This window comes from Rhodovulum imhoffii (assembly GCF_003046545.1).
Taxonomy (GTDB): domain Bacteria; phylum Pseudomonadota; class Alphaproteobacteria; order Rhodobacterales; family Rhodobacteraceae; genus Rhodovulum; species Rhodovulum imhoffii.
The window spans coordinates 1-54931 of the sequence record NZ_QAAA01000001.1; the positions used below are offsets into that span (position 1 = coordinate 1).

Genomic DNA, 54931 nt, shown 5'->3' on the forward strand with positions numbered 1-54931 from the left:
CTCGAGTACTGCGGGGGAATACTTGCTCGTCGTCTTGCTCATGATGCTCCATCCTACTCAGAAGTTGGAGCCTCCGGAAAACCCGGCGCGGTTCAGATCAACAGCGGTGTGCCAGAGTGTTATCTGGCAGTGATGCAGGATGCGATCTGCGTGGCAAGGGTTTCCAGCAGTGTGCCGTACAATTCCGGTCCGTAGGTCAGCGTGCTGCCCGAAGGATCGAGAACCGGACCGATCCGGGCCGGTGTCCCTTCAGCGATGGCATTGACATAGGCCGGATCGTGCTGCGCTTCCGGAAACAGGCAGACCGGGCCCCGATCAAAAAGTTCTTCGCGCAAAGCGGTCAAACGTGCCGCGCCGGGGGTCGCAGCGTCGCCAAGGGCGATAGCCCCTGCAATGTGCAGCCCGAAATGATCTGCAAAATAGCTGTAGGCATCATGGAACACCATGATCGGTGTGTTGCCGACTGGGGAAAGCGTTTCGCGTGCGGCGGCTTCGGCCCTTGCGATGCGGGCAAGCGCGGTTTGCGCGTTTGCCGCGTAGATTTCGGCGTTCTCCGGGTCGATCTCACCCAGCACGTCGGCGATGGCGTGTATCCAGATGCGGCCATTGTCGGGGTCCAGCCACGCATGCGGGTCAAGAGATTCATGGGCATGGAGGTCATGCGGGTCATCGTTCTCATGGGGGGGGTGGGCGTGGTCGTCTTCATCATGATGGGCGGTGAAACGGCGTGTTTGTGTGCCTGGGGTGTCGATCAGTATGAGGCTTCGCCCGGAAAGGCCGACGCCCTCGATCGCACGGGCCAGCCACGGCGTCAGGTCCGGTCCGACCCACAGCACGAGGTCTGCTTCTGACAACGCCCGCGCCTGCGAGGGGCGCAGTTGGAAGTGATGCGGGTTGGCCCCCTGTCCCAGAAGAATGCCGGGCGCGTCCAGGTCGCCCATCACCTGTGCCGCAAGGGAATGTACGACAGGTGTGTCTGTCATGACGGCAGGCGGTGCGGCAAGGGCGGGCATGGCGACGAGACCGACGGCAAGGGCAAGAAACCGGCGCATATGAATCTCCGAAAGGGGTTGCAAGAGGTTGCGCAGAAAGAATATGTTATAAAGTAACAAGTCAAGAGGCAAACATGCACCCCGATCCCGCCCTGGCCTTCGCGACCCATGATCACTCCCGGTGCAGCGGCGCGGCAATTGCCCAGGCCGAAATACTGATGGCGGCCCGCAATCAGCGCCTGACCCCGGTGCGCAAGCGCACGCTGGAAATTCTGCTTCAGGCGCACAAGGCTCTTGGGGCTTACGAGGTGCTCGACAAGCTGGTCGACGATGGCTTCAGGCGTCAGCCGCCCGTCGCCTATCGGGCGTTGGATTTCCTCGTGGCGCAGGGGCTTGCCCACCGTATCCGGAGGCTTAACGCTTTTGCGGCCTGCATGTATCCAGGTAGGGTGCATGTCCCCGCCTTCCTTATCTGCGAGGGGTGCCAGGCGCTGGCAGAGTTGCCCGGCCAGGCTGTGGCCGAGGCGCTCGATACCGCTGCGCCCGTTGGTTTTAAGATCGACCGGCTGAGTATCGAGGCCGCAGGTTTGTGCCTGGCTTGCAGGACATAGCGATGCGCCTGATCGAAACGAAAGATCTGGTGGTGCGGTACGGCGATGTGACGGCTTTGCGTGACGTGGATTTTGCCATTGATTCCGGCGAGATCGTGACGGTTATCGGTCCGAACGGGTCGGGGAAGTCAAGCTTCATCAGGGCACTGACGGGGGTGGTCCCGCCCACTGCCGGGCAGGTGTGGCGCAAGCCCGGGCTGAGGTTGGGTTATGTTCCGCAAAAGCTGGCCGTCGATGCACGCATGCCGTTGACCGTGCAGCGATTTCTTTCGCTGCCGGATCGAAGATGCGGGGATGAGGTGGATCTGATGCTTGCACGGGTCGGGGTGCCGGGACTGCAAGCCCGGCAGATGAGTGCGCTTTCCGGCGGACAGTTTCAGCGGGTGCTTTTGGCACGGGCGTTATTGACCCGCCCGGACCTTTTGATCCTCGATGAGGCGACCCAGGGCCTTGATCAACCGGGCACTGCCGCCTTCTATCGACTGATAGAGGATGTTCGCAACGATACCGGCGCAGCCATCCTTATGGTCAGCCACGATCTTCATGTTGTCATGTCGGCTTCGGAGCGCGTGCTGTGCATGAATGGCCATATCTGCTGTCAGGGGAAGCCTGACATCGTAACCGCCGCGCCCGAGTACCGTGCGCTTTTCGGCTTCGGGACAGAGGGCACAATGGCGCTTTACCAGCACCGGGCGCATAGCCACTCCCATGATGGATGCTCCCATGCGGAGGACGCGCATGCTGAATGATTTCATGGTCCGGGCGGCTTTGGCCGGGCTGGCGGTGGCACTGGCGGCCGGGCCGCTGGGCAGCTTTGTCGTCTGGCGGCGAATGGCCTATTTCGGGGAGGCCACGGCCCATGCGGCGATTCTTGGTGTGGCGCTGGGGTTGGCCTTCTCGGTGTCTGTCTTTGCCGGGACGCTGGCGGCGGCGCTGGCGATGGGGCTGACGGTCAGTTCCCTGACCGGGCGCGGTTTGGCGGTGGACAGCGCGCTTGGAGTTTTGTCCCATGGGGCGCTGGCGGCGGGGCTGGTCGCGGTCGCCTTTCTGCCCGGTGTCCGCGTGGATCTGGACGCTTACCTGTTCGGGGATATCCTTGCGGTTAGCCGTGGTGATCTGGCGCTGATCTGGGGGGGGGCACTGGTGGTGCTGTCGCTGCTTGCCTGGCGCTGGAACGCGCTGCTGACGGTCACCGTCAGCGAGGATCTTGCAACGGCTTCCGGCCTTGTTCCCGCGCGGGAAAAGCTTGTGCTGACGCTGGCTCTTGCGCTGGTGGTGGCGGTGGCGTTGCAGGTGGTGGGGGCACTCTTGATCGTGGCGCTGCTGATCGTTCCACCCGCCGCTGCGCGGGCCTTTGTTCAAAGCCCCGAAATGATGGCGGCCGGCGCAAGTGCCGTTGCGGCCTTGTCTGTTCTTGGGGGATTATGGGGGTCATTGCAGTTTGATACCCCGGCGGGTCCGAGCATTGTCGTGACGGCAACCTTGTTTTTCGTGCTGAGCCTTCTGACCCGGCGGTGAAGGGGCGGCTTTGCGCCGCCCGCCCCGTTATTCGGGTTGGCAGATTTCATTGCGGGTGATCGCCAGTGTCGTGCGCCCGACCAGAATCAGGATGATTGCCAGAAGCACAGCCAGCAGCCCCGCGCCAAGATATCGATGGAAGGTCGATTCCGTTTCTGTTGCGTAGAGGAACGTGGCAATCGTCAGCGCCGCGAGTGGAAACGACAGCGCCCAGAATGACAGCGCGAAAGGCAGGCGCAGAATGCGCGGCAGTTGTGTTGCCACGATCAGGGCAAAAACATAGGCGGAGTTCAGCAGGAACAGGCCCAGCACATCCAGCGCCCCGCTGAGCTTGATCCAGGCGATGAAGCCGACGGCGGGCGGAGCGATCAGGATCACCAAGGTCGGCTGCAATCGGCCCGGCAGCGGATCGTGGAAAGTCAGCCGGTTCATCACCAGTGTCAGCAGCACCAGCCAGAAGATCATTCCCCAGGAAAAGAACAGCCATGAGATGTCCGCATGGCCAAGCTGCGCCCCTGCGATCGGGACGATCAGGTTGCCCACCGGGGGAATGAACCACGCCGCGTTCAGGTGGCCGTGTTTGAAGCTGCGGTGGCCGATCCAGTCGGCGATGACCATCAGCGACAGCACGCCCTGAAGGGCGGTGCCCACCATCCACAGCGGTTCGGCGATGGCAGGGTATTCTGCCAGCGTTGCGACCGACATCAGCAGAAGGGAAATCGACACCGTCGGAAAGAACGACAATCTCACCGGGTGATGCCACTCGTCGGCGGTCATGCCCGGATAGATCAGGGTTTTTGCCGTGTAGAAAAATGCGATGGTCAAGAACATCGCCGCCGATGCATAAAGCGCAATCCGCGCATACTGCGTTCCGGTGGCGAAGCTGTGTTCGCCTGCGTGAAGGGCCAGCGCCAGGCCCAGCATCCCCATCACGGTCGCGAAGAACATGATGGGAAAATGCGCCAGGCGCCCTTGTGCCTGTTGATGGGGTTCCGTGGATGACGTCATGTCTGTTTTGGTCCTGTCAGTTTTGTCGTGGGTGTTTTCCGGGCAGCAGGGCGAGGACGGTGTAAACCAGAATGGTCAGTCCCACGGCCCCCGCGACCCCCGTCAGCAGCAGCACGAACAGGTCGACCGGCCCGCCAACGTCGGAATAGCCGGAATTCGTCATGAACTGGACGAACCAGATCGCGGCAAGCGCCCCGATCGGGGCCGACAACTCGGCGCGCACAAGGGTACGGCCTTCCAGGCTGCGGTCCCGGATCAGGACGAAAACGAAGGTGATTGTGATGATCGCGGCAACGGCCACCATCGCCCAGAACAGAAGCGGTCCGAACATTTCCTCGAACACTGCCAGAAGGGTTTCAAGCGTCAGGTCTTTCATTGGGGCTCCTCCTCAGGCTTTGCCGCGCAGCATCGCGTTGTAAGTGGCTTTCAGCGCGATTTCCTTCATCAGCCAGGAAACCCACAATTCTTCCAGTGGCGCGATCACGCCGGGGAAGGAGGGGGTAAGATTGTTGTCGTAGTCGAACTCCACCAGCATCGCCCGGCCGATGCGGGTGATCATCGGGCAAGAGGTGTAGCCGTTGTAGATTGCCGGGCTGAGTGTGCCGGTGATGTCGGCGACGATGTGGTCTTCGGCCACGGGGACCTGCCACTTCACCGAAGCGGCCGTCTTGCCCTTTGGCACGCCAGCGATATCGCCGATCGCGAAGATTTCAGGATAACGGATGTGGCGCATGGTGGACTTGTCCACATCGGCCCAACCCTGATCCAGCCATTGGCCCGACTGTACCGCCAGGGGCGAATCGCGCACCACATCCGGCGCGACCATAGGGGGAATGACATTGGTGAAATCGTAAGGCATTTCCACATCGCCCTCGGGAGAGGCGAAGGTGGCGATTCTCCGGCCGGGGTCGATGGCCTTGAGCACCCGGTCATAGGCGATGTCGATGCCGCGTTGCTCAAACAGCATGCGCACTTTTTCGTTCACGATAGGAACCGAGAAGAGACTGCCGGAATGAGCGGCATAGTTTATCTCGATCCGCCCGCGGCTGCCTTTCCGGGTGGCGTAGTCTTCGGTCAGGAAGGTGTATTTCAACGGCGCGCCAGCGCATTTCATTTCGGTCGCGGGGCGTGTGAACAACCCGATGCCGCCTTCGTCGGTGAAACGGTCCATTGCCTGCCAGCTTTTGGCTGCATATTCCGGTCCGGCATAGACGGCCGCCAGCCCGTTGGTGCCCACCATGTCGAGCGAGAACCCCTCGATCGCGCCCCAGTCGAGCTTCAGCCCGGTGGCGAGGACGAGAAAATCGTAGGACAGCTTTTTGCCGCCCCGTGTGGTGACGGTTCTGGCCTCCGGGTCGATATTGGCGGCGCTTTCATCTACCCAGTCGATCCCGCGCGGCAGCCATTGCGCCGTTGTGGAAACCGAGTAGTTCGCCGGTTTCAGCCCCGCGCCGATCAGCGTGAAGCCCGGTTGATACAGATGCCGCTTGCGTCCGTCCACAAGGGTGATCCGAGCGCCGTCGAGCCTGTCCGCCAGGCGGTTGGCAAGGGCCGTGCCCGCGGCCCCGGCGCCGAGGATGACGATCTTGGCGCTGGTTTTCACGTTCTCCGCGCGGGCCTGCCCGGATGTTCCGGCCAGGGCCAGACCGCCGGCGGCAAACCCCAGAAAAGCTCTGCGCGAAGCGGTAAGGTTTTGCGGATGTCCCATTTCTCCCCCATATATTCATAAACAAGAATATATCTGCACCAGAAATGGTACCTGTGTCAAAGACTCATCTTTGAGGGGTGCATTTTTTCCGCGAAACGTCACGAAAAAAATGGGGCGGAGCCAATGCCCCGCCCGTGTTCGTCAGTCCCGGCCGGTGTCACCCATCGTCTTGCGATCGGCGTTCAGTTCCAGCCACATCGCGTTCACCACGGCGAAGAGCGCGGCGAGCGGAAGGCCGAGCAGCCAAGCGAAATACCACATCTTCTGTCCTTTCTCAGTAAACCGAGTCGCTGTTTTCCATTACGTCCTGCGCGGTAACCTTGCCCCACAGCACTTTGTAGACCCATGCGGTGTAGGCCAGAATCAGCGGCACGAAGATGACCGCCGACACCAGCATCACGAACAGCGTCAGGTGTGAGGACGAACTGTCCCACACCGTCAGCGACGCGTTCGGTGCGATGCTGGATGGCAGGATGAACGGGAACATCGTCAGCCCGACGCTGGAGACGATCCCCGTAATCGACAGTTTCGAGGCGATCATCGTCCAGCCTTCCTTGCCAGCCAGAAATCCCAGAACCGCGAGCGCCGCACCGGCAAAGCCCAGCGTCGGGGCGATGGCGATCCACGAACGCTCGGAATAGGCGCTCATCCAGCTCCCGCCCTTGGCTACCTCGCTCATTAACGGGTTCGATGGGCCGTCATGGGCAATGTCGCCTACAAAGGCGTAGGCGTCGATCCCGTTGGCCAGCCACAGTCCCGCCCCCGCGTATAGTATGATGGTCGCCAGTGCCGCCCAGATGCCGAAGCCCCGCGCGCGATGCGCCACGAGTCCTTCGGTTTTCAGCACCAGCCACGCGGCCCCGTGCATCACCAGCATTGCCACCGAAACCAGCCCCGCCAGAATCGCGTATGGGTTCAGAAGGTCCAGCAGCGTGCCCTCGTAGAAGGACATCAGGTCTTCGGTCAGGTAAAATGGGACACCTTGCAGAACGTTGCCCACCGCGACCCCGAAGACAAGTGCGGGGACGAAACCGCCGATGAACAGTGCCCAGTCCCAGGTTGTCCGCCAAAGCGCGCTGTCGCGCTTGGAGCGGTACTTGAAACCCACCGGGCGCAGGATCAGCGCCGCGAGGATGAGAAACATCGCCAGATAAAATCCCGAAAAACTGACCGCGTAGAGCGGTGGCCAGGCGGCGAAGATGGCACCCCCCCCAAGGATGAACCACACCTGGTTGCCTTCCCAGACCGGGCCGACGGTGTTGATGGCGACCCGCCGCTCCAGGTCGGTTTTGGCGACAAAGGGCAGCAGCGTTCCCACGCCCAGGTCGAACCCGTCAGTCAGGGCAAAGCCGATCAGGAGTACTCCCAGAAGGCCCCACCAGATCACGCGCAGGATCTCGAAGTCCATGAATTCATGCAGGATCATTTTCTTACTCCGCGGGTTGTGCAGGGCTGCCGTTGGTCAGTTGCCGGTTATGTTGCGTCATCCACGCGTCGGTTTCGGCTACATCCATGTAGGGACCCTTGCGGATGTATTTCAGCATCAGCCCCATCTCGACGATGAACAGGATCGAGTAGAGTGCCACGAACCCGGACAGGGTCAGCCCCACCTGCGCAACGCTGAGATTGGACACCGACAACGCGGTGGGCAGCACCCCGTCCACCGTCCAGGGCTGGCGGCCGTACTCTGCTACGAACCAGCCCATTTCGGCGGCGATCCAGGGGGCGGGAATGATGATTACTGCCATCCGCAACGCCCAGCGTGGGAAGCGCATGTTGTAAAACGAGGCCCGTATAAAGAAGAATGCCAGCACCGCGACGAAGGCAAAGCCCAGCCCCACCATGATACGGAACGCCCAGAACAGCGGCAGTACGCCGGGCACGGTATCGTTCGCCGCCATGGCGATCTGGTCGTCTGTCGCCAGACGCGGGTCGTCGACATATCGCTTCAGCAGCAGGGCAAAGCCCAGATCGGCGCTGTGGTCTTCGAACCTGGTGACGGTTTCGGTGCCTGCATTGTCGCGTGCCGCGCGGATTTCGATCAGTGCGTCATAGGCGATCAGCCCGTTGCGGATGCGGCCCTCGGCCTCGGTGACAAGCTCATTTATGCCCGGCATCTCGGTCGTCAGGGAGCGGGTGCCGATCAGCCCCATCACGAAGGGAACTTTCACCGCGTACTGGGTTTCACGCTCTTGCTGGTTGGGCATGCCAACAAGGTTGAACGGGGCGGGGGCGTCATGGGTTTCCCACATGCCCTCGATCGCGGCGAGTTTCATTTTCTGCGTATGGGTGGCCGAATAGCCGGACTCGTCGCCCAGGATTACCACCGAGAGCGCCGACGCAAGACCAAAGCTGGCTGCAACGGCGATGGAACGCCGGGCAAGTTCCGTGTGGCGGTTCTTCAGCAGATACCACGCAGACACCCCCAGCACGAAGACCGAGGCCGTTACGTACCCCGCCGAAACCGTGTGCACGAATTTCGCCTGGGCGACCTCGTTGAACATGACCTCGAAGAAGCTGGTCATCTCCATGCGCATGGTCATGGGGTTGAACCCGGCACCCACGGGGTTTTGCATCCAGCCATTGGCGATGAGGATCCAGAGTGCCGAAAAATTCGAGCCGATGGCCACCAGCCATGTCACCACGGCGTGGGTGACCTTGCTCATCCTGTCCCAGCCGAAGAACATCAGCCCGACGAAGGTTGCCTCCAGAAAGAAGGCCATCAGGCCCTCGATCGCCAGCGGCGCGCCGAAAATGTCGCCCACGTAGTGGCTGTAATAGGACCAGTTCATGCCGAACTGAAATTCCATGGTGATTCCCGTCGCCACCCCAAGGACAAAGTTGATGCCGAACAACGTTGCCCAGAATTTCGTCATCTGACGCCAGATCGGGCGGTTGGTCATCACATAGACCGTCTCCATGATCGCGACGATGATCGACAGACCAAGCGTCAGCGGCACAAAGAGAAAGTGGTACATGGCCGTCATGGCAAATTGCAGCCGTGACAGCTCTACGATGTCGAGTTCCATTCCCGGACCTCCTTCAGGCCGTTCCCTTCCACAAACATGTATTCTGAAAACATGTTAGAGTGTTTCTAAGAGTACAGGCGCGCAGGAGCATTGACTTATGTCAAAAAGGAAAATCTGAAATGCATCTTTAGTGCATCTGGATGATCCGCTCTGCCCAGTCGCGCTCGGCCCGCCGGTGCGAGGCCGTCAGGATGGTCGCCTCAGGCAAGATTCGGCGCAGACCAGCCAGCACCGTGTCGGCGGTGGCGCGGTCGAGTCCCTCGGTCGGTTCGTCCAGAAGCAGCAGGCCGGGACGGCGCAGCACGGCACGGGCCAGGACCAGCCGCCGCTGCTCGCCGCCCGAAAGGCCGGCACCGTTCTCTCGCAGGGGGGCATGCAGCCCCCCGCGCGCCGCAACCACGGAGGCAAGCGCCATGGCCTCCAGCACATCGCTGGCGCGTTCTTCTGTCAGAGCCGGGTCGGCCAGTGTCAGAACGTCGAAAAAACTGTTCCCTAACAGGGTACTGCGCTGTGGCAGGTATGTCAGTGCCGCCCGCAACTGTGCTGCGGGCAGGGTTGCCAGGTCGGTTCCGCTGAGAACCACCCGTCCGGATTCGGGCCGGATCAGGCGGGCGGCCAGGGCCAGAACGGTGCTTTTGCCGCTGCCGCTGGGTCCGGTCAGGGCCACCGTCTCACCCGGTTCGACCGACAGGGCGAAGCCTTCCAGCACCGGTCGCAGGGCCCCGGCATGGCGAAAGCAGATGTTTTCCATCCGCAGGGCGACGGCTTCGTCCCTGCGCGCGGGCCTCTTGGGGTGCGGTGCCTTATCCTCCGGGAGAAGCCGGCGTACATTGCGGGCGGCGTCCAGTATCCGGCCCAGCTCTGCCAGGCCACGCCGCACCGGCACGACGGTTTCCGACATTCCCATCGCAGCGAAAAACCCCAAGGCCGCCGCCGCAGGGGCGATTGCCCCCTGATGGGCCAGGCTGCCCCCAAGCCACAGCGCCCCCCCCGCCGAAATCGTCGCTGTGGCCGACAGCGCGACCCCCGCGCGCCGTTCCACGTGGTCGGTATCGTCGAGATTGGCGCGCAGGCGGGCTTCGGCCTCGGCCACGGAGGCGCCCTGATCGGTCAGATGGCCGTAAACCAGCAGGTCGTCGCGCGCGCGCAACATGTCGATCAGGCGGATGCGAAACGCCTGCAGGGCTTTCTCGGCTCGGCGCGAGGGCGCCAGCGCGCGGCGCGATGTCCACCACAGCGCCGCGGCAACGCCGAGCGTAAAGCTCAGCACCACCCAGGCGGCCAGAACCGGTGCGCTCAACCAGGACAGAAGCGCGAACGCTCCGGCGTAGATCAGAACCGCAGACACGGCCGGGATGAACAGGCGCAGGGCGATTCCGTCCAGTGCGTCCACATCGGCGATAAGCCGGTTGAGCGTTTCCGCCCCCCGAAGCTTGCCCAGCCGGGTAAAAGGCAACCCCAGGACGCCGCGCAACAGGTTGACGCGGATATCGGTCAGGCTTTTCAGTGTCGCGTCATGGGTCAGCAGCCGCTCGCCATAGCGTGCGGCCGTCCGGCCCAGTGCAAGCAACCTTACCCCGGCCGAAGGCTGAAACACGTTGAACGCAATACCGACCCCGGCCAGCCCGGCGGCCCCGGCGGCGGTGATGAACCACCCCGAAAGCCCCAGCAGCCCGACCCCCGCCGCCAGTACCAGTACCGCCAGCGTCGTGCCGCGCATCAGGGCCTTGGGCTGGGCGCGCCAGATCAGGCGCAGGATATATAGCACGTTTTTCATGCCCCGGCCTCCCCGTGCAGGGCGATCTGCCGTTTCATCCGCGCCGCCAGCGCGGGATCGTGGGTAACGACGATCACCGCCGTTCCCTGTGTGGCCATTTGCAGAAGGCCGCTGGTGACCTGGGCGGCGGTTTCCTCGTCAAGATCTGCGGTGGGTTCATCGGCCAGCAGGATCTGCGGGTGGGCATGGGCCGCGCGGGCAAGGATCAGCCGCCGGGCCTCGCCCCCCGATACGCCCATGCCGTTTTCGCCCAACTGGGTGTTCAGACCTCGGGGCAAGGTGGCCACGACGCCGTCTGCCGCAGCCAGCGTCAGCGCACGGTCCAGCGTGTGATCCGTGCCCGGACGGGCGGCCAGCGTGAGGTTGCGCCGCAGGCTTCCCGAAAGAAACCGCGGGGCCTGGGGCATCCAGCCCAGCCCGCCGCGCCAGGCATCGGCGGTTTCCGGCGTCAGCACCGATCCGCCCAGCCGTATCTCGCCGGCCTCCGGTGCTTCCAGTCCGGCCAGCAGGCGCAGAAGCGACGATTTTCCGGCACCGCTCGCCCCGGTGATCGCAAGCGTTTCGCCGGGAGCAAGGTCGAAATCCGGGTAGTGAATTACCGTGCCGCCGGGCAGGCGGTGGGCCAGCTCCCGGACTGACAGCACTCCGGAAGGCAGGGCAGGCGCGGGCATGCCGGTGCCAAGGAATGAGGTCTCGGGCTGGGCCTCGAGCTCTGCCAGTTCGCGCGCCACGGCGTTTGCGTCGGCCTTGTCATGCCATGCGGCGGCGAGATCGCGCAGGGGCTGGAAATAATCCGGAGCCAGCAGGAGCAGGAAAATCCCCTCCGCCACCGTCAGCGGGGTGCCCCATGCGCCGAAACTCAACTCCCCCAGAAGGGAAAAGCCCACGTAGACCGCCACCATCGCCACGCCCAGGGCGGCGAAAAGCTCAAGCACCGTCGAGGACAGGAAGGCAATGCGCAACACCTCCATCGTACGGGATCGCAGCCGGTCGGCGGCGGTTCTGAACTGTGCGGTCGTATGCTCGGCGGCATCCAGAAGGCGGATGTCGACCAGGGCGCTCAGCCGTTCCAGCAACAGCACGTTCATGTCCGAGACTTCCCGCATCTGGCGTTCGCTTGCTTCTTTGGCGGCGATTCCCACGAGGGCCATGAAGACCGGAACAAGTGGCCCCGCGATCAGCAGAACCAGTGCCACGGCCCACGAAAAATAAGCCGAAATCCCCAGGATGACAAAAGGCAGGACCGTCGAACGGCGCCGGGCCGGGGCATAGCGTGTCAGGTAAGGGGTGAGCGCGGCGAGTTTTTCCGCGGCCAGAGTCGCGGTCCTGGCGGCGGGCGGACGCGCCGGGTCGTTCGCGCGGCGGCGCGTTTCACGGGCAATCAGTGCGGCGCGTTCCCGTGCCAGAACGGTGTCGGCGGCCCGGAAGGCCAACGCCCCGGCGTGGCTGTCCAGCGCGGCGCGCGCAAGACCCAAAACAATGAACATGACGGCGTAAAGTGCGGGGCTGCCGGTGTAGGCGCCCGGCTCCAGCATTTGCGCGATGGAAACAGACACCGCCCCCGCCTGGACCAGCCAAAGAAGCGACGAGACCACCCCCAGATCGCCCGAGCGCCGCAGAAGCCTGCGAACCGGTTGGGTCATCTTTTCGAGCCTTGCGGCGGCGGGGTCGGGCCTTTTCTTGCGCCGGGGTCTCACATCCTGCCTCTTGCGGGCCTGTCCTGCCGGGCGGAATGTCCCGAAAAGAAGGCGCTTGCCTGATTCTGCGAAGGGGTTATGTTTACAAAAATATGCATTCGCAATGGTTCAAAACCGGAAGCGGATATTACACAGCAAAGCGGAAGAGCGCATGCGTCTGACAACTCGTACAAATATTGCCATGCGGGCCCTCATGTATTGCGCCGTGAATTCCGGACGTATCGTTCGAAAATCAGATATCGCCACGGCTTGCAATACTTCGGAGAACCACATGGCACAGGTTATCAATACCCTGAGCCATCACGGCCTGGTGAAAACCACGCGTGGCCGCAACGGCGGTCTGACGCTTGCAAAGCCACCCGAGGAGATTTCTGTCGGTCACGTATTCCGCAAACTCGAATCCGGCGTACCTTTCGCGGAATGCTTTGATCCGGTTACGAATACCTGCCCGATTTCGTGCTGCTGCAAGCTTCAGGGGGCGTTACATGCCGCCCTTGCGGCGTTTTACGGAACGCTCGATCAGGTCAGCCTTGCGGATCTCGTGCAGGGAAATGAGAGCCTGAAAGAGGTGTTGCACCTGGTCTGAAATCGTGTGGGGCAGGGTCTCCGGCCTCTGTTCGAGACAGTACTGGCGTGCCGGCAGTCATGTGTTCTGCGCAGTGCTGGGCGCCCAGGGCGTGGCAGGTCCGGCCCTGACCAGAGTGAACGATTCCCGCGCGAGTCTGGCTGGGGCAGAAGACATGACGGCGAATGTTGTCCCTGAACGGTTTTCGGCGTGGCGAAATAGTTTCAGTTCGCATTGGATTGGGGGAATTCGCAGGTGCAGCGTTGCGGGCCGATCCCTTTTTCAGCATGGTCGTGACGTGCAGTAAGTTTCTCATCCAGTTTCAACAGGGCGGTATGAGCCAGAATCATCAACAGCCGCAGCCCGCAGAAAAGCAAAGCGCGGGCCACGGGCGGGCCGGGCGTTTGGGTCTGGTGCTCTACAGGGTCGTTCGCGGGTTGCAACCCGGCCACAAGGCCGCGATCTTCCTGCTGTTCGACATGTTGCTTGTGCCGGTCTGTTTTGTCCTCGCGCTGGAGTTGCAAGTCGCCCGGCTGTGGCCGCGGGAGGTTTTGGGAAACACGGCATACCTTGTTTTTCTCCTTACGATCGGGGCCGGTTTGCTGTCCTACCTGCTTGGGATGCATCGGATCAAGCTGAAGGCCTATGAAACGCACGGGATTCTGAAGACGGGAATCTTTTCGGTATGCCTTGCCGTTTTCGGCGGAGCCCTGAATACGCTTGCGGGGGGGGTGGTCAATGCCGTCGTTTTCGTTCTGTTCGGGATGCTGGTCTTTCTTCTGGGCGCCGGGGCGCGGCTGTTCGGAATTCAGATTTTGGGCTGGGTTTACCGGCAGGGTCAGCACCGCGCGCCGGTGCTGATCTATGGGGCCGGTCGGACGGGGATTCAACTGGCCGCCGCGCTCAGCCGGGATGAGCGCATCGAACCCGTTGCCTTCATCGACGACAACAGCGGCCTCCAGAACATGGTTGTGGGGGGGCTGCGGGTCTTTTCACCTGCGGAGTTGTCGCGTCTGGTGACGGAAAAGGGGATTCGCCGGGTACTGCTGGCCATGCCCAGCGAATCCCGGCCGCGCCAGCTTCGTATTGCGCGCCGGCTGGAAAAGATGGGGCTGGATGTTCAGGCGCTGCCCTCGTTTGCCCAGCTGGCCGGAGAGGCGGGGCTGGTCGAGCAACTGGCGCCGATCTCGCCTTCGGAACTGATCGGGCGAATGATGCTGGACGGGGATTTGCCTCAGGTTTCGGATCGCTACGCGGGCAAGTCTGTCATGGTGACCGGCGCCGGGGGGTCCATCGGGTCGGAATTGTGCCGGCAGGTCATGGCGTGCGGGCCCTCTCGTCTGGTGCTGTTCGAGATCAGCGAAGTCGCGCTTTACAAGATCGATATGGAACTGCGCGCTCTCGCCGAGGAAACCGGCGTACAGTTGATCTGCGTTCTCGGGTCGGTTCTGGACACGGCGTGCGTGACGATCGCGCTGAGCCGCCACGATGTCGATATCGTCCTGCATGCCGCCGCCTACAAGCATGTGCCGATCGTCGAAGAGAACGAACTTGCGGGCCTGTTGAACAACGTGTTCGGGACGCGGGTTCTGGCCGAGGCCGCGGTGGCCGCCGGGGTCGACAGCTTTGTCCTGATCTCGACGGACAAGGCGGTCCGTCCGACCAACATCATGGGGGCATCCAAGCGGATGGCGGAACTGGTCATACAGGATCTTGCCCAGCGCAGCGTTGCAACCGTCATGTCGATGGTACGGTTCGGCAATGTGCTTGGATCGTCCGGTTCCGTCATTCCCTTGTTCAAGGATCAGATTTCACGCGGCGGTCCGGTGACGGTGACACATCCGGATGTGACCCGGTACTTCATGTCCATCCCCGAGGCCGCACGGCTGGTCTTGCTGGCCGGGTCTTTTGCGCAGGGGGGGGATGTGTTCGTGCTGGACATGGGCAAGCCGGTGCCGATCCTCATGCTTGCGCGGCGCCTGATCGAGGCCTCCGGCTACACCGTGCGCGATGCGGACAATCCCGATGGCGACATCGAGATCGCGTTCACCGGGCTGCGGGCGGGAGAGAAGTTGCACGAGGAACTCCTGGCCGGGGCGGGACAGCTCAAGACACCGCATCCACGCATTCTGCGCGCGCAGGAGGATGTGCTGTCCCAGATAGAGGTTGCGTCCATGTTGCGCGACCTTAACACTGTGATCGAGCAGGCCGATGCGTCCGGCGCACGCGAGATTGTGAGGCGCTGGGTAAAAGGTTACAACGCGCCGGGCGCGGGGGTCTCCGGCGGTAACCACGCCGGAACCGCAACCTGACGCGACATGCCGGGGTGAAACAGGGGGTAGTATGACAAGACCGATACAGCGAATGGCCCGGGCAGGCCTTTTGGGGGCGGTTGCCGCCATGGCCATGACGCCCGCCCTGGCGCAACAGACCGATTTGAGCAAGCGCCCGTCCCTTAACTTTTACGGTGTGCCTGGCCTGATCGACATGCCCTCGGGCGAGGCTTTGCCCGATGGTGAATTCGCCGTATCCCACGCACGTTTCGGCGGCATCAGCCGCACCACCGTGACCTTCCAGTTTTCGCCGCGGATATCGGGCAGCTTCCGCTATTCCGGCACCTCGGACTGGAACGATGTCGTGCCCAGCAATTTCGACACCTACTACGACCGCAGCTTCGATCTGCGCTTCCTGCTGCTGCGTGAAGGGCGCTACATGCCTTCGGTTACGCTTGGGTTGCAGGATTTCGTCGGCACGGGTTTGTCCTCGGCGGAATATCTCTCCGCCACCAAGCAGGTTCTGCCGGGCGTGAAGGTGACCGGGGGGATCGGCTGGGGCCGTCTCGGGACTTATCAGGATATCGGCACCCTTTTCGGAGATCGTCCGGAAATCGAGATCGGAGAGGGGGGAAAATTCAATTCCACCCAGTGGTTCAAGGGGCCGATCGCCCCCTTCGCGGGCATTGACTGGGCGGTAACGGAAAAACTGACCTTCAAGGCGGAGTATTCCTCCGACAAATATGTTCAGGAGGCCGGGCGCCGGAAGGTGTTCAAGCGTGACAGCCCCTTCAATTTCGGGGTCGAGTATCAGGTCAACGACACGCTGCGTGTCGGGGCCTATTCGCTTTACGGCAGTGAATTCGGCGTGATGGCATCGGTGATGCTGAACCCCAACCGACCGCCGAATCCGGGTGTCATCGGACCCGCGCCGACCCCTGTCGGGCATCGTCCCTCCCCCGTCGCGGATCCGGACGCCTGGTCGCCCGAGTGGATTGAACAGGATGGCGCCCGGGAAATTCTCGGCACGAACCTTGCCAAACAACTCGATGCCGACGGGCTGGAGCTGGAGGGCCTGTCCCTGACCGCGCGTCAGGCTGAACTCCGCTTCCGCAACTCGCGCTACGATTCCTCCGCGCAAGCGGTGGGCCGGGTGGCCCGCGCGATGACGCGGGCGTTGCCCGCCTCGGTCGAAACTTTCCGCATCGTGCCGGTGGTCAATGGTGTGCCCGCTGCCGCGGTAACCCTGCGACGCTCCGATGTCGAACGGCTGGAAAACGCACCCAACGGTGCGCAGGCCCTGCACCGGGTGGCGACACTTTCCGATGGTGGCGGGGTGTCCGCCGTCCCGCCGGTGCCCGGGGCTTATCCGCGTTTCAACTGGTCCTTCGGCCCGTTCGTCCGGACCAGCCTGTTCGACACGGATGATCCGGTTCTCGCGGATCTGGGGCTGCGGCTGAGGGGCAGCTATGAACTCGCTCCCGGTCTGGTGTTGCGCGGTTCTGTGTCGCACCGCCTGTTCGGAAACCTCGACCAGGCGGTCGTGGAAGAGGACCCGGCGCTGCCGCAGGTGCGCTCGGATGTGGCGCGCTACGATCAGGAAACGGAGTTCGCGCTCGATTCGCTTACGGCGAACTACTATTTCAAGGCCTCTCAGGATATCTATGGGCGCGTGACCGCAGGGTATCTGGAGCAAATGTTCGGCGGGGTCTCCGCAGAGCTGCTTTGGCGTCCGGTCGAAAGCAAACTCGGCCTGGGGGCGGAGATCAACTATGCCCGCAAGCGCGATTACGATGGCGGGTTCGGTTTCAGGGATTACGACGTCATCACCGGACATGTCTCTGCCTATTACGATCTTTGGGAAGACTATCAGGTCCAGCTTGACGTCGGGCGTTATCTTGCCGAGGACTATGGTGCCACCCTGAGTGTCGACCGGGAATTTGCCAACGGGTGGAAGGTCGGGGCTTTCGCGACCATTACCGACGTGAGTTCGGAAGACTTCGGAGACGGGTCGTTTGACAAGGGGGTTCGCATTTCAATGCCGCTTACCTGGTTCACTGGTGTGCCCAACACGTCCAGTGTGGGAACCGTCGTGCGGCCCTTCACCCGCGACGGCGGCGCAAGGCTGTCCGTTGGCGGCCGCCTGAACGAAACCATCCGCGAGTATCACAAGACAAGGTTGGATGCCCAATGGGGGAGGGTCTGGCGATGAGGCTGTACCTGTTCGCACTGCTGTCGTCCGCACTGCTGGCGGGATGCAGTTCCGAGGAAAACGAGACAAGCCCCCTGAAATTGCTGGTAAACCGCTTTAACGCCGATGAGACCCCTGTTCAGCCGACACGGGCCAGCATCGCGGGGTTCAGGGATCCGTTGCTGCTGGTGCAACTGGAAAACGGAACCTCTTCGTTTCTGGTGCGCACTCGCACGAACGGGGCGGACCGGATCTGGCAAAGCGCGGATGGCGTTTCTCTGACGCTCACCCACGGCATGCTGCGGGCCACGCGGGGCATGGGGCAGGATCTGATGTCGGCCAGCGTGCCCGCCCTTTCGGCGGGCGCTGCCGTGGAGCGTGTCCACTACTATTACGACTGGTCGGGCGAGACACAGGTTCAGCGCTGGACTTGCAGCAGGGTTAACCTAGGGGCGCATACGGTCGATGTGCTTGAGCGCAGCTACCGCGTGCTCCGTACAGATGAGACCTGCAACCTTGACGGGAAAGTGATTCGCAACACGTATTGGCGGGATTCTTCCGGTTTCATTCGGCAATCGCGGCAATGGGTCAGCGATGGTGTCGGCTACGCCACACTCTCGCGTGTTGTAGACTGAATTTAGTTAATAAAAGGTTTGGACAGGGCGTAAACAATGGTATAGGTGCGCTTGGGATCGAAATGCATCTTTAGGAGATTAACCATGAAGAAAGTGACTTCGCTTGCTCTGGCATCTGCCATGGCCATCGCTGCGGCGTCCGGCGCTTACGCTGGTGGACCGGTAATCGTTGAGGACGAGCCCGAGCCCATCGTTGCGCCCGCGACCGGCTCCAGCGTCGGCGCCATGCCGATCCTGGCTGGCGTTGCCGCTGCTGCCATCATCTGGGCGATTGCCGACGATGATGACGACGACGACGATGATGACAGCTCGTCCGCTCACCACGATTGATCGACGTTTCACGTCAGGAATTTTTGCGAGCCCGCGCCGATGCGCGGGCTCGTTTCATGTGTTTGTCATCCCCACGTTGCATATAGGCGGGGGGCCTTTCTGCGGCGTGCCCCAAAATGCCACGGTACTGCAAGGCAAACGAGCGGTGACAGACGATGACGACGTACTGGCCTCCCGGCGGGTCTGACGATGTAATCCGGCAGTTGCGCAAACGCCACCTGCCCGATCTGGAGCATGTGGATGTCGCCGGGCTGTTGCGGAATCCGGCACTGGGGCGACGGGCGGTCGTTTCGTCCTTTGGCGCGGAAAGCGCCGTCTTGCTGCATTATATCAGCCGAATAGCCGCGGATATTCCCGTTCTGTTCCTCGACACGGGGCGGCATTTCAAGGAAACCCTGATCTATCGCGACCAACTGGTGATGGAGTTGGGGCTTGACCTGCATGTGGTGCGCCCCGATCCGCGCCTGATCGCCGAGGAAGACGCCAACGCCACGTTGTGGTCGCGTGATCCGAACATGTGCTGCGCCCTGCGCAAGACATTCCCGCTTCAGGATGCCCTCGAGGGGTATGACACCTGGATTTCGGGACGCAAACGCTACCAGGCTGAAACCCGCTCCGCGCTGCCCCTGATCGAACGGGACGGGACGCATCTCAAGATCAACCCCATGGCGCTTTGGACGCGTGAGGACATTGTCGCCTATTTCGAACGCCACGTCCTGCCGCGCCATCCGCTTGAGGCTCTGGGATATCTATCGATCGGCTGCGCCCCTTGCACCCGTCCGGTGACCGGGGGCGAAGACCTCCGTGCCGGGCGCTGGGCCGGAACACCGGAAAAAACCGAATGTGGCATCCATCTCGGCCCGGATGGGCATTTCGTGCGCTCGGGCCGGTAAAAGACCTCGACAGGCCGGGGAAACGCCCCAAGTCTGGAAAGGAAACCGGTATGGGGCGTATCATGGGTGTGAACACGGTCAAGGTCTCGGCGGGCGACGCGTATGAGGTTCTTTACGCAGGCTGGCAGGCGCAGAAGACGGGGGCGATGCTGGCGTCCTATATGCTGCATGGGCGCCCCGGCGTCGGGAAGACGCAGATGGTTCAGCACCTGTCAGACGCTATCGGGGCACGCCTGTTCGACCTGCGCCTGACAACGATTGAACCGCAAGACCTGCGCGGCTTGCCTTATTACGATCATGCTGCCGGCAAAACCACATGGTATCGTCCCGAAGATCTGCCCGACGACCCGGAAACCCCGTCTGTTCTGTTTCTCGACGAACTGACGGCGGCGTCGCCCTACCTTCAGCCCACCGTTTACGGCCTGTTGCAGGAGCGCCGCGTCGGTCGTCACCGTCTGCCTGACAGCGTCTTCATCGTTGCCGCCGGCAATACAGTGGAAGACGGTGCCATTGCCTACGAAATGAATACCGCGCTTTCGGATCGATTATTGCACCTGCATGTCGAGGCGGTGGCCACCGACTGGCTTGACAATTACGCCGTGCCGCGTGGTCTGCACCCGGCCGTCATTGCCTTTATCAAGACCCGTGCCGACCTTCTGGAGACAACGGAGGCGGCGCTGGATCAGGGCCACATGATCGCCTGTACCCCCCGCAGTTGGGAGCGTGTCAGCGACATCCTGAACGCGATTGAAGAGCGCAAGCTGCGTAACATTCTGGTGGCGGGCACGGTGGGGGATGCGGTGGCGGCGGATTTTGCGCTGGTGGCCGACGATATCGCGGCCACAGTGCAGGTGACGCAGATGCTGGAGGCCGACCGCAAGCGCCGCATCGCCCTTTACCCCGCCACGATGCACGGGCTGAACGCGCTGATCTATGGGCTGGTGGGGGTGCTGAACGCCCGAAACGCCCCGGACGTGATCGACATCATGGCCGATATCCGCAAGCTGGCGGATCTGCGCGATGAAGGGGAATTCTCCCGCATGCCTCTGGGGGAGCTTTGCACCTACGGCTTTGAAACGCTTATCCGCAAAGGCCTGGACCAAGGGCTGGAGCAGGCGTTCCTCGGCTCCCGCGCGTATCGTGCCTATGCCGAAGAGCGCAAGGCCGCCGGGCTGGCGTGATGGGGTCACGCCACTCCGTACGTGCCACGCGGGCACTGCGCAAGCTCTCTGAGGTGGACCCGGCCTTTGCCGCGCTGTCACTGTGGTGCCGTCACCGTGACGCTGCGGGCGCCGACCCCGCCTGGACGGACGGGCGTACCATCTTCTATGGAGAACTGTTTGAGTCATTCTCTCTGGATGAGCAGATCGGCTTGTGTGCGCATCAGATTCTGCACGTCGCTTTCCGCCATGTCCCGCGGGCGCGAAGCATGTTCCTGCGTTTCGGGGATGCCTATGACGACGAGATCTATAACCTTGCCACCGACGCCATCGTGAATGAGGCGCTGTTTCTCTCCGGTTACATTCTGCCGCGTCCTTGCGTGACGCTTTCGGGCCTGTTGCGCAGCGCCCTGCATGAGGATCTGCCTCCCGAAAGGGCGATTGCCAGCGTGGATGCCGATGCCCTTTACGTCCGGCTGATGCTGGCCACGCCGCGGGGCGGGCGGCCGGGCGATGAGGCCGCCGGCCGTAGGGGGGCGGGGCAGGGCAAGGGCATGCGGGGGGAAGACACTCCGGCGGAGGCCGCCCGTGTCTATGCCCGCAAACAGGGATTCCGCCCGGACATGGAGACCGCCGGCGCCGACCCTGACAGCAACGGCCCGGAGGAAGAGGGCGAGTGGCGCCAGCGCCTTGCGCGGGCGCTGGCACAGGGGCGCATCGCGGGCGCGGGGATCGGAGCGCTGGGGCATCGTATCGCCGATATCCCCGAGCCTCGCACCCCGTGGGAGGTCGTCCTCCGGGGGCTGCTGGCCCGTGCGGTTCAGCAGCATCCGCGCCGCAGCCATGCCCGCCCCACGCGGCGCTGGATTGCCCTGGACGATCTGGCCCGCGCACAGGGGCGGCCGGAACCGGCCTATGAGCCGGGGATTCTCCACCGGACAGATGTGCCGAAAATCGCCGTGGGTCTCGACAGTTCCTCTTCCATCGACGGGCCGCGGCTGGCGCTTTTCGCCGCGCAGGTGGCGGGGATCGGGCGCCGCACGGGGGCCGAGGTGCACGTGCTGGTCTTCGACACGCAGGTTCGCCGCCACGAGATCATGCACGGCGGGGACTGGGAAAGCCGAATCCTCGACATTGCCTTCAGCCGGGAGGGGGGCACCGCTTTTGGCGACGTGCTGGAGCAGGCGGCAAACCTGCGCCCGTCGGCGATCGTGATCCTGACAGATCTTGAGGCCCCCGTCGGACCCGCGCCGGGACGGATGCCCGTGATCTGGGCCGTGCCCGAGCCGCCTTCCGCCGCGCCCCCTTTCGGCCGGGTTCTCAGCCTGGAGCGGTAGCGGCCATCGCTTCCAGCCGGGCATGGGCCGAAATACCACGGGCCTCCAGCGAAACGGGACGAAAAAAGATGTTTTCCGCCTGATTGACGCGCTGCAACAGGGCTTCGTCAAACCCGGCATCGAACAGTTTTTCCGCAATCAGGGTGCGCTCTTCGTCATCCAGTTCCAAGACCAGCGGGGTCTTGCCCTCTGTGTGCTGGACGGAAACGACTGTCAGCGGCACAACGCGGGCCAGCGCGGATTGCTCCACCACCAGATACAGCTCTCCGGTTTTCAGGCCGCGCCGGGCGGCGATGCGGGTCAGCAGGCCCCGGCCGCGGACCTGCAACAGGTCCAGTGCGCGGGCGCGGGTCGTTTCGTCGGCCATCTGGCGGCGCTTTTGCGGACTGGAAATGGACAGAACGTGGTATTCCACGAAATAAAGCGCCAGAAACATCAGTGCCGGAGCCTGCGCGATGGGCAGGGCATAGTCTGGAAACAGCAGCACCGCGACAGGAAATGGCGACAGGCCCAGCAGGTAGCGGGGGAACTGGAACTCAAGGAATATCCGCCAGAACATGCCGCTGAACGGTCCTCCGCGCGGCAGCAGGGCCAGGCCTTTCTCGATGACCTTGCCGGGCGCCTTGCGCAACTTGATCGCGTTAGGGCCCGACAGGCGGGACGGAGAAATGATATAAAGCATTGCTTTGTTCCAGTTCTGTCTTCAGGCATCTTAGCGGGACAGGCCCGGCGGTCCAGAGCGGGGCTGTCTTGAAGCTGTCGTCAACCTTTGGTCGAGATAAGACGCAGCGGCAGGGTTTCATCCTGCTGCAACGCGGCATAGCTTGACTGAAGGAACCCGAGAGGCCGACATGCCCGACACTCATCCCTATGAAACGCTGGATCGTGCCCTGCGCGCCAGCCGTGCCCGCATCACCAGCGGTGTTTCTCCCCATGCGGCCCTGTCGGCCTGGATGGACTGGGCAATGCACCTTTCCCGTGCGCCGGGGCGCCAGATGGAACTGGCCCATCGTGCCCAGAAAAACGGCCTGAAACTGTTGCGCGCCGCGCTGGGCGGCGGCGATGCGCCTTTCGCCCCCGATCCGCAGGATCACCGTTTCGTGCATCCCGGCTGGTCGGTACTGCCTTTCAGCCTGTGGAAGAACGCCTTCCTGGCCACGCAGGACTGGTGGGATTGTGCCACCGCCCCCCAACGCGGCGCACGTGCACAAAGTACCCAGCGGGTGAATTTCGCCGCGCGGCAGATGCTGGACGTGATGTCGCCTTCCAACCATCCGGTTCTGAATCCGGAGATTCTGCAAAAGATCGTGGAAACGAAGGGTGCCTGCCTGGCCGGTGGTGCGCGTCACCTGGCCGAAGATACCCTGCGAACCGCAACCGGCGAACGGCCCGAACCTTCCGGAACCTACAAGCTTGGGGAGACGCTGGCCTGTACGCCGGGCAAGGTGGTCTTCCGCAACGATCTGTTCGAGCTGATCCAGTATGCCCCCACCACCGAGGCCGTCCACCCGGAGCCGGTGTTGATCGTCCCGGCATGGATCATGAAATACTATATCCTCGATCTCAGCCCCCATAATTCGCTGGTCCGCTGGCTTGTGGGGCAAGGTCATACGGTATTTGCGATTTCCTGGTGCAACCCCACCAGCGCAATGCGCGACAAGTCGCTGGAGGATTATCGTATATCCGGCGTGATGGCGGCCCTCGACGCGGTCTCTGCCATTCTGCCCGGCCGGAAGGTCCATGCCTGCGGGTACTGCCTTGGCGGAACGATCTTGTCGATCGCTGCGGCCACGATGGCGCGTGACGGTGACACGCGACTGGCGTCGATCACGCTTCTGGCGGCGCAGACCGATTTCACCGAGGCCGGTGAATTGATGCTGTTCCTTGACGAGGCGCAAGTGGCGTATCTCGAAGACATGATGTGGGATCAGGGGGGTCTTTCGCAGGAGCAGATGTCAGGCGCGTTCCGCGCGTTGCGGGCGCCCGATCTCGTCTGGACCCGTGCGGTGCGGCGTTATCTGATGGGGCTGGAGGAGCAGGAGTTCGACATCTCGTTCTGGAACGCCGATGCCACGCGGATGCCCTACCGGATGCATTCCGACTATCTGCGCGGACTGTTCCTTGAAAACAGACTGACGGCGGGGCGGTTCGCGGTGGAAGGTCGGGTGATCGCGCTCAAGGACATTTCTGCCCCGACCTTTGTTCTGGGAACCGAGAAAGACCATATCGCGCCCTGGAGGTCCGTCTACAAGACGACCCTGTTCACCGACAATGCCCTGACCTTCGTTTTGACCGGGGGTGGGCATAATGGCGGTATCCTCAGCGAGCCGGGCCACAAGGGGCGGCATTACCGCATCGGGCACCGCCGACCGGGGGCGGACTACATGGATCCGGAAAGCTGGTTCGCCTGCCATGGCCCGCAGGAAGGATCCTGGTGGCTGGAATGGGGGCGCTGGCTGGCCCGGCACTCGGGCGCGCGGGGCGCGCTGCCGCCGATGGGCCGCGCGGATCTGCCGCCACTGGGGGAGGCGCCGGGCACTTACGTCTTCCAGAGGTGATCAGACCTCGATCCAGATCGTGACCGGGCCGTCATTGGTCAGGGAGACCTGCATGTCCGCGCCAAAACGCCCCGTTTCTACCGGGACCTCCTGTGCGCGCAAAGCCTCGGCGAAATGCAGGTAAAGGCGCTTGCCGTCCTCGGGTGGGGCGGCAGAAGAAAAACCGGGCCGGTTGCCGCTGCGCGTATCGGCTGCCAGCGTGAACTGGCTGACCACCAGTGCCGCGCCGCCGGTATCGCGCAGGGACAGGTTCATCTTTCCCTGCGCGTCCTCGAATATGCGCATTCGGGCGATTTTCGTGGCCAGTTTCCCGGCCTCGGCCCCGGTGTCGCCACGCATCGCGCAGACGAACACCAAAAGACCCGGCCCACAACGCCCGATGATGTGCCCCTCCACCCGCACGGCGGCTTCGCGGACGCGCTGAACCAGCGCCCTCATGCCGGTTTCCGGGAAGCACCCTTGTGGGCAATGCTTTCACTGGCGATCCGAATGGCGGTTTCCATCACGGCGTGCAGGGTTTCCGGCGTCATCGTCGATACCGACAGGCGGTTCATTTTGCCGTGCTGCGCCAGGGCGGCCATAAGACCGGCGTTAAAGCTGTCTCCCGCGCCAACCGTGTCTGTTTCGGCGACTTTGGTTGCGGGCAGGGCCAGCCGTGTGCCGTGGGTAAAGGCCACCGCCCCCTCCGCCCCCAGCGTCAGGCAGACCAGCCCCGGCCCATGGGCCAGGAACCCGTGCGCCTTCTCTTCCGCATTGCCGGGGCCTTCGAGCCAACTCAGGTCTTCGGCGGAGAGTTTGACGATATCGGCCAGCGCGATCATCCGGTCCAACCGGTCGCGGAAGGCTTGCTCGTCTTCGATCGCGGCGGGGCGAATGTTTGGGTCGAGCAGGGTGATGCGGGCGGAAGTTTCCTGTGCCATCAGGGTTTCGAACGCGGTGGCGCTGGGGTCTCCGGTCAGGGAGATACCCCCGAGAACAAGAGCTTCGACACTGTCCGGCAGGGGGGGGAGGTCGTCGAAGGTGAGCTGCCGCCCGGCACTGCCCGTGTCCTCGAACCTGTAGCGGGGAGTGCCGTTTTCCAGGGTGACCAAAGCGCGCGGGCTGGGGCTGTCGCTCAGCGGGCACAGATCGAAGGAAACCCCGGCGTCCTTCAGCCCTTTGCAAAGGCGCTGCCCTCCTGAATCGTGGGAGAGGCCCGCCAACAGACCGGCGCGCTGTCCCAGGCGGGCCAGTAGAATTGCGGTGTTGTAGGCGGCACCTCCCGGACGTTCGATGCCGTCAGGCAGTATGTCGATCAGCGCGTCGCCGCAGCACAGGATCATGGATGTCCTCCGGTTTTCCCAGAATTACCTTTTGCCCGGCCCGGTCGCAATCAGGACTTGAGACGGGTAAGGGGCATTTTTATCGCTGCGGCTCCATCGGGTGCCAGGCAGGGCCCATGGATGTGTCTCGCATCGGGAGGCTCGCGGGGTCGTTTGGGTCTGTCGCCTGTGCGGGGGATCTCAGCGGTGTCTCGGATGCAAGAGATATGTCTCCGGCCCGGCCTGTGGAAAACGGCCGAGCGCCCGCCCTGTCCCCAATCGCGAATGTCGGCCCCGCGCGGACCGGAGAGAGCCCAGGGCAGGTAAGCTCAGAACCCCGCACCTCCTTGGTTTTGTGCGATGAGGTATCCAATGACGATGGCCAGAAGCACCCCGGTCAGGACGGCCAGGACGATTTTTGAGGCAGACCATGGGCGCTCCCCCTGCACCCGTCCGGTGCGCCCGTTCACGACGAAACGATAGGTCTTGCCCCGGAACTTGTAGGCGGCAAGCCAGACCGGCAGCAGGATGTGTTTGAACGTCACGCCGGACAGTTCCGTTTGCAGGCTGTGGATTTGCTGCCGGTCGCCGCCAATATCGAACCGTACGTCGCGGCGGATGACGTTGTCCATCGCCGCGCGGGCCTCGGTAAAGCCATCGCTCAGCTCCACTGTATAAGCTTCGGCCCGGAACCCCGCGAGGTATTCCGGCGTATAGGGTTCCAGTGCCGAAAGGTCCCACGGTTCCAGCCCATCGGTGTAGCGTTTTGGCAGGCTGCGTGAGGCCAGGACAAGAACATCGTCGAAAAAGCGGGCGACCCGGCCTGAAACAGGGGTCCAGCGGACCTTGGGCACCTGAACGTGCTGGCGCTCTCCGTTGCGGATCACGGTTCGGGTTTCGTAATAGACGATACCGCGTGCCCCGCTGTAACGGCTGTGCGTATTGGCATCGAATGTCCAGTAAGGGACGTAGATACCCTGCATCCGTCGTCCCTTTCGGGCGTAGTCGCGCAGCCCGTTCGGAGCGAACCACAACCGTCCCAGCCACTGCCTCACGGCGGTCTGCGCGGTGGCTTCGTCCAGCGCGAAGGGCAGCAGGCCGCGTGGTTTGATATGCCGGTGCGTGCCCGTGCCGGTGACCACGGGCGCGGCGCAGAACGGGCATTCGGCGGCGTGTGTGTCGGTGTCGAACGCCACCGCTGCGCCGCAATTGGTGCAATTGAGAACACGGGTTTCCTCGATCTCCGTTTCGGGCAGGGCGGCGTCCAGCGCGCGGCGGAAGTCCAACTCGCTGATCGAGGCGGCCCAGGGCCCGGTTTCGGTAATCGGTTCGGTATGACCGCAATGGTCGCAGGTCAGGGCGCCCCGGTCCGGAGCAAAGCGCAAATCCGCCCCGCAGGCTTCGCACGGGAAACGGTGTGCGACCGGCGCGCCGGGCTCAGGCAGTATTGGCATGGTGGGTCAGACTTCGGGCGGTGGCGGCGGGGCGACGGTAAAGAGCAGGGCCAGTTCCGTGATGTCTTCGGCCCGTTTCCAGCCATCCTGACCGGGCGTCCATACCCAGGTGTCACGCTTCAGGCGCCCTTCAGAGACCATGCGGCCCATATCCGCGCGGGAAAAGGGGCCGCTGGTCTGCCCGTTTTCCGTTATATGCCATACATGCTCTGCCGGCGGCGGCGGTGGGGGCGCTGCGCTGACGGCCTGTGGCAGGGTCCCCCAGGGCCCCATCTGTGCCATCGCCATGCCCATGCCCGCGCCAAGCCCTGCGGCCATCCCCCCGCCCGCTGGGTTTTCGGCGGCGGCGCTCATTGCTTCGGCGGCGGAATATTGTGTGAAGCGGCCCAGATCCCCCACCAGCCCCATGGAGGTTCGTTTGTCCAGCGCCGCCTCGACGGCGGGCGGCAGGCTGATGTTTTCGATGTAGAGTTCCGGGATTGTCAGGCCATAGCCGTCCAGCGTGCCCGAGATTTTTGTCGCCACAAGGCGACCGAGATCGGAGGTGTTGGCCGCCATGTCCAGAACCGGAATCCCCGATCCCGCAATAACACGGGAGAATTCCTGCACGATGATGTTGCGGACCTGGAAACTGATTTCGTCCATCGTGAACTCGCCGTCGGTCCCAACGATTTCCACAAGGAAGCGCGCCGGGTCCGTCACCCGGATCGAGTAGGTGCCATAGGCCCGCAGGCGTGTGGGGCCGAACTCCGGGTCGCGCAGGATGACGGGGTTCTTGGTGCCCCATTTGAGGTCGTTGAAGCGCGCCGTGTTGACAAAGTAGATCTCGGACTTGAACGGCGAACGGAAGCCGTGATCCCAGTGCTGGAGGGTGGTCAGTACCGGCATGTTGTTGGTTTCCAGCATATAAAGGCCGGGGGTAAACACATCGGCCAGCTGGCCTTCATGTACGAAGACGGCAGCCTGCCCTTCGCGCACTGTCAGCTTTGCGCCGTACTTGATTTCATGGCCTTCGCGCTCGAAGCGCCAGACGATCGTATCGCGCGTATCGTCCACCCAGTGGATGACGTCGATGAATTCGCCGGACAGGAAGTCGAATATGCCCATGGTCAGGTTCCCTGGTTTGTATCAGCTTTCGCCGCCCAAAAGTTCGGCGACGATGGTTTCCACGATCGGGCGGGCCTGGTCTTCGGTCATGCCCGGGCGCAGCCGTCGGTCATAAAGGATTTGCAGCAGCAACTCATCGTGACGGGTCAGGAGCGCGAATTCCTCATCGTCATTGAAGATCGAAGGCCGTGCGGCCGGACTGTCATTGGCCAGGCCAAGCCCCTGGGCCAGTTCTTCATGATAGCATGAAAGCCGCAATGTGGGCGGGTGCTCCCCCCGGATCACGGCAATGGCGTCGGAATATACGCTGTCGCGCCCGCGCGAGAACGAAAAGACAAGGCAAAGCGTCGACCGGGGCATCAACTGGATCGTTCGGACCGCTGTCGGGTCGATCCCGGGCAGGATACGGTTCAGAATCCCGGCCGAGTGCCTGCGTTCGTCTTCGTTCAGAACAAGGATATGGTAGTTGGCGGCGGCCGGCGAGGTCAGGGAGATCGACAACCCCGTCAAACGTGCGAGCCGCCGGGCATAGGCGGCCACGCTGGCGCGGTCGGTGCGCTGCTGCGCTTCGGGGACCGAGGGGCCGAAGATCAGCCCCATGCGGATCGGGGTCTCCCAGCGGCGCAGGCGGCTTTCGGTCTCCCGCGCGACCAGCGCTCCCGCCGCTGTGGTGTATTCATCGTAAAGCGCGATGCGGAGGAAATTCTCGACGAGATTGCGGGATGAGAACGGCGCGTCCGTCTGTCCGTTGTCGGTGCGCAGCAGGCCGCGCGATTTCAGGTCTTTCTCGATCGTGGCGAAGTATCGGCGAATCTCCTCGCTCTCGGCGGAGGGTTCGGGGGCGGGTGTCTCCTCCGGGCGCGGGAGCGGACGCGGCGCGGGGGGGTCAGGCAACGGAGCGACCGAACAGGCAGCCAGGGCTGGCAGGACCAGCCCCAGTACGATAAGACGCCGGGCGCTTCGCATGTGTTATGCGCCCGGTACGGCACCGCCGGCTTGAGCGCGCGATTTCGCGGCGGCCAGCGTGTTGCGCAGTTCGGCTTCCATCTTCTTGAGCTCTTCCTCGGCGCTGGCGCGGCGGCTCTTGCCCTCATCCGCGATCTGGAGGCTTTCTTCGATGGTGGCGATCAGTTCGGCATTCGCGGTCTTGATGGCCTCGATGTCGAAGACGCCGCGTTCCATTTCCTCACGCACGACCTTGTTGGCTTCGCGCAGATTCCTGGCATTGGCCGTCAGCAATTCGTTGGTCAGGTCCGATGCGCCGCGCACGGCCTCTGCCGCTTCGCGCGAACGCTGGATCGTGACCGCCTGCGCCAGCTGGGTTTCCCAAAGCGGTACGGTGTTCACCAGTGTCGAGTTGATCTTGGTGACCAGCGACTTGTCGTTTTCCTGCACCAGCCGGATCGAAGGCAGGGACTGCATTGTCACCTGCCGGGTCAGCTTCAGGTCGTGCACCCGGCGTTCCAGGTCGTCGCGCGCGGCGCGCAGATCGCGCAGTTCCTGCGCCTTGATGACCTGATCGTTCTCGCTGGCAGCCTGGACTTCGGCTTCTTTGGCCGGAATGATCTTCGTGTCGAGATCCTTCAGTTTTTCTTCGCCGGCCGCAATGTAAAGCGCCAGCTCATCGTAGAAATCGAGTGTTTTTTCATACAGCTTGTCGAGTGACTTGATGTCCTTGAGCAGCGTATGCTCATGGGTCAGCAACTCATTGGTGATGGAGTCGATTTGACCCTGGACCGTTTCGAACCGTGCCACGAACTTGGCGAAGGGGGCGGTGCGGCCCAGCAGGCGTTCCCACCAGCTGCGTTCCCGGCGCACGTCCAGTTCGCTGACGGAGAACCCGCGGATTGTCGTCACCATCTGACGCAGGGAGTCGCCTGCCGGGCCGACATCCTTGTTGCGCACGTCGCTGAGCATCGCCTGCGAGATTTCCTGCAACTCCGCCTGCGCGCGCGACCCGAACCCGATGATCGAGTTGCTGTCGGCCATGTCGATCTCTGCCATGCGTTTGCGGATACCGTCGGCCACGGGGGCGTCGGCGGTTTCCAGAACCACGATGTCGGCGGCGGGTTCAGGCAGCAGCACGGCGGTCACTTTTTCCACCTCGGCCAGGTCCTGCGCGGCCTTTTCTCGAACAGTTTCAGCCATGGTCCTCAGGTCTCCCTAAAAACGGGGTCAGGCATGGACCCCTTCGCGCTGCAGCCTGTCGCGCAGCACTTCAATTTCAACATCCAGATCCGTTCGGTCATCCAGCAACATCTCGCGGGTTCTGGCGGCAAAGTTTTCTTCGAGGTCGTTGAGCAAATTTTCGAAATCGGCCCGTGCCCTGGCGTCGCGGGTGCGGGAATAAAAATCGGCGAATTTGATGGCGGCATCGCGCGCGCCTAACAGGTAGACGCCAAGATACTTGCGTGCACCGGTCAGGTCGCGCGGGTCTTCCTCGATGGTGCGAAACATCTCGCGCGCGGTGGTCTGGAACTGTTCGACCCGCAGTTCCAGCGCCCGGTCCCCGGCGCGGCGAATGGCGGAGAGCATGTCCGCCAGATGACGCTCCGCCTCGTCCACGGCGCGGGCCACGCGATCCTGCTGGAAGGCGTCGATGCCCTCCATACCCTTGTCCTTCATCGGATCGAGCCCGAAGGCCAGAAGGTGCAGTCCGGTGCCAAACCCGCCGTAGATCAGCGATTCAATCAGGCTGCCGCCAGGTGTGAAACCAGCCAGGAACAGGCCCAGCCCCATCAAGACCGCACCGAAAATCTTGCGCGGAAAGGCCGGGCGGCGGGCGACCTTACGGGCGGCCCAGGCTTCTTCGGCCTTCAGGCCTTCACGCGTCAGCCAGGCCGACAGGACCAGCGCCCCGAAAGCCAAAAGCGATAGCGCAAGTCCGACGGGGTCGGAATTGAAGGCGCGGGGCAACAGCGGCAGCGCGGCCATGAACAGAAAATTCGCGCGCGCACCCACGCGGCTTCGCCGCTTGCCATGAAACACGTTCCGGGGCCCTGCCCCCTTGGGGGCCTGGGTGGGGCTGTATTTGCCGCCGAACCTTTGCGCCATTACCGCCCTCCCGAAATGGCGACATACATCACCAGTGCCAGAAGTACCAGAAAAGCCAGTTTTTGAAGGCCGCTTTCGGACATCTGTGCCCCTTTTGACCGTACTTTGCCCTATATACGGTTTTAAACGCTCTCTTTAAAGCTTCTCGACGCTCAGGCCCGGTGCTTTTGCCGGGCCGCGCGTTGGGCTTGCAGCTTGCGTGAGTACCCCGTTTGCAACGCCTCCACCGCGAACAGAACCACCACGGCGAAGTAGAACGTGGTTTTCGACATTGGCAGCAGAGGATACCCGAAGATCCGGATCTGGAGGCTGTCGTCATGCATCGCATGGGCTGCGGCGGGGCCGGCTTCGCCCAGAAGAACGACACCCACGATCAACAGGATGAAAAGGCCCAGTACCTCGTACATGCGGTTTTTCTTCAGGAATTCGGTGACTCCGTCCGCCAGAAGCAACATCGCCAGCCCCGACAGCATGATCGCTGTGGCGAGAACCGGAAAGACATTGGTGATCGCGATGGCCGACAGCACCGAGTCGAACGAAAAGATCAGGTTCATCGTCACGATCAGGGCAATCACCTGAACCGCCGACTTGCCGGATTTCGCCTCAAGGCCCTCGCCCAGATGGTCCATCGACAGCATATGGGCGATTTCCTTGACCGCTGTGTACATGATAAACACGCCGCCAAAGACGAACACGATCGTGGCAAAGTTGACGCCACCTTCCAGAATGCCGGGCCAGTTGAACACGTAGAAGGGTGTGGCGAGGCTTTCGATCAGTCGCACCATCACGAACAGCAGCACAATTCGCAGGGCCACCGCGATGATGATGCCCCAAAATCTTACCGCGCGTTGCTGCGCCACCGGGGCACGCTGGCTTTCGATGCTGATATACAGCAGGTTATCAAAGCCCAGAACGGCCTGAAGAAAACACAGCATCACCAGGTTGCCGAGGTTTTCCAGCGTCAGAATTTCTGCCATTGGAATTCTCCAAATTCTAATATTCAATTGCAGATAGCCATGTATCGCCCGTTTGGGCAAGTCAGCGCCTGCGCTTCGGACGCGGCTTGCCCTGCGGTTTGAACGCCTTGTCCAGGCCGAGCTGGTCGCGCAGAACGCGGGGGCGGACCTCCTCGACCGCGCCGGGCTTGAGATCGCCCAGACGGAAGGGGCCATAGCTGACACGCAGCAGCCTGTTCACCGGCAGGCCCACGGCGTCCATCGCCCGTCGAATTTCACGGTTGCGTCCCTCGCGGATCCCCACGGTCAGCCATGCGTTCGCGCCCTGTTGCCGGTCCAGTGTCACGTCCATGGGTTTGAATTTTTCGCCCCCGATCACGAGGCCCGCGCGCAGCGGGGCGAAGGTATCGGCATCGGGGGTGCCTTTTACACGTACACGGTACTTGCGCAGCCAGCCCGTTGCAGGCAATTCCAGCCGGCGTTTGATTTCGCCGTCGTTGGTCAACAGCAAAAGCCCCTCGGAGTTCAGATCCAGCCGGCCTACGGGCATCACGCGGGGCATGCCCGCCGGCAAGGCGTCAAAGACAGTGGGCCGGCCCTTTTCATCGCGTGCGGTCGTCACCAGCCCCAGAGGTTTGTGATACAGCCAAAGGCGTGGCGGTTCGGCTGCGGCAAGGGGCGCGCCGTCGACGGTGATCTTGTCGGTTCCGGTCACGTTCAGGGCCGGGCTGTCGATCTTGCGGCCGTTCACGGCGATGCGTCCGGCCGCGATCATCCGCTCGGCCTCCCTGCGGGAGGCCACACCCGCACGGGCAAGAACCTTGGCGATGCGCTCGCCTTGCGAAACAGAATTGCTCATGGCCTCCGTTTACGCGGGTTTCGCGCAGGGGAAAAGCGCCTTGCGCAGGGCGCGCGGGCGCGGCATGACGAAAGCATGAGCCCCTTTCGCAGCCATATGGATCTGGCCCTGTCGGAAGCCCGCGCCGCCGCTGCGCGGGGCGAGGTTCCCGTTGGGGCGGTGGTGGTCGCACCCGACGGGAGTGTGGTGGCGCGGGCAGGCAACCGCACGCGGGAGATGAACGACCCGACGGCGCATGCAGAGATTCTTGCCCTGCGTGCAGCTTGTGCGGCGGCCGGATCGGAACGCCTGCCGGGCCATGACCTTTACGTCACGCTTGAACCTTGTCCGATGTGTGCCTCGGCCATCTCTCAGGCCCGGATCGCGCGCCTTTACTATGGCGCACCGGACCCGAAATCGGGGGGGGTTGCACAAGGGCCGCGGGTGTTTTCCCACCCGCAAAGCCACCATGCCCCCGAGATCTATGACGGTATTGCCGCCGATGCGGCTGCGGGGCTGCTGAAAGCGTTCTTCGCCGGCCGGCGTTAGAACTCCATCGGGGTCAGAACCTCGGGCTCCTGCACGTTGACCCCGGGCAGGCCGTCCACCAGTGCCCGCGCCGACTGTTCCAGCAACGGAAAGGTGCGGTAATGGCAGGGGATAACGGTCGTGAAGTCGAAGAACTCCCGCGCGGCATAGGCGGCGCGGGCCATGTCCATGGTGAAATGCCCGCCGGCGCACAGAATGCCGATGTCCGGCCGATGCAGGTCGGCCCAGATTTTCATGTCGGCGGTCACGTCCGTATCGCCGGAGACATAAACGGTACGCCCCTCGGCAGAGATCATGTAGCCGGCCTCGCCCCCGGTATAGACCGGTCCCGCAGGTCCGGAGACGGAAGACGAGTGCACCGCGTTCACCATCGTGACCGCGATATCGCCCAACCTGACCGTGCCGCCCTTGTTGAAGCCGATTCCGTCTATTTTTTCGCTTTCCTGCCACCAGGCGACCAGATCGTAGATGCCGACCACGGGGATGCCCACTTCCCGCGCGATGGCGACGGCGTCGGCGGCGTGGTCTCCGTGACCGTGGGTGAGAAGCACATGGGTCGCACCGGAGACAGCCTCGGCGCGACGGTCTTCGGGGAACATGGGATTGCCCGACAGCCATGGGTCGATCAGCAGCACCTGCCCGGCGGCCTCGATGCGAAACCCCGAATGTCCAAGCCATGTGATTTTCATTTTTGTCTCCCTAAGTGGTTTCAGACGAAGCTTAGCAAAGAATCGGAGGCCGGCCCATGGACTGGAGCGCGCAGGTCGATGCCTATTGCGAACGTACCGGCCCCGCCTTCTGGGCCGAACCGGTGAATGCTGTCACCAACGCGGCTTTTCTTGTCGCCGCCCTGATAATGTGGCGACGTGCCGGGGGCGATCTGCCGGGCCGGGCGCTGGCCGTTGCGCTGGGGATGATCGGGGTGGGAAGTTTCCTGTTTCATACCCTTGCCACGGTCTGGGCCGGGGTGGCGGATGTTGTGCCCATCCTCGCGTTCATCCTGCTTTACATCTATGCCGCGAACCGGAGGTTCTGGGGCCTGGGGCGGGGCCGCGCGGTGTTGGGCATGGCAGCGTTTCTTCCGTTTCTGGCGCTGGTTTCGCCGGTTTTCCGGGCGCTGGGGCTTGGCGCCTCGGCCTCTTACGCGCCGGTGGCGGTGCTGATCCTTGCCTATGCGCTGGCCCTGCGCCACCGTGCACCGCAGGTGGCGCGCGGACTGGCCGTGGGGGCGGGGATTCTGGGGCTGTCGCTGACCTTCCGCACCCTGGACGCGCCCCTTTGCGCGGGCTGGCCGCTGGGCACGCATTTCCTGTGGCACCTTCTCAACGCCCTGATGCTGGGCTGGATGACAGAGGTCTATCTGCGCGCTAACCGGGCATGAACACCACGGTTTTGTGATCGTTCATCAGCACGCGGCTTTGCAGGTGCAGCCGCACGGCGCGGGCCAGAACGCGGCTTTCGATGTCGCGCCCGACGGCCACATAGTCCTCGGCGGTCAGGGCGTGGTTGACCCGCTCGGTCTCCTGTTCGATGATCGGGCCTTCGTCGAGATCCGGGGTGACGTAATGCGCTGTCGCCCCGATCAGCTTGACGCCGCGTTCATGGGCCTGGTGGTAAGGTTTGGCCCCTTTGAACGAGGGCAGGAAAGAGTGGTGGATGTTGATGACTCGCCCCGCCAACTCACGCGAGAGCCTGTCCGACAGCACCTGCATGTAGCGCGCCAGCACGACCAGCTCGGCCTGCGTTTGCCCCACGAGGCGCAGCAACTCCGCCTCCTGCCGGACTTTCGTGTCCCTGGTCACCGGCAGGTGATGAAAGGGGATGCCCGCGTCTTCCGCCGTTTTGCGGCTGGTTTCGTGGTTGGAGGCGATGGCCACAACTTCGGCCTCCAGCCAGCCCACGCGGATCTGATAGAGCAAGTGCAGCAGTGCGTGGTCGAATTTCGACACCATCAGAATGATCTTCGGCTTGCGGCAGGCATCGACCACCTGTGCCTGCATGCCATAGGCGGTGAAAACCGGGCCAAGCCGGTCTTTCAGCGCCCCGGCGGTGGCGGTGTCTTCGGTGTCGAAGGCGATGCGCATGAAAAAACGGTTGTTCAGCGGGTCGCGATACTGGTCGCTTTCCTGGATGTTGCCGCCAAGGGCGGTCAGCGCATTGGCCACGGCGGCCACGATGCCGCGCTGGTCGTCACAGGTGAGGGTGAGAACGAAGCTGTTGGAACACATGAAGCCGGCCTTGCCTTCGGTTTGAAATATGCCGCACGCGGCGGGGGCGTTATGGAGAGTCGCCCGACCGGGATGCAAGGGGCATTCCGTCGCCGCCGCTTTCGCGCCCGGCTGCGACATGTGCATCCGCCTTGCAGGGGGCGTCGCGCAAGGCTAAACGCGGGGGCAAGCAAGACACAGAGTGAAAGGCGCCCCATGTCCATCGACACCGATACCGCGCGGCGCGTGGCCCACCTGGCCCGGATCGCCGTCAAAGAAGAGGATCTGCCCGATCTGGCCAAAGAGCTTTCGGGCATCCTGAGCTTCATGGAACAGCTGAACGAGGTTGATGTGGAGGGCGTCGAACCGATGACCTCGGTCACGCCGATGCGGCTCAAGCGGCGGGCCGACGGTGTCACCGATGGCGACATGCAGGTGAAGATCCTTTCCAACGCCCCCGATGCGCGTGAGGGGTTCTTTGCCGTGCCCAAGGTGGTGGAGTAAGACATGACCCTTTCCAAGCTGACGATTGCCGCCGCCCGCGACGCCCTGCGCAAGGGGGACATGACCGCGACGGACCTGACCGAAGCCTGCCTGAAGGAAGCCGGGGATGCGAAGGCGCTGAACGCTTTCGTTCACGACACGCCCGAACAGGCGCGGGAGCAGGCCAAAGCCGCCGATGCACGTCTGGCCAGGGGCGATGCGCCTGCCATGTGCGGCATCCCGCTGGGGATCAAGGATCTCTTCTGCACCAAGAGCGTGGGCAGCCAGGCGGCCTCGAACATCCTGTCGGGGTTCCGGCCCGAATACGAATCCACGGTTACGCAAAACCTGTGGGACGCGGGTGCCGTGATGCTGGGCAAGCTGAACATGGACGAATTCGCCATGGGCAGTTCCAACGAAACCAGCGCCTATGGCAATGTCGTCAACCCCTGGCGGCGCGCGGGCGACGATACACCCCTGACGCCCGGCGGCAGTTCCGGGGGCTCATCGGCCGCCGTGGCTGCGGATCTGTGCCTTGCCGCCACGGGGACCGACACGGGCGGGTCCATCCGCCAGCCTGCCGCATTTACCGGCATCGTCGGGCTGAAACCGACCTATGGGCGTTGCTCGCGCTGGGGAGTGGTGGCGTTCGCCTCGTCCCTGGATCAGGCCGGTCCGATGACCAAGACCGTGCGCGACGCCGCCATAATGCTGGAGGCCATGGCTGGATACGATCCAAAGGATTCCACCAGCGCGGAGATCCCCGTGCCGGACTTCGAGGCGATGCTGACCGGCGACATCCGCGGCAGCAAAATCGGTATCCCGCGCGAATACCGCATGGACGGTATGCCGGGAGAAATCGAGACCCTGTGGGCACGGGGCGCCGAGATGCTGCGTGACGCCGGGGCGGAGATCGTGGATATCAGCCTGCCGCACACGAAATACGCGCTGCCCGCCTATTACGTCATCGCCCCGGCGGAGGCCTCCTCGAATCTCGCGCGCTATGACGGGGTGCGCTATGGCCACCGGGCGAAACTGGCGCAGGGCGACGGTATCGTGCAGATGTATGAGAAGACCCGTGCCGAGGGGTTCGGCCCCGAGGTGCAGCGCCGGGTGATGATCGGCACCTATGTGCTGTCGGCCGGCTTCTACGATGCGTATTACAACCGTGCCCGCAAGGTGCGCGCGCTGATCAAGAAGGATTTCGACGATGTCTTTGCCACGGGGGTGGATGCGATCCTGACCCCCGCGACGCCCTCTGCCGCTTTCGGACTGGGAGAGATGGCCGAGGCCGATCCGGTGCAGATGTATCTTAACGATGTATTCACGGTCACCGTGAACCTGGCGGGCTTGCCGGGTATTTCCGTCCCCGCCGGTCAGGACGATCGGGGTCTGCCGCTGGGTCTGCAACTGATCGGCCGCCCTTGGGAAGAGGGGGCCTTGCTGAACACCGCCGACGTTTTGGAACGTGCCGCCGGCTTTGTTTCCAAGCCTGGAAAATGGTGGTAGATTCCCGCCAATGAATACAGGCAGGATGAACCCTATGCGTATCGCAGTCCCGATCCTTGTGCTGGCCCTCGGGGCCTGTGCTTCAGGTCCGCAGGCCGGGGCGGGCTATTCGGATTATCACAGTTATCTGAAGGCCCGGGAGGACCAGTTGACCGGTACGACCCAGCCCAGTGCGGGGCAGCCGCTTTCGGCCGCCGGGGGCGTTCCCACGTCGACCCCGACGGACCTTTCCGATGAGCAGAACTTCGAGGCCGTCGCCAGCCGTGAATCCATCGAAAGCGATCGTGCGCGTCTCGAGGCGCAGCAAAGCCAGTATGTTGCGATCGCGCCGCAGCCGCTTCCGGGGCGCATGTCCGTGCCGACGGGCCCGAACATCGTGAGCTATGCGCTTGACACCACCAACAAGCCGGGGGAGCAGGTCTATCGCCGTGTGAATCCGTTGCGCAACCTGTCGCATGAGCGGGCCTGCGCGAGGTTCGCCTCGGCCGACAAGGCGCAGGAGGCGTTCCTTGCCGCAGGGGGGCCACAGCGTGACAGCAAGAACCTTGATCCGGATGGCGATGGATTTGCCTGCGAGTGGAATCCCGCGCCCTTCCGGCTGGTGGCCAACTGAACCCGCGGAACTTCCCGTCGCCCAATTTCGGGCCGAGAAGGGCGTGCGCGCGGCCCCGGTTGATCGTTCTTCACTACACGGCCATGGTGGGCGTTCAGGCGGCGCTGGGTCGGCTTTGCGATCCGGCGGCGGAAGTGTCCTGCCATTATCTTGTCGGCGCTGACGGGTGCGTTTACCGGCTGGTTGCGGAAGAGGCCCGCGCCTGGCATGCCGGGGCGGGGCAATGGGGCCCGCTTGACGACGTGAACTCCAGCTCTATCGGGATTGAACTGGACAATCCCGGCAATGCGCCCTTCGCGGCGGCCCAGATGACGGCGCTGGAGCTTCTCCTGGCGGATCTCATGGCGCGCTGGGCCATCCCGCCCGAAGGGGTGCTTGCGCATTCCGACATTGCCCCCTTGCGCAAGATAGACCCCGGCCCAAGATTTGACTGGGCGCGGCTGGCGCGGCAAGGGCTGGCCATCTGGCCCGACGCAGGGCCGGCGCAGTTCGACGGGATCGTTTTCCGGGATGCCGCCCGGCGGTTCGGATATGGCGATTGGCCCCTGCCGGACTTGCTGCGTGCTTTCCGGTTGCGGTTTCGTCCCTGGGCGCTGGGCGGGGGTGATGCGCGCGACATGGGGATGATGCAGGACCTGGCGACGCGCTTTCCCGTTGACCGCGTGATCGCCTGTGCTTAAGTCACCCGGGCGCGGGTGGCTGGATGACCGCGGGAACTTCCCGAGGAAAGTCCGGACTCCACGAGGCAACGGTGCCGGGTAACGCCCGGCCGGGGAAACCCGAGGGAAAGCGCCACAGAGAACAGACCGCCCCGCAAGGGGTAAGGGTGAAACGGTGGGGTAAGAGCCCACCGCGCCCCTGGCAACAGGGGCGGCACGGCAAGCCCCACCGGGAGCAATGCCAAATAGGGGCCCCGCGCGGCGCGTCCGCAGGGCGGCTTCGGCCCAGGGGCCCGGGTTGGCAGCATGAGCGGTACGGCAACGTGCCGCCCAGATGAATGGTCATCCAGGGGGTCGCCCCCGGACAGAATCCGGCTTACAGGCTGCCCGCGCGATTCTTTCTCGCAGCCACGGTTGAAAATAGTTAACATTGCTCCCAGCAGAGGGCTGTGAAGGGTTTCCGGGAGAAAGACCATGAGTTTTGTCAAGACGCTTGCGACGCTTGCCGTCGGTTTTGCCGCGACCAAGGGCGTACAGAAATTTCAGCAGATGGGGGGTATGGCGGGGATGAAGCAAGCCATGCAATCCGGCGGCATGATGGACCAGTTGGGTGGCATGATGTCGAAGATGGGCGTCTCCGGCGGCGCCGGCGGCCTTCAGGGCCTGATGGGGCAGCTTGGTGGCCCGGCCTCGAATGCCGGGGCGGCAGGCATGGCGGGGCTTGGAGGGCTGATGGCGGCCATGGGCGGCGCGGCGGCGGCGGGTTCGGGCCAGGTGGCCGGCTTGTTCGATGCGCTTACCGGGACGACGGCGGCGACGTCAACCATGGAAGACAACGCCAAGCTGATGATCCGCGCCATGATCATGGCCGCCCGCGCCGATGGGGAGATCGACGCGGAAGAGCAGGCCAATATCATGCAACATCTTGGTGACGTTTCAGAGGAAGAGCGCGCTTTCGTGCAGCAGCAGATGGCTGCCCCCGTGGATCCGTACGCCCTGGCGGCCGATGCGGGTGAGCAGATGGCGGCGCAGGTATACGCGACCTCCGTCATGGCGGTGCGGGTGGACAATGTCGCCGAAGCGCAGTATCTGGATACGCTCGCGGCGGCCCTGGGCCTTTCGCCCGAAGCGCGTGAGCGCATTCATGCCGCGATGGGCCTTTCCGGCAGCGCCTGAGCCTGGTTCGCGTTTCGCGCTTGACTCGCCCCGCCGGATCGCTAAAACGCGGGTTTCAAGGGTTTTCACGGGCGGCACCGGCCGTCCGCGCGACGGAGAAAAAACATGGCGAAACCGACGACAATCAAGATCCGCCTGAATTCGACCGCGGGCACCGGCCACTTCTACGTGACCAAGAAAAACGCCCGCACCATGACCGAGAAGATGGTGATCAAGAAATACGATCCCGTGGTCCGCAAGCATGTGGATTACAAGGAAGGCAAGATCAAGTAATCTGATCTTGCGTCGCTTTAGGGGAAGGCCGTACCTCAGGGTGCGGTCTTTTTCTTTGGCTGCCGGGTGTTACGCTGCACCCTGTCGGGGGCGACCCGTTTCATATTGGGGGAGATCTATGCTTTCGTGGTTTCAGAACCGGGCCGGGCGTGTTTTTGCCCCGCCGCCGCAACAAGGGGGCCAACAAGGGGGTGACGTGGTGTCTGGCAGGGCGGTCGCCTATGCCGTGGCCGGAGCGATGATCCTTGTCTTCTGGGGGCTGCATCTGACGCTGATCCCCGAGGGCGGGATCACGATGTATGACGAATTTTACACGCTTGACCGTTCCGCCGGGTTTGAGCGCCATGATGATTGGCTGACCGTCTACAACAAGAACCAGCCGGGATTCCGCAAACCGCCCCTGCAATACTGGATGACGGCGCTACTGATGAAGCATGGGGCCGACCTTGAGGTGGCGCTGCGCCTGCCATCCATGATTTTCGCGTTGGGGGCGCTGGTAACGGCGGGATGGCTTGCGGCGATCCTGGTACCGCACGTCCCCTGGGCGGTTCCGGCGGCGGTCTTGTTGTGTGCGAGTTCCTTGCAGTTCTGGCGGCTGTCGGCTTCGGCGATGCTGGATGCCGGGGCTACCCTGTTCACGATCCTGACGTTGATCGCGGCGATGTTGGCCTTGCGCAGGCCACGATGTTGGTACGCCATGGCGGTGGCGGCCGGGCTTGGGGCCTTGCAGAAGGCGCCGGTGGGGCTGGTGTTCGTCCTGATCCTGATCTGGTTGCTCAACCTGACACGGGCGCGGCACGGGTTCAGCTATGCGAAGCTGAAGGAAAGCCCCCATTTTCTTCGGGGGCTGCGCCTGGCGGCCATCGCCGTCCTGGCGTGGCCGTTGTACCAGACAATCCTGTATGGCGGCGAAGCCCTGGAGGATCTTTATGGCGGGCAGATGGCCGAGCGTTTCGTGCCGGTGCGTCCGTTCAAGGACCCGCGCACGGGCGGGGATTTGTGGAATCTCATCATCGTGGGGGAGCCGGTCTTTCGCGTGCTGGCGATTGTGGCGTTGATGTGGATGCCCTGGCGGCTGCGACGGCCGGAGTTCCTGCCGCTGGCGATGGTGTTCGCCATTTACGTGGTGGCCATGGGGTTGGCATCGGGGAGCGTTTACCCGCGCTATTCGCTCATTTTCGTACCGCTTCTTGCGGCGGCGCTTGCAGCGGTGGCGATGTCGCTGTTCCGGGTACGTTGGGTCGGGGCGCTGGGTATTGTCGCGGTTGTCGCGGCGGGGGGCGGGCCGATCCGCAGCGCCACAGAGCTGGAGATTGCGCAAGACCCCCGTTTGCAGACGCAGATTTCCGAACTGACCAGGGTCGCCGGGCAGCTTACACCGGCGGAGACCCTTGTGACCTGCAACTGGAACCGGGAGACGCGCTTTTTTCCCGGTGCGGTTTCCTATTATGCGGCCGTGAACGGGCGCCCGTTCGTCGGGCTCGATACGCCGCAACAGATACCGCGCTGGGTTGAAGGGGGGCGCATGAATGGCCCGCTGCGAGGGGTTTGTACAGACGAAGAGCTGGATCAGATCGCGGACGGGCTGGACGACTTGCGCCGGGGGGAGAGACATTCCGGGTATGTTCACTGGACGGCAGCGGGACCACGCTGAGCCGCGGACATGAAAAGGGCCAGCGTTTGCTGGCCCCCACATGCGTCATGCTTGCCCGGTCACTCGCGGTTGCCGAGGAATTGCAACAGGAACATGAACAGGTTGATGAAGTCGAGATAGAGGTTCAGCGCGCCCATGATGGCGGACTTGGCCAGCCACTCGCTGTCCATCGCCTGTGCGTGCTGGATATAGTCGGTCTTGATCCGCTGGGTATCGTAGGCGGTCAGGCCGGCGAAGATCAGAACGCCGAGGATGGAGACCGCAAAGGCGATTGCCGGCGAGCCGAGAAAGATATTCACGATCGAGGCGACCAGAAGCCCGATCACACCCATGATCAGGAAGCTGCCCCAGCCGGAGATGTCTTTCTTGGTGGTATAGCCCCACAGCGACAGACCGGCGAAAGCGATGGCGGTGATCAGGAAGGTCTGCACGATCGACATTCCCGTAAAGACGAGGAAGATCGAACTGAGCGACAGCCCCATCAGCGTGGCGAAACCGTAAAAGTAGATTTGCGCTGCCGCTGCCGACAGGCGGTTGATCACGGCCCCGAAGGCGAACACCATGATCAGGGGGGCGAACATGATCAGCCATTTCAGGGGCGAGGCGTAGATCGCCTGGCCAAGCCCGGTCAGCGTGCCTTCGGGCGAGACGGCGAGGCCGGAAATCGCCCAGGCCGCCAGCGCGGTGATCAGCATGCCTACGGACATGGTGCCGTAGACCTTGTTCATGTGGGTGCGCAGACCCTCATCGATTTGCGCGGTGCGGACACCAGCCGCACCGGCGCGGATCGTGTTGTAGTCAGCCATTGACTGTCTCCATTATGGTCCCAACCGGCGGGTATGCGAAAAGCCCCGCCATTGCCGCAAAATATCGGCAAGAGCGGGACCGTTTTCAAGTCACATGATCAGGAAAAGCGCGTGGCCGTCATTTCAGCCAGCTGGCGGGAACATCCCAGACCGGCCGTTCAAGTTCATGCTGGACGTCCTGGCGGGTCAGGCCGATGTCGCGCAACAGGGCGTCGTCGAGCTGGGCCAGATGCCGGCGCTGGCGGGCGGCGGTCAGGGCAAGGGAAAAATGCCGTACGAGCCGGGACAGGCCTGCGGGGGCCGTGTGGGGGCGGGAATGGGCGATGACATGGGGCATGAGGTGTCTTTCAGGCTTGGGCACAGGGATATGCAGCCTATATGATGGCCGGAGATCATTCTTCAAACGAATGATTTTTATAGTTCGAATCACGAGGCGTGATGTGAGGCGTAACCTTGATCTGACCGCCCTGCGGTCCTTCGTGGCCGTGGCCGAAACCGGCGGGGTGACCCGCGCGGCGGGGTTTCTGAGCCTGACTCAATCGGCCGTTTCGATGCAGATCAAGCGGCTGGAGGAAGGGCTGAGTGTGCAGTTGCTGGACCGCTCCGCTCGACAGATTGCCCTGACCGGAGCGGGGGAGCAATTGCTGGCCTACGCCAGGCGGATGCTGGCCCTGAACGATGAGGTTTTTACCCGCCTCACGCACGAGGATTACGAGGGAGAGATCGTTCTGGGCGTGCCGCACGATATCGTCTACCCGGCGATTCCGCAGGTTTTGCAGCTTTTCAATGCTGGGTTTCCCCGCGTGAAGGTGCAACTGATTTCTTCCTTCACGACGCGCCTGAGAGAGCAATTCGCCCGTGGTGAGGCCGACATCATCCTGACCACCGAGGACGATCGTGGTCCCGGAGGGGAGACGCTGACCCAGTTGCCGCTTGTCTGGGTGGGGGCGGTCGGCGGCAGCGCGTGGAAGTCGCGTCCGCTCAGGCTGGCTTATGAACACAACTGCATTTTTCGCCACCGGGTTCAGGCGGCGCTGGACCGGGCGGGGATTCCCTGGGAAATGGCCGTGGAGAGCGAATCCACCCGTACGATCGAGGCCAGCGTCAGTGCCGATCTCGCCGTGTACACGGTGATCGAGGGGACCGAACCCCCGTATGTGGAACGTATCCAACACGGTGGTGCGCTCCCCGATCTGACGACGACACAGATCAATCTCTATACTCCGGAAGTTTCGGACGGACCCGGAGTCGAGGCCCTGGCGGAACTCATTCGTCAAGCTTACGCCTGATCTGTCGTGACCACGACCTTTCCGGTCGATCGCCGGTCGCGCAGAAGATCCAGCGCCTCCTGCGCACGCGACAGCGGCAGGGTGTGGCTGATATGGGGGCGCAGCCTGCCCTCGGAATACCAGCCGAACAGGCGGCCCATGCTACGGGTCAGAACATCGGGCCGGAAGTGCAGGTAGCCTCCCCAGTAAAGCCCCTGGACCGAAACATTCTTGACCAGCAGGTGATTGGCGGGAATCCGCGGCACGTCGCCAGAAGCAAAGCCGATTATCAGAATCCGCGCTTCCGGCTTGCAGGCGCGTAGCGCGGCGGTGAATTGCGCCCCCCCGACCGGGTCGTAGACGACATCGGCGCCGCCCAGGGCCTTGACCTGTTCGCGCAGGTCTTCGGTTTCGCTGTCGACCAGGTGGTCGGCACCGGCGATCCCGGCGGCCCTCAGCTTTTGCGGGCCGCGGGCACAGGCGATCACCCGCGCGCCCATGAGCTTGCCGATCTCGACCGCTGTCAGCCCCACACCGCCTGCCGCCCCGAGAACCAACAGCGTTTCCCCCGGTTGCAGGCGCGTCTTGTGGTCCAGGGCCACATGTGACGTCCCGTAGGCAACCTGAAAGCCCGCGGCCTCGGCAAAGGACATGCTGTCCGGCAAAGGTACACAACGGGAGGCCGGGAATGCGCCGTATTCCGCCAGCCCGCCGCCCCCCGAAAACACCGCGACCCGCTTGCCCAAAAGGGAAGGCGGAGCATCCGGTCCCAGAGCGTCGACCGTGCCGGCCAGTTCCATGCCAAGGGTCGCTGGCAACGCGGGCTTTTCCTGATACTCGCCCTTGATGGTCAGGAGGTCCGCGAAGTTGAGTCCGCAGGCTGCGATGCGGACCAGCACTTCGTCCCTGCCGGGGTGGGGGCGCGGCACATCGGCCAATACCGGAGATTCGCCGAAGGTTGAGATTTGAAAAGCGCGCATAGGTGGTAGGCTCCTCTGTGTCATTCTGCCGGGCGGGCCGTCTCAGCCCTGAGTTGCGCATACTGCAATTGTGTTGCAAAAATCGTCGCGAAATGCAAAGATGGTGCGGCAAAAGCACGGATTCCGCCGCCCTTCTTCAATTAATGCGAGAGCGTCTGGTATTAGAAGGATTTTTGAGGCATCTTAACCCTTGTTGCGCGCATGTGTGCAAAGCGCATCAACCGCACCGAATTAATCTCACCCCCAATGGTTTTGGCACGGATGTTGCTTGGTGATGGGGGGAGATGGGAGAATTAAAAATGAAGCACCCTGTAGATGTTCACGTTGGAAAACGCATTCGGCACCGCCGGTGGATGGTGGGGATGACCCAGCAGCAACTGGCCGAGCGCGTTGGAATCAAATTTCAGCAAATTCAGAAATACGAAACCGGAATGAACCGTGTCAGCGCCTCCCGGATGTGGGATATCGCTGATGCGCTGGAGGTGCCGGTCAGCTTCTTCTTCGAGGGGGTCGGTCAGTCGCAGCCTCAATCGGTTGGGGATATGCCCGAAGACATCCTGGCCGATAAAGAGGCGCTTGAGCTGGTCCGGTCCTATTACGCGATTCCGGAAAATCAACGCCGCCGGCTGTTCGAACTGGCGCGCGTTCTCAGCGACGTGGCTTGACGTCCGCTTGACGCAGCCTCATGGCGGCGTTAGCGCCTTGGGGTGCCCCGCGCGGGCATCCCAGACGAAGGTGCCGCCATGTCCGATTTCGATGATTGCCTGATCCGGGTTGCCGATGCCCTTGCCGAAACTGCACGGCAGGAAACGTTGCGCTGTTTCCGAAGCGAGGCGCTGGGCGTGGACAACAAATCCGGCCATGGGTTCGATCCCGTTACCGCCGCCGATCGGGCTGCTGAGGCCGCCATGCGGGAAATCCTTTCCAGCGAACGTCCAGACGACGGAGTGTTGGGCGAAGAGTTCGGCCCGGTTCCGGGGCGAAGCGGGTTGACCTGGGTGCTGGACCCGATCGATGGAACGCGGGGCTATCTCAGCGGTACGCCGACCTGGGGGGTTCTGATCGCCGCGTGTAACGAGACGGGGCCAATATACGGCGTGATCGATCAGCCCTATATCGGGGAACGGTTCCGCGGCGGTTTGGGCCGGGCGGAGATGACCGGCCCCCGTGGCACCCGTGCCCTGCACTGCCGCGCTCCGCGCCCGCTGGACGAGGCGGTACTTTATACCACTTTCCCGGAAATCGGCACCCGTGCGGAGGCGCAGGCCTTTCAGGCGCTGTCGTCTCATGTCCGCCTGACACGCTATGGAATGGATTGCTATGCCTACGCGTTGCTGGCGCTGGGGCAAATCGACCTCGTTGTGGAGGCCGGCCTGCATGCCTATGATATCTGCGCGCCGATTGCCGTGGTTACCGCGGCGGGGGGAATCGTCACCGACTGGCAGGGCAACCCGGCCCATCATGGCGGCCAGGTGATCGCGGCCGCGAACACCGAAATCCATGCCCGGGCGCTGGCCTTTCTGAACGCGACGGGTTAAGTCCACCGCCGCGGCATCTTTCCCTGTTTCTTGCCGGAGCCATTCTATATCCTGACGCCAAAGCACCGGGGCGGGGCATGAGCGACACCACCAGCGAAACCACCACGGATCCGATCGAGAGCGACGAGGGTTACGCGCTCGACAACCGTACGGTGTCCGCCGTCCGGCTGGCCGTGGCGGCCGGAGATTCGCAGCGATTGGGAACGCTGCTCGACCCGCTCCACGCGGCCGACATTGCCGACCTTCTGGAGCAGGTCGACAGTGGTCACCGGCGTGAGATTCTGCTGCTGTGCCCCGCTCACTTTGACGGCGATGTCCTTTCGGAACTGGATGAAGGCCTGCGCGAGGAGGTGATCGGATTCCTGCCGCCCGACATTCTGGCCGAAGCCGTACGGGATCTGGAATCCGACGATGTCGTGGATCTTCTCGAGGATCTAGAGGAGCCGCAGCAGGCGGCGATTCTGGATGTTCTGGATGTGCCCGACCGGGTCGCGGTGGAAAAGGCGCTGAGCTATCCTGAATTTTCCGCCGGCCGCCTCATGCAGCGTGAGGTGGTGATGGCCCCGGAGCACTGGACCGTTGGGCAGGCCATCGATCATGTCCGGGCCAACAAGAAAACCCTGCCCGACCAGTTCTATCACCTCATCGTGGTGGACCCGCGTTTGCGCCCGGTGGGCTATGTGACCCTGGGCAAGCTTCTGGCGTCAAAACGATCGGTGAAACTGACGGCCCTCTTCGAGGACAGTTTCCGGACGATTCCGGTCAGCCAGCCTGAATCCGAGGTTGCCTACGCCTTCAACCAGTATCATCTGATCTCTGCGCCGGTGGTGGACGATGACGGGCGACTTGTCGGCGCCATCACCATTGACGACGCGATGACGGTGCTTGACGAAGAGCACGAGGAAGACATCCTGCGCCTCGCCGGCGTGGGGGAAAGCAGTCTGTCGGACCGGGTGATCGAAACGACGCGCCAGCGTTTTCCATGGCTGTTCGTGAATCTCGTGACGGCCATTCTTGCCTCGGTGGTGATCGCGCTGTTCGAGGACGCCATCGCCCAGATCGTTGCGCTTGCGGTGCTGATGCCGATTATCGCTTCCATGGGGGGGAATGCGGGGACGCAGTCCCTGACCGTTGCGGTGCGGGCGCTGGCGACGAAGGACCTTACCGGCTCCAACGTCTGGCGCGTTGTCCGGCGGGAACTGGCGGTGGGTCTGATCAACGGTGCGGCTTTCGCGCTGGTGATGGGGGCTGTCAGCCTGGTCTGGTTCGGATCCCCGGATCTGGGGGTGGTGATTGCTATCGCGATGATCGTCAATCTTGCCATCGCCGCGCTGGCGGGAATATTGATTCCGGTCACCTTGGACAGGCTGGGGGTGGACCCTGCGCTGGCCTCCGGCACCTTTGTGACGACTGTTACCGATGTGGTCGGGTTCTTTGTTTTTCTTGGCCTTGCGGCGACGATTCTGCTTTAGGGAGGCACGATGAGCCTGCTGAAACGACGTGACCCGACTGTGCAAAAGGCGGGTATCCGAAAGAAAGTCCTTGCCCGGCGGCGGGAGGCCCATGAACAGGGGCCGGACGCTGCCGCGAACGGGCATTTGCTGGATGTCCTGCGCCCCCATGCGGGAAAGGTCATGTCCGGCTACATGCCGATCCGCTCCGAGATCGATCCGCGCCCGGCGCTGACGCAGATGGCGCGGCTTGGCCCGGTGGTGGTGCCGGTGATTCAGGGCGCGGGGTTGCCGCTGATCTTCCGTGTCTGGACGCCTGAAGCGAAGATGATCGACGGTCCCTTCGGGGCGCTTGTCCCGGCGGAGGGCGAGTTCCTGACGCCCGAGGTGCTGGTGGTTCCGCTGGTCGCTTTCGATGCCACGGGCAACCGTCTGGGCTATGGGGGCGGGTTTTATGACCGTACCCTCGCGCAACTGAGCGCGGCGGGGCAGGTTCTGGCACTTGGCTTTGCCTATGCAGCCCAGGAATATGCCGGGATTCTGCCGTGTGAAGACACCGACTGGCGTCTTGATATGGTCGTGACCGAGGTCGGTGCGCGACGCTTCGATCCGCCCGCATAGGGCTTGCCCTTCGCCGGGGGGCGGCGTACCCCTTTGACCATGAAGATCCTGTTTCTCGGAGACGTGATGGGCCGCGCCGGGCGCGCCGCCATCGGTGAGCACCTGCCCAGGCTGCGGGAGGCCTGGGGGCTGGATTTCGTTGTCGTCAATGCTGAAAACGCCACCCAGGGGGCCGGGCTGACACCGGAGCACGGGAAGGATCTTCTGGCTGCGGGGGCCGATTGCCTGACCTTGGGCGACCACGCGTTCGACCGTAAGGAGATGCTGTCGTTCATTGAAAAAGAGCCCCGGATCCTGCGCCCGCTGAACTACGCCAGGGGGGCGCCGGGCAAAGGGGCGCGGCTGTTCGAGGCGCGGGGCGGGCGGAAGATCCTTGTGGTGCAGGCTTTGGGGCAGGTGTTCATGAAGCGCCCTTTCGACGATCCGTTTTCCGCGCTGGATCAGGTGCTGAAGGCGCATCCGCTGGGCGGGCTGGCGCAGGCGATTCTGGTCGACATGCATTGCGAGGCAACCTCGGAGAAGATGGCCACGGGACATTTCTGTGACGGGCGGGCCTCTGCGGTGGTGGGCACCCATACCCACGTCCCCACGGGGGATGCGCAGATTCTGCCGGCCGGCACGGCGTTTCTGTCCGATGCCGGGATGTGCGGGGATTACAATTCCGTCATCGGAATGGACAAGGCCGAACCGATGCACCGCTTCCTGACGGGCATGTCCAAAGGGCGCTTTACCCCTGCGGAGGGGGAGGCGACACTTTCGGGCCTTTATGTCGAAACCGATGACCGAACCGGCAAGGCGCACCGCGTGGCGATGGTGCGCCAGGGGGGGCGGCTGGAGCCGTCCGGGCCATAGGGGTGCATTCGGCGCTTGTAAGCAGGCGTCCCGCCGCTAAAACTGGGGCCGCTTGTCTGCCGAAGGCTTCCGGATGGTATCTCAGCTTCTTTCCCCGACTGGCACGGCGCTGCTCTCGCTCGCGGTTGTCGGGGTTATGTTCGTCCTTTTCGTCCGTGAACGATACCCGGCCGAAGTAATCGCCATCGCGGGGGCCACGCTGATGCTGGTGCTTGGTATCCTGCCCTATGGACGCGCGCTGGAGGTGCTTTCAAACCCCGCGCCCTGGACCATCGCGGCGATGTTCATCGTCATGGGGGCGCTGGTGCGCACCGGTGCGCTGGACTGGTTCACCCGCGCGGCGGAAAACAACGCGCGCACGCGTCCGGCCGCGGCGATCGTCGGGTTGATGGGCTTCGTGGTGCTGGCCTCCGCCGTGGTGTCGAACACCCCGGTGGTGGTGGTCATGATTCCGGTTTTTGTGCAACTGGCACGCAGCCTTGGGGTGTCCGCCTCCAAGCTGCTGATCCCGCTGTCCTACGCGGCCATTCTCGGGGGGACGCTGACGCTGATCGGAACCTCCACGAATCTTTTGGTCGACGGTGTCGCGCGGGCGCAGGGCCTGGCTCCGTTTCGTATTTTCGAGGTCACGCCACTGGCGGCCATTCTGGTTGTCTGGGGCATGATCTACCTTCGTTTCTTTGCGTCCCGTCTGTTGCCGGAGCGCGACAGCATGGCCACGCTGCTGTCGGACAAATCGAAGATGAAGTTTTTTACCGAGGCCGTTATCCCCCCCGACAGCAACCTGATCGGGCGTGAGGTCCTGGGCGTGCAACTGTTCAAACGCGAAGGTGTGCGGCTGATCGACGTGATCCGGGGCGATAATTCCCTGCGCCACAACCTGAAGGGCGTGACCCTTCAGGTTGGGGATCGTGTCGTGCTGCGTACCGCGATGACGGAGTTGCTGTCGCTTCAGCGCGACAAAAGCCTGCGCCGGGTAGATCAGCTTTCGGCGGTGGAAACGTCGACCGTCGAGGTGCTGATTTCGCCGGGATGCCGCATGATCGGGCGCTCTTTGGGGTCCATGCGGCTGCGGCGGCGTTACGGGGTGTACGTTATCGCGGTGCACAGGAGAAACCAGAATATCGGTCGCCAGAAAATCGACGACCTCGTCGTGCGTGTGGGGGATACGCTGCTTCTGGAAGGTGCCCCCGCCGATATCAAGCGCATGGCCAATGACATGGAATTGGTGGATATCTCACACCCTTCCGGGCGGGCCTACCGCCGGGCGCATGCCCCGGTGGCGATTGCCGCGCTGTTGGGGATCGTGGCGCTGGCCGCGTTCGGGGTTGCGCCTATCTTCCTGTTGGCGCTGGTCTCCGTCGCTGTGGTGCTGCTGACCCGGTGCATCGACGCAGAGGAGGCGTTCTCCTTCGTCGATGGGCGGCTTCTTGCGCTGATCTTTTCGATGCTGGCGGTGGGGGCGGCACTGGAGTCCTCGGGCGCGGTGAGATTGATCGTGGATACGGTGGCGCCGGGGATGGAAATGTTGCCGCCCTTCCTGATTGTATGGGCAGTCTATCTGCTGACATCCGTTCTGACGGAACTGGTTTCCAACAATGCGGTGGCGGTGGTGGTGACTCCTATCGCCATAGGGCTGGCGCAGGCGTTGGGGGTGGATCCACGCCCGCTGGTTGTGGCGGTGATGATCGCGGCCTCGGCCAGCTTTGCAACGCCGATCGGATACCAGACCAACATGATGGTCTATGGCCCCGGCGGGTACAAGTTCACGGATTTCCTGCGGGTCGGCATCCCGTTGAACCTTACGGTCGGGGTGTTGGCCTCAGCGTTGATTCCAGTCTTCTGGCCACTCTAGAAAGGGCCGGGCTTGCAGCAAGCCGGGGGCCTGACATATAGAACCCCAATCTTGAATTCAGGCTGAAAGGGTATCCATGGCAGGCCATTCCAAATGGGCGAACATCCAGCACCGCAAGGGCCGGCAGGACGCGGCCCGGTCCAAGCTGTTCTCGAAGCTGTCCAAGGAAATCACCGTCGCGGCGAAAATGGGCGACCCGGACCCGGACAAGAATCCACGTCTGCGGCTGGCCGTGAAAGAGGCAAAGTCGAACTCGATGCCCAAGGACAACATAGAGCGAGCGATCAAGAAGGCTTTGGGGGGAGAAGGCGATACCTATGAGGAAATCCGCTACGAAGGGTACGGCCCTGGCGGTGTTGCGGTGATTGTCGAGGCGATGACCGACAATCGCAACCGCACCGCGTCGAACGTGCGCTCCACCTTTACCAAGAACGGCGGCAATCTGGGGGAAACCGGCTCCGTCGGGTTCATGTTCGAGCGCAAGGGAGAGGTGACGTACCCTGTTTCGGCAGGGGATGTGGACACCGTGATGATGGCCGCGATCGAGGCCGGGGCCGAAGATGTGGAAAGTTCGGAAGATGGTCATGTCGTCTACTGTGCCGATACGGACCTGAACGAGGTCGCCATCGCGCTGGAGAAAGAGTTGGGAGAAAGCGAGTCGACCAAGTTGATCTGGAAGCCCTCCACCACGACTGAACTGGATCTGGACGGCATGCAGAAGCTGATGAAGCTGGTCGATGCGCTGGAGGATGACGACGACGTACAGCGTGTCACAACCAATTTTGAAGCCAGTGACGAGGTCCTTGCCCAACTGTGAGCCGCTGAACGGGGCTATCAAACGAAGAGGGCCGGTTGCATGCAACCGGCCCTTTTGGGTTTGAGAGAGCGCAGCCCGAAGGCTGCCGCCATCCCGGTTATTGTTGTGCCAGGGTCACGAGATACGCATATATGTCGTAGGCTTCTTCTTCCTTGCGGACCTTGTGGGTCATGTCACCACGGGCGCGGTCGTCGGTCAGGTAGCCCCGCAGGTACGGGGTGGGGTCCTGAACGTATTTCACGAATTCTTCTTCGATCCATTCCAGCCCGGCTTCACCGGCGGCGGTCATGGATTTTGAATACTTGAAGTCTTCGACATGGCCCGCCACGCGCCCCGGAACGCCGTAAAGGTTCGGTCCGATCTTGGCGTTGCGGCCGGCCAGCATTTCGCCGGTGTCATTGACGACGACATGGCAGGTCATGCACTGGCGAAAGGCTTTTTCACCCGCAGCGGGGTCACCCGAGAAGGCCACTGCGATGACAGCGGCTTCCTCTGCGGGGGCTTCCTCCGTGGCCTCTTCGGTCACGGCTTCCTCTGCGGGGGTTTCTTCGGTGACCTCTTCGGTCACGGCTTCCTCTGCGGGGGTTTCTTCCGTGGCCTCTTCGGTCACGGTTTCCTCTGCGGGGGTTTCTTCCGTGGCCTCTTCGGTTGCGGTTTCCTCTGCGGGGGCTTCTTCGGTGACCTCTTCGGTCACGGTTTCCTCTGCGGGGGTTTCTTCCGTGGCCTCTTCGGTTGCGGTTTCCTCTGCGGGGGCTTCTTCGGTGGCCTCTTCGGTCACGGCTTCCTCTGCGGGGGTTTCTTCGGTGACCTCTTCGGTCACGGCTTCCTCTGCGGGGGCTTCTTCGGTAACCTCTTCGGTCACGGCTTCCTCTGTGGGGGCTTCCCCGGCGAGGGCGGCAGATTTACCCGCCAGTTCGGCAGCGCGTTCTGCGAGAGCGTTGTATTCTGCAGCCAGAGCAGCCGCTTGCTCAGCGAGCGTTTGGGCGTTGGAGGAGGCGAGGGCCTCTGTAGGGGTTTCCACCGTGGCCTCTTCAGTCACGGTTTCCTCTGCGGGGGTTTCTTCCGTGGCCTCTTCAGTCACGGTTTCCTCTGCGGGGACTTCTTCGGTGACCTCTTCGGTCGCGGTTTCCTCTGCGGGGGTTTCTTCGGTGACCTCTTCGGTCGCGGCTTCCTCTGCGGGGGTTTCTTCGGTGGCCTCTTCGGTCACGGCTTCCTCTGCGGGGGTTTCTTCCGTGGCCTCTTCGGTTGCGGTTTCCTCTGCGGGGGCTTCTTCGGTGACCTCTTCGGTCACGGTTTCCTCTGCGGGGGCTTCTTCGGTGACCTCTTCGGTCACGGTTTCCTCTGCGGGGGTTTCTTCGGTGGCCTCTTCGGTTGCGGTTTCCTCTGCGGGGGTTTCCTCCGTGGCCTCTTCGGTCACGTTCTCTTCGGCGGTGGCTTCCTCGACAGCCGCTTCTTCCGCAGGTGCAACGGCTTCCTTCGGGGTCGGGTCATTGGTGGTGGCGGCAAAGATGACCCAAAGCAGCCCCAGGGCGGGGGCTGCGAAGATCAAGCGGGCCAAGTTCTGATTTTTTGACATCGTTAATCCTTTTCACTTCCGTTTCCGGAAAACGGCAGGGCCGTTTCGGCGGCTTTCGGCGGGATCGCAGCGACCCCCGATATGAGACGGCGCACAAACCTTCGCCCGAGGTAAATCAGAGAGCGAAAAAAGGCCGCACCAACTCCCCGCACACCTTAACGGTATGTGCCAGGGCTGACAGCCTCGAATCGCAGCAAGCGGCGCTGTGGCGCACCCCCGTGTGGATCTTGCTGCCGGCGGGAAGCGGTGCTTAAGCTTTCCCATGGTTGCCATTTCAGACACTGCACCTGCTCCGCGCCCTTTGGAGGGCATGCTCTGGATGTTCGCCACCGGGGTGAATTTTCTTATGGTCACTGCATTGGTAAAAATCGTGGGCAGCAGCCTCCCGGCTGCACAGGCGGCTTTCCTGCGCTATCTTCTGGGCTTGGTGTTCCTGCTGCCGTTTCTGGTGCCACTGATGCGGCTGGGTATGCGTGAGCGCCCCTGGAAGCTTTACATCCTGCGCGGGCTTTTTCACGGTTTGGGCGTGCTGACATGGTTCTACGCCATGACGCGCATCCCCATCGCCGAAGTTACGGCAATGAACTATCTCAACCCGGTTTATGTGACTCTGGGGGCTGCACTCTTCATGGGGGAAAAATTGGCATGGCGGCGCGTTACAGCGATTGCGGTGGCATTCCTTGGGGTTCTGGTGATTTTGCGCCCGGGTTTTCGGGAGATTTCGGACGGGCATGTTGTCATGCTTTTCACTGCGGTGTTTTTCGCCGGGTCTTATCTTGCGGCAAAACGACTGAGCGCGGGGGAGGATGCCGGCGTCATCGTGGCGATGCTGTCGATCACCGTGACGATCCTGCTGGCCCCGGTGGCCGTGGCGGTCTGGGTGCCGCCCGCGCCGGTGGACCTTGTGTGGTTGTTTCTGGTGGCGCTTTTCGCAACGGCCGGGCATTACACGATGACGCGTGCGTTTCGTGCCGCGCCGCTGACGGTGACGCAACCGGTAACGTTTTTGCAACTTGTCTGGGCAACGCTGTTGGGCTGGCTGGCCTTTGACG

At 63.1% G+C, this 54931-nt stretch carries 55 protein-coding genes and 1 other RNA gene (1 of these 56 cut by a window edge); 31 read left to right on the forward strand and 25 right to left on the reverse strand.

The features are described from left to right. Positions 1-119 precede the first annotated feature (119 nt). A complete protein-coding gene (locus C8N32_RS00005; protein ID WP_107890424.1) occupies positions 120-1052 on the reverse strand; it encodes a zinc ABC transporter substrate-binding protein in 933 nt (310 codons plus the stop codon). Between the two features lie 74 nt (positions 1053-1126). Between C8N32_RS00005 and C8N32_RS00010 the strand changes: the two genes are divergently transcribed. From C8N32_RS00010 to C8N32_RS00020, 3 genes are read left to right on the forward strand one after another with little or no spacing between them, the layout of a single operon-like run. Continuing rightward, the gene (locus C8N32_RS00010; RefSeq protein ID WP_107890425.1) at positions 1127-1603 is read left to right on the forward strand and encodes a Fur family transcriptional regulator; all 477 of its coding nucleotides are present in this window, start codon (positions 1127-1129) and stop codon (positions 1601-1603) included. Positions 1604-1605: 2 nt separating this feature from the next. Beyond that, a complete protein-coding gene (locus tag C8N32_RS00015) occupies positions 1606-2352 on the forward strand; it encodes a metal ABC transporter ATP-binding protein (protein ID WP_107890426.1) in 747 nt (248 codons plus the stop codon). Continuing rightward, complete coding sequence (locus C8N32_RS00020; RefSeq protein ID WP_107890427.1) at positions 2342-3121, forward strand: metal ABC transporter permease; 780 nt, start codon at positions 2342-2344, stop codon at positions 3119-3121. The genes C8N32_RS00015 and C8N32_RS00020 overlap by 11 nt, the downstream gene beginning before the upstream one ends. A gap of 27 nt (positions 3122-3148) precedes the next feature. Here the strand turns inward: C8N32_RS00020 and C8N32_RS00025 are convergent, their stop codons facing one another. The 8 genes from C8N32_RS00025 to cydD all read right to left on the reverse strand — a co-directional run bounded on the left by C8N32_RS00025 (position 3149) and on the right by cydD (position 12286). Next, positions 3149-4129: an SLAC1 anion channel family protein gene (locus tag C8N32_RS00025; RefSeq protein ID WP_107890428.1), complete on the reverse strand. Its 981-nt coding sequence runs from the start codon at positions 4127-4129 to the stop codon at positions 3149-3151. A gap of 16 nt (positions 4130-4145) precedes the next feature. Then, positions 4146-4505, reverse strand: a complete 360-nt coding sequence (locus tag C8N32_RS00030; protein WP_107890429.1) for a DUF5368 domain-containing protein — start codon at positions 4503-4505, stop codon at positions 4146-4148. A gap of 12 nt (positions 4506-4517) precedes the next feature. Beyond that, positions 4518-5837, reverse strand: coding sequence for an NAD(P)/FAD-dependent oxidoreductase (locus C8N32_RS00035; RefSeq protein ID WP_107890430.1), 1320 nt, complete (start codon positions 5835-5837; stop codon positions 4518-4520). Between the two features lie 141 nt (positions 5838-5978). Continuing rightward, a complete protein-coding gene (gene cydX, locus C8N32_RS00040; protein ID WP_107890431.1) occupies positions 5979-6098 on the reverse strand; it encodes a cytochrome bd-I oxidase subunit CydX in 120 nt (39 codons plus the stop codon). A 13-nt stretch (positions 6099-6111) separates the two neighbouring features. Beyond that, entirely contained in the window at positions 6112-7263 is a 1152-nt protein-coding gene (cydB, locus tag C8N32_RS00045) for a cytochrome d ubiquinol oxidase subunit II (RefSeq protein WP_107890432.1), read from the reverse strand. A gap of 4 nt (positions 7264-7267) precedes the next feature. Beyond that, entirely contained in the window at positions 7268-8866 is a 1599-nt protein-coding gene (locus C8N32_RS00050) for a cytochrome ubiquinol oxidase subunit I (protein ID WP_107890433.1), read from the reverse strand. A 127-nt stretch (positions 8867-8993) separates the two neighbouring features. After that, on the reverse strand, positions 8994-10643 hold the full coding sequence (locus C8N32_RS00055; RefSeq protein ID WP_107890434.1) for an amino acid ABC transporter ATP-binding/permease protein: 1650 nt from the start codon (positions 10641-10643) through the stop codon (positions 8994-8996). After that, on the reverse strand, positions 10640-12286 hold the full coding sequence (gene cydD / locus C8N32_RS00060) for a thiol reductant ABC exporter subunit CydD (RefSeq protein ID WP_107890435.1): 1647 nt from the start codon (positions 12284-12286) through the stop codon (positions 10640-10642). The genes C8N32_RS00055 and cydD overlap by 4 nt, the downstream gene beginning before the upstream one ends. Positions 12287-12491: 205 nt before the next feature. On the opposite strand from cydD, the gene C8N32_RS00065 reads away from it, so the two are divergent. The 8 genes from C8N32_RS00065 (at position 12492) to C8N32_RS00100 (ending at position 21724) form a co-directional block, all read left to right on the forward strand. Then, a complete protein-coding gene (locus C8N32_RS00065; protein ID WP_107890436.1) occupies positions 12492-12926 on the forward strand; it encodes an RrF2 family transcriptional regulator in 435 nt (144 codons plus the stop codon). 314 nt (positions 12927-13240) lie between these two features. Then, positions 13241-15217 carry a polysaccharide biosynthesis protein gene (locus C8N32_RS00070; protein ID WP_242509502.1) on the forward strand — a complete coding sequence of 659 codons (1977 nt, stop codon included), beginning with the start codon at positions 13241-13243 and terminating at the stop codon, positions 15215-15217. Positions 15218-15248: 31 nt separating this feature from the next. Further along, complete coding sequence (locus tag C8N32_RS00075) at positions 15249-17390, forward strand: YjbH domain-containing protein (RefSeq protein ID WP_242509501.1); 2142 nt, start codon at positions 15249-15251, stop codon at positions 17388-17390. Then, positions 17387-18004, forward strand: coding sequence for a YjbF family lipoprotein (locus C8N32_RS00080; protein WP_170106695.1), 618 nt, complete (start codon positions 17387-17389; stop codon positions 18002-18004). Before C8N32_RS00075 ends, C8N32_RS00080 begins: the two co-directional genes overlap by 4 nt. Before the next feature lie 84 nt (positions 18005-18088). Beyond that, on the forward strand, positions 18089-18334 hold the full coding sequence (locus tag C8N32_RS00085) for a hypothetical protein (RefSeq protein ID WP_107890439.1): 246 nt from the start codon (positions 18089-18091) through the stop codon (positions 18332-18334). 155 nt (positions 18335-18489) lie between these two features. Then, on the forward strand, positions 18490-19227 hold the full coding sequence (locus C8N32_RS00090) for a phosphoadenylyl-sulfate reductase (protein ID WP_107890440.1): 738 nt from the start codon (positions 18490-18492) through the stop codon (positions 19225-19227). A 62-nt stretch (positions 19228-19289) separates the two neighbouring features. Next, the gene (locus C8N32_RS00095) at positions 19290-20408 is read left to right on the forward strand and encodes an AAA family ATPase (protein WP_107890750.1); all 1119 of its coding nucleotides are present in this window, start codon (positions 19290-19292) and stop codon (positions 20406-20408) included. Further along, positions 20408-21724: a vWA domain-containing protein gene (locus C8N32_RS00100; protein WP_107890441.1), complete on the forward strand. Its 1317-nt coding sequence runs from the start codon at positions 20408-20410 to the stop codon at positions 21722-21724. The genes C8N32_RS00095 and C8N32_RS00100 overlap by 1 nt, the downstream gene beginning before the upstream one ends. Here C8N32_RS00100 and C8N32_RS00105 read toward each other — a convergent pair. Further along, complete coding sequence (locus C8N32_RS00105) at positions 21708-22406, reverse strand: hypothetical protein (protein WP_107890442.1); 699 nt, start codon at positions 22404-22406, stop codon at positions 21708-21710. The two genes, C8N32_RS00100 and C8N32_RS00105, sit on opposite strands and share 17 nt — an antisense overlap. Positions 22407-22575: 169 nt before the next feature. Between C8N32_RS00105 and C8N32_RS00110 the strand changes: the two genes are divergently transcribed. Beyond that, positions 22576-24282 (forward strand): PHA/PHB synthase family protein, encoded by a 1707-nt coding sequence (locus C8N32_RS00110; protein WP_107890443.1) that lies wholly within the window; start codon positions 22576-22578, stop codon positions 24280-24282. Here C8N32_RS00110 and dtd read toward each other — a convergent pair whose 3' ends face one another. The 9 genes from dtd to C8N32_RS00155 form a co-directional block, all read right to left on the reverse strand. After that, positions 24283-24720: a D-aminoacyl-tRNA deacylase gene (gene dtd / locus C8N32_RS00115; protein WP_107890444.1), complete on the reverse strand. Its 438-nt coding sequence runs from the start codon at positions 24718-24720 to the stop codon at positions 24283-24285. After that, positions 24717-25604, reverse strand: coding sequence for a carbohydrate kinase family protein (locus C8N32_RS00120; protein WP_107890445.1), 888 nt, complete (start codon positions 25602-25604; stop codon positions 24717-24719). Before C8N32_RS00120 ends, dtd begins: the two co-directional genes overlap by 4 nt. A 308-nt stretch (positions 25605-25912) precedes the next feature. Continuing rightward, the gene (locus tag C8N32_RS00125) at positions 25913-27037 is read right to left on the reverse strand and encodes a TFIIB-type zinc ribbon-containing protein (protein WP_107890446.1); all 1125 of its coding nucleotides are present in this window, start codon (positions 27035-27037) and stop codon (positions 25913-25915) included. Between the two features lie 6 nt (positions 27038-27043). Further along, positions 27044-28144 (reverse strand): SPFH domain-containing protein, encoded by a 1101-nt coding sequence (locus tag C8N32_RS00130; protein WP_107890447.1) that lies wholly within the window; start codon positions 28142-28144, stop codon positions 27044-27046. Between the two features lie 21 nt (positions 28145-28165). Continuing rightward, positions 28166-29110: a DUF2927 domain-containing protein gene (locus C8N32_RS00135; RefSeq protein ID WP_107890448.1), complete on the reverse strand. Its 945-nt coding sequence runs from the start codon at positions 29108-29110 to the stop codon at positions 28166-28168. A gap of 3 nt (positions 29111-29113) precedes the next feature. Beyond that, a complete protein-coding gene (locus tag C8N32_RS00140; RefSeq protein ID WP_107890449.1) occupies positions 29114-30292 on the reverse strand; it encodes a toxic anion resistance protein in 1179 nt (392 codons plus the stop codon). Positions 30293-30319: 27 nt separating this feature from the next. Further along, a complete protein-coding gene (locus tag C8N32_RS00145) occupies positions 30320-31198 on the reverse strand; it encodes a 5-bromo-4-chloroindolyl phosphate hydrolysis family protein (protein WP_107890450.1) in 879 nt (292 codons plus the stop codon). 152 nt (positions 31199-31350) lie between these two features. After that, the gene (locus tag C8N32_RS00150) at positions 31351-32175 is read right to left on the reverse strand and encodes a TerC family protein (protein WP_107890451.1); all 825 of its coding nucleotides are present in this window, start codon (positions 32173-32175) and stop codon (positions 31351-31353) included. A gap of 61 nt (positions 32176-32236) precedes the next feature. After that, the gene (locus C8N32_RS00155; protein WP_107890452.1) at positions 32237-33013 is read right to left on the reverse strand and encodes a pseudouridine synthase; all 777 of its coding nucleotides are present in this window, start codon (positions 33011-33013) and stop codon (positions 32237-32239) included. A gap of 75 nt (positions 33014-33088) precedes the next feature. Between C8N32_RS00155 and C8N32_RS00160 the strand changes: the two genes are divergently transcribed. Next, positions 33089-33541: a nucleoside deaminase gene (locus C8N32_RS00160; protein ID WP_107890453.1), complete on the forward strand. Its 453-nt coding sequence runs from the start codon at positions 33089-33091 to the stop codon at positions 33539-33541. Here C8N32_RS00160 and C8N32_RS00165 read toward each other — a convergent pair. Beyond that, positions 33538-34230: a metal-dependent hydrolase gene (locus C8N32_RS00165; protein ID WP_107890454.1), complete on the reverse strand. Its 693-nt coding sequence runs from the start codon at positions 34228-34230 to the stop codon at positions 33538-33540. The genes C8N32_RS00160 and C8N32_RS00165 overlap by 4 nt on opposite strands. Before the next feature lie 56 nt (positions 34231-34286). On the opposite strand from C8N32_RS00165, the gene C8N32_RS00170 reads away from it, so the two are divergent. Next, on the forward strand, positions 34287-34922 hold the full coding sequence (locus C8N32_RS00170) for a ceramidase domain-containing protein (RefSeq protein ID WP_107890455.1): 636 nt from the start codon (positions 34287-34289) through the stop codon (positions 34920-34922). Here the strand turns inward: C8N32_RS00170 and purU are convergent. Then, on the reverse strand, positions 34909-35769 hold the full coding sequence (gene purU / locus C8N32_RS00175) for a formyltetrahydrofolate deformylase (RefSeq protein WP_107890751.1): 861 nt from the start codon (positions 35767-35769) through the stop codon (positions 34909-34911). The two genes, C8N32_RS00170 and purU, sit on opposite strands and share 14 nt — an antisense overlap. A gap of 195 nt (positions 35770-35964) precedes the next feature. Here purU and gatC point away from each other — a divergent pair, with 195 nt between their 5' ends. The 8 genes from gatC to C8N32_RS00215 all read left to right on the forward strand — a co-directional run bounded on the left by gatC (position 35965) and on the right by C8N32_RS00215 (position 42115). Beyond that, positions 35965-36252, forward strand: a complete 288-nt coding sequence (gene gatC, locus C8N32_RS00180) for an Asp-tRNA(Asn)/Glu-tRNA(Gln) amidotransferase subunit GatC (protein WP_107890456.1) — start codon at positions 35965-35967, stop codon at positions 36250-36252. 3 nt (positions 36253-36255) lie between these two features. Continuing rightward, positions 36256-37740, forward strand: coding sequence for an Asp-tRNA(Asn)/Glu-tRNA(Gln) amidotransferase subunit GatA (gatA, locus tag C8N32_RS00185; protein ID WP_107890457.1), 1485 nt, complete (start codon positions 36256-36258; stop codon positions 37738-37740). 34 nt (positions 37741-37774) lie between these two features. After that, the gene (locus C8N32_RS00190) at positions 37775-38353 is read left to right on the forward strand and encodes an excalibur calcium-binding domain-containing protein (protein WP_107890753.1); all 579 of its coding nucleotides are present in this window, start codon (positions 37775-37777) and stop codon (positions 38351-38353) included. Beyond that, positions 38350-39033, forward strand: a complete 684-nt coding sequence (locus C8N32_RS00195) for an N-acetylmuramoyl-L-alanine amidase (RefSeq protein ID WP_107890752.1) — start codon at positions 38350-38352, stop codon at positions 39031-39033. Before C8N32_RS00190 ends, C8N32_RS00195 begins: the two co-directional genes overlap by 4 nt. Before the next feature lie 11 nt (positions 39034-39044). Next, an RNA gene (gene rnpB, locus C8N32_RS00200) (RNase P RNA component class A) lies at positions 39045-39407 on the forward strand. Between the two features lie 79 nt (positions 39408-39486). Beyond that, a complete protein-coding gene (locus tag C8N32_RS00205; protein WP_107890458.1) occupies positions 39487-40188 on the forward strand; it encodes a DUF533 domain-containing protein in 702 nt (233 codons plus the stop codon). 105 nt (positions 40189-40293) lie between these two features. Next, positions 40294-40461 carry a 50S ribosomal protein L33 gene (gene rpmG / locus C8N32_RS00210; protein WP_107890459.1) on the forward strand — a complete coding sequence of 56 codons (168 nt, stop codon included), beginning with the start codon at positions 40294-40296 and terminating at the stop codon, positions 40459-40461. A gap of 199 nt (positions 40462-40660) precedes the next feature. Beyond that, positions 40661-42115, forward strand: a complete 1455-nt coding sequence (locus tag C8N32_RS00215) for an ArnT family glycosyltransferase (protein WP_170106696.1) — start codon at positions 40661-40663, stop codon at positions 42113-42115. Positions 42116-42174: 59 nt separating this feature from the next. Here C8N32_RS00215 and C8N32_RS00220 read toward each other — a convergent pair whose 3' ends face one another. After that, complete coding sequence (locus C8N32_RS00220; protein ID WP_107890461.1) at positions 42175-42921, reverse strand: Bax inhibitor-1/YccA family protein; 747 nt, start codon at positions 42919-42921, stop codon at positions 42175-42177. A gap of 118 nt (positions 42922-43039) precedes the next feature. Then, entirely contained in the window at positions 43040-43258 is a 219-nt protein-coding gene (locus tag C8N32_RS00225) for a DUF1127 domain-containing protein (RefSeq protein WP_107890462.1), read from the reverse strand. A 103-nt stretch (positions 43259-43361) separates the two neighbouring features. Here C8N32_RS00225 and C8N32_RS00230 point away from each other — a divergent pair, with 103 nt between their 5' ends. Beyond that, positions 43362-44210 (forward strand): LysR family transcriptional regulator, encoded by an 849-nt coding sequence (locus C8N32_RS00230; RefSeq protein ID WP_107890754.1) that lies wholly within the window; start codon positions 43362-43364, stop codon positions 44208-44210. Here C8N32_RS00230 and C8N32_RS00235 read toward each other — a convergent pair. Continuing rightward, positions 44201-45169: an NADPH:quinone oxidoreductase family protein gene (locus C8N32_RS00235; RefSeq protein ID WP_107890463.1), complete on the reverse strand. Its 969-nt coding sequence runs from the start codon at positions 45167-45169 to the stop codon at positions 44201-44203. The two genes, C8N32_RS00230 and C8N32_RS00235, sit on opposite strands and share 10 nt — an antisense overlap. A gap of 299 nt (positions 45170-45468) precedes the next feature. Between C8N32_RS00235 and C8N32_RS00240 the strand changes: the two genes are divergently transcribed. From C8N32_RS00240 to C8N32_RS00270, 7 genes are all read left to right on the forward strand, one after another. Beyond that, the gene (locus C8N32_RS00240; RefSeq protein ID WP_107890464.1) at positions 45469-45834 is read left to right on the forward strand and encodes a helix-turn-helix domain-containing protein; all 366 of its coding nucleotides are present in this window, start codon (positions 45469-45471) and stop codon (positions 45832-45834) included. Between the two features lie 78 nt (positions 45835-45912). Further along, complete coding sequence (locus C8N32_RS00245; RefSeq protein ID WP_107890465.1) at positions 45913-46707, forward strand: inositol monophosphatase family protein; 795 nt, start codon at positions 45913-45915, stop codon at positions 46705-46707. 77 nt (positions 46708-46784) lie between these two features. After that, on the forward strand, positions 46785-48179 hold the full coding sequence (gene mgtE / locus C8N32_RS00250) for a magnesium transporter (RefSeq protein ID WP_107890466.1): 1395 nt from the start codon (positions 46785-46787) through the stop codon (positions 48177-48179). Positions 48180-48188: 9 nt separating this feature from the next. Beyond that, a complete protein-coding gene (locus C8N32_RS00255) occupies positions 48189-48779 on the forward strand; it encodes a 5-formyltetrahydrofolate cyclo-ligase (RefSeq protein ID WP_107890467.1) in 591 nt (196 codons plus the stop codon). Between the two features lie 39 nt (positions 48780-48818). Beyond that, positions 48819-49631 carry a TIGR00282 family metallophosphoesterase gene (locus C8N32_RS00260; protein WP_107890755.1) on the forward strand — a complete coding sequence of 271 codons (813 nt, stop codon included), beginning with the start codon at positions 48819-48821 and terminating at the stop codon, positions 49629-49631. A gap of 73 nt (positions 49632-49704) precedes the next feature. Further along, complete coding sequence (locus C8N32_RS00265; protein ID WP_107890468.1) at positions 49705-51486, forward strand: SLC13 family permease; 1782 nt, start codon at positions 49705-49707, stop codon at positions 51484-51486. A gap of 76 nt (positions 51487-51562) precedes the next feature. Then, positions 51563-52303 (forward strand): YebC/PmpR family DNA-binding transcriptional regulator, encoded by a 741-nt coding sequence (locus tag C8N32_RS00270; protein WP_107890469.1) that lies wholly within the window; start codon positions 51563-51565, stop codon positions 52301-52303. A gap of 97 nt (positions 52304-52400) precedes the next feature. Here the strand turns inward: C8N32_RS00270 and C8N32_RS15430 are convergent, their stop codons facing one another. Next, positions 52401-53861: a c-type cytochrome gene (locus tag C8N32_RS15430; RefSeq protein WP_274610755.1), complete on the reverse strand. Its 1461-nt coding sequence runs from the start codon at positions 53859-53861 to the stop codon at positions 52401-52403. Positions 53862-54141: 280 nt separating this feature from the next. On the opposite strand from C8N32_RS15430, the gene C8N32_RS00280 reads away from it, so the two are divergent. Continuing rightward, positions 54142-54931 carry the 5' portion of a DMT family transporter gene (locus C8N32_RS00280; protein WP_107890470.1) on the forward strand. It continues 125 nt past the right edge of the window, so only the first 790 of its 915 coding nucleotides appear in the window; its start codon is at positions 54142-54144; its stop codon lies off the right edge, out of view.

What these genes read in the sequence shown, in the direction of transcription:
- C8N32_RS00160 (WP_107890453.1), top strand. Translation starts at nt 33,089, where the DNA reads ATGAGCCCCTTTCGCAGCCATATGGATCTGGCCCTGTCGGAAGCCCGC.
- C8N32_RS00055 (WP_107890434.1), bottom strand. Translation starts at nt 10,643, where the DNA reads ATGAAAAACGTGCTATATATCCTGCGCCTGATCTGGCGCGCCCAGCCC.
- C8N32_RS00075 (WP_242509501.1), top strand. Translation starts at nt 15,249, where the DNA reads ATGACAAGACCGATACAGCGAATGGCCCGGGCAGGCCTTTTGGGGGCG.
- C8N32_RS00005 (WP_107890424.1), bottom strand. Translation starts at nt 1,052, where the DNA reads ATGCGCCGGTTTCTTGCCCTTGCCGTCGGTCTCGTCGCCATGCCCGCC.
- C8N32_RS00240 (WP_107890464.1), top strand. Translation starts at nt 45,469, where the DNA reads ATGAAGCACCCTGTAGATGTTCACGTTGGAAAACGCATTCGGCACCGC.
- C8N32_RS00090 (WP_107890440.1), top strand. Translation starts at nt 18,490, where the DNA reads ATGACGACGTACTGGCCTCCCGGCGGGTCTGACGATGTAATCCGGCAG.
- C8N32_RS00085 (WP_107890439.1), top strand. Translation starts at nt 18,089, where the DNA reads ATGAAGAAAGTGACTTCGCTTGCTCTGGCATCTGCCATGGCCATCGCT.
- C8N32_RS00255 (WP_107890467.1), top strand. Translation starts at nt 48,189, where the DNA reads ATGAGCCTGCTGAAACGACGTGACCCGACTGTGCAAAAGGCGGGTATC.
- C8N32_RS00095 (WP_107890750.1), top strand. Translation starts at nt 19,290, where the DNA reads ATGGGTGTGAACACGGTCAAGGTCTCGGCGGGCGACGCGTATGAGGTT.
- C8N32_RS00100 (WP_107890441.1), top strand. Translation starts at nt 20,408, where the DNA reads ATGGGGTCACGCCACTCCGTACGTGCCACGCGGGCACTGCGCAAGCTC.
- C8N32_RS00030 (WP_107890429.1), bottom strand. Translation starts at nt 4,505, where the DNA reads ATGAAAGACCTGACGCTTGAAACCCTTCTGGCAGTGTTCGAGGAAATG.
- C8N32_RS00125 (WP_107890446.1), bottom strand. Translation starts at nt 27,037, where the DNA reads ATGCCAATACTGCCTGAGCCCGGCGCGCCGGTCGCACACCGTTTCCCG.
- C8N32_RS00135 (WP_107890448.1), bottom strand. Translation starts at nt 29,110, where the DNA reads ATGCGAAGCGCCCGGCGTCTTATCGTACTGGGGCTGGTCCTGCCAGCC.
- cydD (WP_107890435.1), bottom strand. Translation starts at nt 12,286, where the DNA reads ATGACCCAACCGGTTCGCAGGCTTCTGCGGCGCTCGGGCGATCTGGGG.
- C8N32_RS00165 (WP_107890454.1), bottom strand. Translation starts at nt 34,230, where the DNA reads ATGAAAATCACATGGCTTGGACATTCGGGGTTTCGCATCGAGGCCGCC.
- dtd (WP_107890444.1), bottom strand. Translation starts at nt 24,720, where the DNA reads ATGAGGGCGCTGGTTCAGCGCGTCCGCGAAGCCGCCGTGCGGGTGGAG.
- C8N32_RS00070 (WP_242509502.1), top strand. Translation starts at nt 13,241, where the DNA reads ATGAGCCAGAATCATCAACAGCCGCAGCCCGCAGAAAAGCAAAGCGCG.
- purU (WP_107890751.1), bottom strand. Translation starts at nt 35,769, where the DNA reads ATGTGTTCCAACAGCTTCGTTCTCACCCTCACCTGTGACGACCAGCGC.
- C8N32_RS00015 (WP_107890426.1), top strand. Translation starts at nt 1,606, where the DNA reads ATGCGCCTGATCGAAACGAAAGATCTGGTGGTGCGGTACGGCGATGTG.
- C8N32_RS00020 (WP_107890427.1), top strand. Translation starts at nt 2,342, where the DNA reads ATGCTGAATGATTTCATGGTCCGGGCGGCTTTGGCCGGGCTGGCGGTG.
- C8N32_RS00025 (WP_107890428.1), bottom strand. Translation starts at nt 4,129, where the DNA reads ATGACGTCATCCACGGAACCCCATCAACAGGCACAAGGGCGCCTGGCG.
- mgtE (WP_107890466.1), top strand. Translation starts at nt 46,785, where the DNA reads ATGAGCGACACCACCAGCGAAACCACCACGGATCCGATCGAGAGCGAC.
- C8N32_RS00065 (WP_107890436.1), top strand. Translation starts at nt 12,492, where the DNA reads ATGCGTCTGACAACTCGTACAAATATTGCCATGCGGGCCCTCATGTAT.
- C8N32_RS00080 (WP_170106695.1), top strand. Translation starts at nt 17,387, where the DNA reads ATGAGGCTGTACCTGTTCGCACTGCTGTCGTCCGCACTGCTGGCGGGA.
- C8N32_RS00205 (WP_107890458.1), top strand. Translation starts at nt 39,487, where the DNA reads ATGAGTTTTGTCAAGACGCTTGCGACGCTTGCCGTCGGTTTTGCCGCG.
- C8N32_RS00105 (WP_107890442.1), bottom strand. Translation starts at nt 22,406, where the DNA reads ATGCTTTATATCATTTCTCCGTCCCGCCTGTCGGGCCCTAACGCGATC.
- cydX (WP_107890431.1), bottom strand. Translation starts at nt 6,098, where the DNA reads ATGTGGTATTTCGCTTGGCTGCTCGGCCTTCCGCTCGCCGCGCTCTTC.
- rpmG (WP_107890459.1), top strand. Translation starts at nt 40,294, where the DNA reads ATGGCGAAACCGACGACAATCAAGATCCGCCTGAATTCGACCGCGGGC.
- C8N32_RS00050 (WP_107890433.1), bottom strand. Translation starts at nt 8,866, where the DNA reads ATGGAACTCGACATCGTAGAGCTGTCACGGCTGCAATTTGCCATGACG.
- cydB (WP_107890432.1), bottom strand. Translation starts at nt 7,263, where the DNA reads ATGATCCTGCATGAATTCATGGACTTCGAGATCCTGCGCGTGATCTGG.
- C8N32_RS00110 (WP_107890443.1), top strand. Translation starts at nt 22,576, where the DNA reads ATGCCCGACACTCATCCCTATGAAACGCTGGATCGTGCCCTGCGCGCC.
- C8N32_RS00245 (WP_107890465.1), top strand. Translation starts at nt 45,913, where the DNA reads ATGTCCGATTTCGATGATTGCCTGATCCGGGTTGCCGATGCCCTTGCC.
- C8N32_RS00010 (WP_107890425.1), top strand. Translation starts at nt 1,127, where the DNA reads ATGCACCCCGATCCCGCCCTGGCCTTCGCGACCCATGATCACTCCCGG.
- C8N32_RS00265 (WP_107890468.1), top strand. Translation starts at nt 49,705, where the DNA reads ATGGTATCTCAGCTTCTTTCCCCGACTGGCACGGCGCTGCTCTCGCTC.
- C8N32_RS00140 (WP_107890449.1), bottom strand. Translation starts at nt 30,292, where the DNA reads ATGGCTGAAACTGTTCGAGAAAAGGCCGCGCAGGACCTGGCCGAGGTG.
- C8N32_RS00155 (WP_107890452.1), bottom strand. Translation starts at nt 33,013, where the DNA reads ATGAGCAATTCTGTTTCGCAAGGCGAGCGCATCGCCAAGGTTCTTGCC.
- C8N32_RS00035 (WP_107890430.1), bottom strand. Translation starts at nt 5,837, where the DNA reads ATGGGACATCCGCAAAACCTTACCGCTTCGCGCAGAGCTTTTCTGGGG.
- C8N32_RS00270 (WP_107890469.1), top strand. Translation starts at nt 51,563, where the DNA reads ATGGCAGGCCATTCCAAATGGGCGAACATCCAGCACCGCAAGGGCCGG.
- C8N32_RS00145 (WP_107890450.1), bottom strand. Translation starts at nt 31,198, where the DNA reads ATGGCGCAAAGGTTCGGCGGCAAATACAGCCCCACCCAGGCCCCCAAG.
- C8N32_RS00150 (WP_107890451.1), bottom strand. Translation starts at nt 32,175, where the DNA reads ATGGCAGAAATTCTGACGCTGGAAAACCTCGGCAACCTGGTGATGCTG.
- C8N32_RS00235 (WP_107890463.1), bottom strand. Translation starts at nt 45,169, where the DNA reads ATGCGCGCTTTTCAAATCTCAACCTTCGGCGAATCTCCGGTATTGGCC.
- C8N32_RS00220 (WP_107890461.1), bottom strand. Translation starts at nt 42,921, where the DNA reads ATGGCTGACTACAACACGATCCGCGCCGGTGCGGCTGGTGTCCGCACC.
- C8N32_RS00120 (WP_107890445.1), bottom strand. Translation starts at nt 25,604, where the DNA reads ATGATCCTGTGCTGCGGCGACGCGCTGATCGACATACTGCCTGACGGC.
- C8N32_RS00190 (WP_107890753.1), top strand. Translation starts at nt 37,775, where the DNA reads ATGCGTATCGCAGTCCCGATCCTTGTGCTGGCCCTCGGGGCCTGTGCT.
- C8N32_RS00170 (WP_107890455.1), top strand. Translation starts at nt 34,287, where the DNA reads ATGGACTGGAGCGCGCAGGTCGATGCCTATTGCGAACGTACCGGCCCC.
- gatC (WP_107890456.1), top strand. Translation starts at nt 35,965, where the DNA reads ATGTCCATCGACACCGATACCGCGCGGCGCGTGGCCCACCTGGCCCGG.
- C8N32_RS00225 (WP_107890462.1), bottom strand. Translation starts at nt 43,258, where the DNA reads ATGCCCCATGTCATCGCCCATTCCCGCCCCCACACGGCCCCCGCAGGC.
- C8N32_RS00130 (WP_107890447.1), bottom strand. Translation starts at nt 28,144, where the DNA reads ATGGGCATATTCGACTTCCTGTCCGGCGAATTCATCGACGTCATCCAC.
- gatA (WP_107890457.1), top strand. Translation starts at nt 36,256, where the DNA reads ATGACCCTTTCCAAGCTGACGATTGCCGCCGCCCGCGACGCCCTGCGC.
- C8N32_RS00260 (WP_107890755.1), top strand. Translation starts at nt 48,819, where the DNA reads ATGAAGATCCTGTTTCTCGGAGACGTGATGGGCCGCGCCGGGCGCGCC.